This window comes from Nonomuraea cavernae, from assembly GCF_040655715.1.
In the GTDB taxonomy this organism is placed as follows: Bacteria; Actinomycetota; Actinomycetes; order Streptosporangiales; family Streptosporangiaceae; genus Nonomuraea; species Nonomuraea cavernae_A.
Genome location: NZ_JBFAKL010000010.1, coordinates 56,331 through 114,001 on the forward strand (window position 1 = coordinate 56,331; position 57,671 = coordinate 114,001).

At 71.2% G+C, this 57,671-nt stretch carries 46 protein-coding genes and 2 pseudogenes (2 of these 48 cut by a window edge); 29 read left to right on the forward strand and 19 right to left on the reverse strand.

Going from position 1 to position 57,671, the window contains the following annotated elements; all coding sequences use genetic code 11:
• The 3 genes in view from AB0I38_RS16650 to thpR are tightly spaced (at most 23 nt apart) and all read left to right on the forward strand, a layout consistent with a single transcriptional unit that may run on beyond the window.
• Nucleotides 1-209, forward strand: partial view of a MarR family winged helix-turn-helix transcriptional regulator gene (locus AB0I38_RS16650; protein WP_358467861.1) — the 3' portion only. Its footprint begins 244 nt before the window's first position; only the last 209 of its 453 coding nucleotides appear in the window; the start codon falls outside the window, past its left edge; the stop codon is at nt 207-209.
• Nucleotides 210-232: 23 nt separating this feature from the next.
• Complete coding sequence (locus AB0I38_RS16655; protein ID WP_358467863.1) at nt 233-1,456, forward strand: MFS transporter; 1,224 nt, start codon at nt 233-235, stop codon at nt 1,454-1,456.
• A gap of 22 nt (nt 1,457-1,478) precedes the next feature.
• On the forward strand, nt 1,479-2,036 hold the full coding sequence (gene thpR / locus AB0I38_RS16660; RefSeq protein WP_358467866.1) for an RNA 2',3'-cyclic phosphodiesterase: 558 nt from the start codon (nt 1,479-1,481) through the stop codon (nt 2,034-2,036).
• Between the two features lie 127 nt (nt 2,037-2,163).
• Here thpR and AB0I38_RS16665 read toward each other — a convergent pair.
• Nucleotides 2,164-3,269, reverse strand: a pseudogene (locus AB0I38_RS16665) (aldo/keto reductase).
• Nucleotides 3,270-3,388: 119 nt separating this feature from the next.
• On the opposite strand from AB0I38_RS16665, the gene AB0I38_RS16670 reads away from it, so the two are divergent.
• The 3 genes from AB0I38_RS16670 (at nt 3,389) to AB0I38_RS16680 (ending at nt 5,971) form a co-directional block, all read left to right on the forward strand.
• A complete protein-coding gene (locus tag AB0I38_RS16670) occupies nt 3,389-3,934 on the forward strand; it encodes an RNA polymerase sigma factor (RefSeq protein WP_358467869.1) in 546 nt (181 codons plus the stop codon).
• On the forward strand, nt 3,931-4,881 hold the full coding sequence (locus tag AB0I38_RS16675; RefSeq protein ID WP_358467872.1) for a hypothetical protein: 951 nt from the start codon (nt 3,931-3,933) through the stop codon (nt 4,879-4,881). The genes AB0I38_RS16670 and AB0I38_RS16675 overlap by 4 nt, the downstream gene beginning before the upstream one ends.
• 76 nt (nt 4,882-4,957) lie before the next feature.
• Nucleotides 4,958-5,971: a hypothetical protein gene (locus tag AB0I38_RS16680; RefSeq protein WP_358467875.1), complete on the forward strand. Its 1,014-nt coding sequence runs from the start codon at nt 4,958-4,960 to the stop codon at nt 5,969-5,971.
• Nucleotides 5,972-6,094: 123 nt separating this feature from the next.
• On the opposite strand, the gene AB0I38_RS16685 is transcribed toward AB0I38_RS16680, so the two are convergent.
• Nucleotides 6,095-6,673 (reverse strand): TetR family transcriptional regulator, encoded by a 579-nt coding sequence (locus tag AB0I38_RS16685; RefSeq protein ID WP_358467878.1) that lies wholly within the window; start codon nt 6,671-6,673, stop codon nt 6,095-6,097.
• Between the two features lie 155 nt (nt 6,674-6,828).
• Between AB0I38_RS16685 and AB0I38_RS16690 the strand changes: the two genes are divergently transcribed.
• Nucleotides 6,829-7,803, forward strand: coding sequence for a VOC family protein (locus tag AB0I38_RS16690; RefSeq protein ID WP_358467881.1), 975 nt, complete (start codon nt 6,829-6,831; stop codon nt 7,801-7,803).
• Nucleotides 7,804-8,264: 461 nt separating this feature from the next.
• Here AB0I38_RS16690 and AB0I38_RS16695 read toward each other — a convergent pair whose 3' ends face one another.
• From AB0I38_RS16695 to AB0I38_RS16705, 3 genes are all read right to left on the reverse strand, one after another.
• Entirely contained in the window at nt 8,265-8,690 is a 426-nt protein-coding gene (locus AB0I38_RS16695; protein WP_358467884.1) for a type II toxin-antitoxin system VapC family toxin, read from the reverse strand.
• On the reverse strand, nt 8,687-8,926 hold the full coding sequence (locus AB0I38_RS16700; protein ID WP_358467887.1) for a hypothetical protein: 240 nt from the start codon (nt 8,924-8,926) through the stop codon (nt 8,687-8,689). The genes AB0I38_RS16695 and AB0I38_RS16700 overlap by 4 nt, the downstream gene beginning before the upstream one ends.
• A gap of 85 nt (nt 8,927-9,011) precedes the next feature.
• Entirely contained in the window at nt 9,012-9,383 is a 372-nt protein-coding gene (locus tag AB0I38_RS16705; RefSeq protein ID WP_358467889.1) for a hypothetical protein, read from the reverse strand.
• 151 nt (nt 9,384-9,534) lie between these two features.
• Between AB0I38_RS16705 and AB0I38_RS16710 the strand changes: the two genes are divergently transcribed.
• From AB0I38_RS16710 to AB0I38_RS16740, 7 genes are all read left to right on the forward strand, one after another.
• On the forward strand, nt 9,535-12,702 hold the full coding sequence (locus AB0I38_RS16710) for a S8 family serine peptidase (RefSeq protein WP_358467892.1): 3,168 nt from the start codon (nt 9,535-9,537) through the stop codon (nt 12,700-12,702).
• 151 nt (nt 12,703-12,853) lie between these two features.
• Nucleotides 12,854-13,858 carry an NAD-dependent epimerase/dehydratase family protein gene (locus AB0I38_RS16715; RefSeq protein ID WP_358467895.1) on the forward strand — a complete coding sequence of 335 codons (1,005 nt, stop codon included), beginning with the start codon at nt 12,854-12,856 and terminating at the stop codon, nt 13,856-13,858.
• Nucleotides 13,858-15,042, forward strand: coding sequence for an L-2-hydroxyglutarate oxidase (gene lhgO / locus AB0I38_RS16720; protein ID WP_358468523.1), 1,185 nt, complete (start codon nt 13,858-13,860; stop codon nt 15,040-15,042). Before AB0I38_RS16715 ends, lhgO begins: the two co-directional genes overlap by 1 nt.
• A gap of 17 nt (nt 15,043-15,059) precedes the next feature.
• Nucleotides 15,060-15,752 (forward strand): response regulator transcription factor, encoded by a 693-nt coding sequence (locus tag AB0I38_RS16725; protein ID WP_358467898.1) that lies wholly within the window; start codon nt 15,060-15,062, stop codon nt 15,750-15,752.
• Nucleotides 15,752-17,173: a sensor histidine kinase gene (locus AB0I38_RS16730; RefSeq protein WP_358467900.1), complete on the forward strand. Its 1,422-nt coding sequence runs from the start codon at nt 15,752-15,754 to the stop codon at nt 17,171-17,173. The genes AB0I38_RS16725 and AB0I38_RS16730 overlap by 1 nt, the downstream gene beginning before the upstream one ends.
• Nucleotides 17,174-17,241: 68 nt before the next feature.
• Nucleotides 17,242-17,898 (forward strand): response regulator transcription factor, encoded by a 657-nt coding sequence (locus AB0I38_RS16735; protein WP_358468526.1) that lies wholly within the window; start codon nt 17,242-17,244, stop codon nt 17,896-17,898.
• A 1,969-nt stretch (nt 17,899-19,867) separates the two neighbouring features.
• Nucleotides 19,868-21,715: a GTPase gene (locus AB0I38_RS16740; RefSeq protein WP_358467903.1), complete on the forward strand. Its 1,848-nt coding sequence runs from the start codon at nt 19,868-19,870 to the stop codon at nt 21,713-21,715.
• A gap of 16 nt (nt 21,716-21,731) precedes the next feature.
• Here the strand turns inward: AB0I38_RS16740 and AB0I38_RS16745 are convergent, their stop codons facing one another.
• From AB0I38_RS16745 to tdh, 3 genes are read right to left on the reverse strand one after another with little or no spacing between them, the layout of a single operon-like run.
• Nucleotides 21,732-22,649 carry a LysR family transcriptional regulator gene (locus tag AB0I38_RS16745; protein ID WP_358467906.1) on the reverse strand — a complete coding sequence of 306 codons (918 nt, stop codon included), beginning with the start codon at nt 22,647-22,649 and terminating at the stop codon, nt 21,732-21,734.
• A 48-nt stretch (nt 22,650-22,697) separates the two neighbouring features.
• Nucleotides 22,698-23,867: a glycine C-acetyltransferase gene (locus AB0I38_RS16750; RefSeq protein ID WP_358467908.1), complete on the reverse strand. Its 1,170-nt coding sequence runs from the start codon at nt 23,865-23,867 to the stop codon at nt 22,698-22,700.
• Nucleotides 23,867-25,045 (reverse strand): L-threonine 3-dehydrogenase, encoded by a 1,179-nt coding sequence (gene tdh / locus AB0I38_RS16755; protein WP_358467911.1) that lies wholly within the window; start codon nt 25,043-25,045, stop codon nt 23,867-23,869. The genes AB0I38_RS16750 and tdh overlap by 1 nt, the downstream gene beginning before the upstream one ends.
• A gap of 172 nt (nt 25,046-25,217) precedes the next feature.
• On the opposite strand from tdh, the gene AB0I38_RS16760 reads away from it, so the two are divergent.
• The 5 genes from AB0I38_RS16760 to AB0I38_RS16780 all read left to right on the forward strand — a co-directional run bounded on the left by AB0I38_RS16760 (nt 25,218) and on the right by AB0I38_RS16780 (nt 29,815).
• Complete coding sequence (locus AB0I38_RS16760; RefSeq protein WP_358467914.1) at nt 25,218-26,387, forward strand: Gfo/Idh/MocA family protein; 1,170 nt, start codon at nt 25,218-25,220, stop codon at nt 26,385-26,387.
• A gap of 145 nt (nt 26,388-26,532) precedes the next feature.
• Nucleotides 26,533-27,114: an RNA polymerase sigma factor gene (locus tag AB0I38_RS16765; RefSeq protein WP_358467917.1), complete on the forward strand. Its 582-nt coding sequence runs from the start codon at nt 26,533-26,535 to the stop codon at nt 27,112-27,114.
• A complete protein-coding gene (locus AB0I38_RS16770; RefSeq protein WP_358467919.1) occupies nt 27,111-27,707 on the forward strand; it encodes a hypothetical protein in 597 nt (198 codons plus the stop codon). Before AB0I38_RS16765 ends, AB0I38_RS16770 begins: the two co-directional genes overlap by 4 nt.
• Nucleotides 27,708-28,160: 453 nt before the next feature.
• On the forward strand, nt 28,161-28,682 hold the full coding sequence (locus tag AB0I38_RS16775; RefSeq protein WP_358467922.1) for a hypothetical protein: 522 nt from the start codon (nt 28,161-28,163) through the stop codon (nt 28,680-28,682).
• Nucleotides 28,683-29,173: 491 nt separating this feature from the next.
• The gene (locus tag AB0I38_RS16780; RefSeq protein ID WP_358467925.1) at nt 29,174-29,815 is read left to right on the forward strand and encodes a hypothetical protein; all 642 of its coding nucleotides are present in this window, start codon (nt 29,174-29,176) and stop codon (nt 29,813-29,815) included.
• Nucleotides 29,816-29,910: 95 nt separating this feature from the next.
• Here the strand turns inward: AB0I38_RS16780 and AB0I38_RS16785 are convergent, their stop codons facing one another.
• The 7 genes from AB0I38_RS16785 to AB0I38_RS16815 all read right to left on the reverse strand — a co-directional run bounded on the left by AB0I38_RS16785 (nt 29,911) and on the right by AB0I38_RS16815 (nt 36,495).
• Nucleotides 29,911-30,984 carry an SPFH domain-containing protein gene (locus AB0I38_RS16785; RefSeq protein WP_358467928.1) on the reverse strand — a complete coding sequence of 358 codons (1,074 nt, stop codon included), beginning with the start codon at nt 30,982-30,984 and terminating at the stop codon, nt 29,911-29,913.
• Nucleotides 30,985-30,986: 2 nt separating this feature from the next.
• Nucleotides 30,987-31,418 carry an NfeD family protein gene (locus AB0I38_RS16790; RefSeq protein ID WP_358467931.1) on the reverse strand — a complete coding sequence of 144 codons (432 nt, stop codon included), beginning with the start codon at nt 31,416-31,418 and terminating at the stop codon, nt 30,987-30,989.
• Between the two features lie 71 nt (nt 31,419-31,489).
• Entirely contained in the window at nt 31,490-32,662 is a 1,173-nt protein-coding gene (locus AB0I38_RS16795; RefSeq protein WP_358467934.1) for a L,D-transpeptidase, read from the reverse strand.
• An 86-nt stretch (nt 32,663-32,748) separates the two neighbouring features.
• On the reverse strand, nt 32,749-33,852 hold the full coding sequence (gene fahA, locus AB0I38_RS16800; RefSeq protein ID WP_358467937.1) for a fumarylacetoacetase: 1,104 nt from the start codon (nt 33,850-33,852) through the stop codon (nt 32,749-32,751).
• Nucleotides 33,849-34,622 (reverse strand): hypothetical protein, encoded by a 774-nt coding sequence (locus tag AB0I38_RS16805; RefSeq protein ID WP_358467940.1) that lies wholly within the window; start codon nt 34,620-34,622, stop codon nt 33,849-33,851. Before AB0I38_RS16805 ends, fahA begins: the two co-directional genes overlap by 4 nt.
• Nucleotides 34,619-35,788: a homogentisate 1,2-dioxygenase gene (locus AB0I38_RS16810; RefSeq protein WP_358467942.1), complete on the reverse strand. Its 1,170-nt coding sequence runs from the start codon at nt 35,786-35,788 to the stop codon at nt 34,619-34,621. Before AB0I38_RS16810 ends, AB0I38_RS16805 begins: the two co-directional genes overlap by 4 nt.
• A gap of 77 nt (nt 35,789-35,865) precedes the next feature.
• Nucleotides 35,866-36,495 carry a helix-turn-helix domain-containing protein gene (locus AB0I38_RS16815; RefSeq protein ID WP_358467945.1) on the reverse strand — a complete coding sequence of 210 codons (630 nt, stop codon included), beginning with the start codon at nt 36,493-36,495 and terminating at the stop codon, nt 35,866-35,868.
• A gap of 84 nt (nt 36,496-36,579) precedes the next feature.
• Between AB0I38_RS16815 and AB0I38_RS16820 the strand changes: the two genes are divergently transcribed.
• On the forward strand, nt 36,580-37,713 hold the full coding sequence (locus tag AB0I38_RS16820) for an NAD(P)/FAD-dependent oxidoreductase (RefSeq protein ID WP_358467948.1): 1,134 nt from the start codon (nt 36,580-36,582) through the stop codon (nt 37,711-37,713).
• Nucleotides 37,714-37,781: 68 nt separating this feature from the next.
• Here AB0I38_RS16820 and AB0I38_RS16825 read toward each other — a convergent pair whose 3' ends face one another.
• The gene (locus AB0I38_RS16825; RefSeq protein WP_358467951.1) at nt 37,782-39,056 is read right to left on the reverse strand and encodes an MFS transporter; all 1,275 of its coding nucleotides are present in this window, start codon (nt 39,054-39,056) and stop codon (nt 37,782-37,784) included.
• Nucleotides 39,057-39,243: 187 nt separating this feature from the next.
• On the opposite strand from AB0I38_RS16825, the gene AB0I38_RS16830 reads away from it, so the two are divergent.
• From AB0I38_RS16830 to AB0I38_RS16855, 6 genes are all read left to right on the forward strand, one after another.
• Nucleotides 39,244-40,923 carry a fatty acyl-AMP ligase gene (locus AB0I38_RS16830; RefSeq protein ID WP_358467954.1) on the forward strand — a complete coding sequence of 560 codons (1,680 nt, stop codon included), beginning with the start codon at nt 39,244-39,246 and terminating at the stop codon, nt 40,921-40,923.
• Nucleotides 40,916-43,480 carry an MMPL family transporter gene (locus AB0I38_RS16835; protein WP_358467957.1) on the forward strand — a complete coding sequence of 855 codons (2,565 nt, stop codon included), beginning with the start codon at nt 40,916-40,918 and terminating at the stop codon, nt 43,478-43,480. The genes AB0I38_RS16830 and AB0I38_RS16835 overlap by 8 nt, the downstream gene beginning before the upstream one ends.
• Before the next feature lie 2 nt (nt 43,481-43,482).
• A complete protein-coding gene (locus AB0I38_RS16840) occupies nt 43,483-44,844 on the forward strand; it encodes an MFS transporter (RefSeq protein WP_358468529.1) in 1,362 nt (453 codons plus the stop codon).
• A 43-nt stretch (nt 44,845-44,887) separates the two neighbouring features.
• Nucleotides 44,888-46,105, forward strand: coding sequence for a glycosyltransferase (locus AB0I38_RS16845; RefSeq protein WP_358467960.1), 1,218 nt, complete (start codon nt 44,888-44,890; stop codon nt 46,103-46,105).
• Nucleotides 46,106-46,158: 53 nt separating this feature from the next.
• Nucleotides 46,159-47,451, forward strand: a complete 1,293-nt coding sequence (locus tag AB0I38_RS16850) for a hypothetical protein (RefSeq protein ID WP_358467963.1) — start codon at nt 46,159-46,161, stop codon at nt 47,449-47,451.
• Between the two features lie 166 nt (nt 47,452-47,617).
• On the forward strand, nt 47,618-48,019 hold the full coding sequence (locus AB0I38_RS16855) for a hypothetical protein (RefSeq protein ID WP_358467965.1): 402 nt from the start codon (nt 47,618-47,620) through the stop codon (nt 48,017-48,019).
• A gap of 67 nt (nt 48,020-48,086) precedes the next feature.
• Here the strand turns inward: AB0I38_RS16855 and AB0I38_RS16860 are convergent, their stop codons facing one another.
• Nucleotides 48,087-49,169 carry an alpha/beta hydrolase gene (locus AB0I38_RS16860; protein ID WP_358467968.1) on the reverse strand — a complete coding sequence of 361 codons (1,083 nt, stop codon included), beginning with the start codon at nt 49,167-49,169 and terminating at the stop codon, nt 48,087-48,089.
• Between the two features lie 176 nt (nt 49,170-49,345).
• On the opposite strand from AB0I38_RS16860, the gene AB0I38_RS16865 reads away from it, so the two are divergent.
• Nucleotides 49,346-49,699, forward strand: coding sequence for a cupin domain-containing protein (locus AB0I38_RS16865; protein ID WP_358467971.1), 354 nt, complete (start codon nt 49,346-49,348; stop codon nt 49,697-49,699).
• A 158-nt stretch (nt 49,700-49,857) separates the two neighbouring features.
• Here AB0I38_RS16865 and AB0I38_RS16870 read toward each other — a convergent pair whose 3' ends face one another.
• Nucleotides 49,858-50,631, reverse strand: coding sequence for a protein-L-isoaspartate O-methyltransferase family protein (locus AB0I38_RS16870; protein WP_358467974.1), 774 nt, complete (start codon nt 50,629-50,631; stop codon nt 49,858-49,860).
• A gap of 201 nt (nt 50,632-50,832) precedes the next feature.
• On the opposite strand from AB0I38_RS16870, the gene AB0I38_RS16875 reads away from it, so the two are divergent.
• On the forward strand, nt 50,833-51,978 hold the full coding sequence (locus tag AB0I38_RS16875; protein WP_358467977.1) for an RNA-guided endonuclease InsQ/TnpB family protein: 1,146 nt from the start codon (nt 50,833-50,835) through the stop codon (nt 51,976-51,978).
• Nucleotides 51,979-52,032: 54 nt separating this feature from the next.
• Here the strand turns inward: AB0I38_RS16875 and AB0I38_RS16880 are convergent.
• Nucleotides 52,033-52,305 (reverse strand): annotated as a pseudogene (locus tag AB0I38_RS16880) (lasso peptide biosynthesis B2 protein); the annotation flags it as partial.
• A gap of 215 nt (nt 52,306-52,520) precedes the next feature.
• Between AB0I38_RS16880 and AB0I38_RS16885 the strand changes: the two are divergent.
• Nucleotides 52,521-57,671: the 5' portion of an SDR family oxidoreductase gene (locus AB0I38_RS16885; RefSeq protein WP_436838754.1), read on the forward strand. It continues 1,113 nt past the right edge of the window; the window shows 5,151 of its 6,264 coding nt (coding positions 1-5,151); its start codon is at nt 52,521-52,523; the stop codon falls past the right edge of the window.

The following is a 57,671-nucleotide window of genomic DNA, read 5'->3' on the forward strand; positions in this document are numbered from 1 at the left end:
AGGCACGTGGGCTGCTCTCCCGTTCACCGCACCCGACCGACCGGCGTCAGGTGACCGTGACCGTGACCGAAGAGGCCCAGAGGTTGCTGAAGGAGGAACGCCGCCGCAAGGAGGCGTGGCTGACCCGGCAACTCAAGGAGCTGACACCTCAGGAGCGGGCCATCCTCAGGCAGGCGGCGCCGATTCTGGAGAAGCTCAGCAGGATCTAGAGCCTGAAGAACCCGAGACCGGGATGTTCCGGTCGCTCAAGATTCGCAACTACCGCATGTTCGCCGCCGGAGGCGCCGTCTCCAACGTCGGCACCTGGCTCCAGCGCACCGCCCAGGACTGGCTGGTGCTGGAGCTCACCCACGGCAGCGCCGCGGCGCTCGGCACGGCCACCGCCCTGCAGTTCCTCCCGATGCTGCTGTTCGGCATGTTCGGCGGCGTGCTCGCCGACCGCTACCCGAAGCGGCCCATCCTCATCGGGGCGCAGTCGATGATGGCCGGGCTCGCGCTGACCATAGGCGTGCTCACGATGACCGGCGCCGCCCAGGTCTGGCACGTGTACGTCATGGCGTTCGCGCTCGGGCTCATCTCCTGTGTCGAGGTGCCCACCCGGCAGGCGTTCGTGGTCGAGATGGTCGGGCGCAAGGACCTGAGCAACGCGATCGCGCTCAACAGCTCGATCTTCAACCTGGCCCGCGTGGTCGGCCCGGCGATCGCCGGTGTGCTGATCTACGTGCTCGGCGGCACGGGGCCGATCTTCCTGGTCAACGCCCTGACGTTCGCCGCGGTGATCTCCAGCCTGGTCTTCATGCGGAAGTCCGAGCTCAACCTCGCTCCGCCGGTGCCGAGGGCCAAGGGCCAGCTCCGCGAGGGGCTCAGGTACGTGCTCCAGCGCGAAGAGCTGCTCATGCCGATCATGCTGGTCGCCTTCGTGTCGATGTTCGCCCAGGCGTTCTCGATGTCCATAGCCCTGATGGCCCGCGAGGTCTTCAAGGCGGGGGCGTCGTCGTTCGGGATGGCGTCGAGCATGTTCGCGATCGGCGCCCTGGGGGGCGCGCTGCTCGCCGCGCGCCGGGCCCGGCCGTCGCGCCGGATGCTGGTCGCGGGCGCGATCGGGTTCGGGTTGTTCCAGATCGCCACGGGGCTCGCCCCCTTCTACCCCGTCTACCTGCTGCTGCTGATCCCCACCGGCATCGCGCTCATCACCTTCAACACCTCCGCCAACGCCAGCGTCCAGCTCGCCACCGCGCCCGACATGCGCGGCCGGGTCATGGGCATCTACATGCTGGTCTTCACCGGTGGCGCGCCGATCGGCGCCCCGCTGGTCGGCTGGCTGTCCGAGCTGGGCGGCCCCAGAGCCGGCGTCATGCTCTCCGGTGTGCTCGTGGTCGTCGGCACCGGCCTGGCCATGCTGCTCACCCGGGTGATCACCGCCCGCAGGGCGAGGCTGACGCTGGCAGCGGCCTGAGCCCGTTGCACAATCAGTGGATATGAGGCTCTTCGCGGCTGTGGTGCCGCCCGACGGCGTGCTCGACGAGCTCGAACGGGCGATCGCCCCCTACATCGGGCAGGTGGAAGGGCTGCGCTGGCCCGACCGCGACACCTGGCACATCACGCTGGCGTTCTACGGCGAGGTGCCCGAACACGTGCTCCCCGGCCTCCAGGTGCGCCTGGCGCGGGCCGTACATCGTTACGACGCCCTGGACCTGGCCTTCACCGGGTTCGGGGCGTTCTCGTCCGCACGGCGGGCCAGGGTGTTCTGGGCCGGGCTGTCCGGCGACCCGATGGGGCGGCTGGCCGACTCGGTCAAAGCCGCGGGCCGCCGGGCCGGCGCCGCGCAGACCGACGAGAAACGCTTCCACCCGCACCTGACGCTGGCCAGGGCCAAGGCCGAGACGGACCTCCGCCCGCTGGTCGAGGCGCTGGCGGAATTCAGCGGCTCGCCATGGCGGGCGGAAGGCGTCCAGCTCGTGCGGAGCCACCCGGGGCCGCGGGTGAGGTACGAGTCACTGGGCGAATGGGCGCTGGCACCGGCGCGGCGGGGCTAGGCTCCTCAGCGTGGACCGTCCTCGCCGCTGGCTGCTGCCCCTCGTGCTCGGCCTCCTCCTGCTGATCGTGGTCATCGGCGCCGTGCTGACCTGAGTCACCACGGCCTGCCTGACTCACCTGCCGTGATCACCAGGCGTAGTCCTCCGGCGCCGTCCGGTGGCCCGGGAAGATCTCGTCCAGGCGCGCCAGCGCCTTGTCGTCCAGCGTGATCTCCAGGGTCCGCATGGTGCCCTCAAGCTGCTCCAGTGTGCGCGGCCCGATGATGGGGGCGGTCACCGCTGGCCGCGTCAGCAGCCAGGCCAGGCCCACGTGCGCGGGTCCTCGCCGAGGTCGTCGCAGAACTGCTCGTACTGCTCGATCTTGTCGCGGTGCTTCTCCAACTGCGCGACCATCTGGTCGGTCGCCGACCGGCCCTTGTCGATCTTGCGAAGCACGCCGCCGAGCAGGCCGCCGGCCAGCGGGCTCCACGGGATGACGCCGAGGCCGTAGTCCTCGCAGGCCGGCAGCACCTCCAGCTCGACCGCCCTGGTCAGCAGGTTGTAGTGCGACTGCTCGCTGACCAGGCCGAACGTGTTGCGCCTGGCCGCGGTCTCCTGGGCCTTGGCCAGATGCCAGCCGGCGAAGTTGGACGAGCCGACGTAGAGGATCTTGCCCTGCTGGCGCAGGATCTCCATGGCCTCCCAGAACTCGTCGAACGAGGTGTTCCGGTCGATGTGGTGTGCCTGGTAGATGTCGATGTAGTCGGTCTGCATGCGCTGGAGCGAGGCGTCGCACGCGCGGCGGATGTTCAGCGCCGACAGCTTGTCGTCGTTGGGCCAGTCGCCCATCGAGCCGTAGAGCTTGGTCGCGATGACCGTCTTCTCCCGGCGCCCGCCGCCCTGGGCGAACCAGTTGCCGAGGATCCGCTCGGTGATCCCCTCACCCTTTTTCCAGCCGTACACGTTGGCGCTGTCGAAGAAGTTGATGCCCAGCTCGTGAGCCCGGTCCATGATCGCGAAGGAGTCTTCCTCGCTGGTCTGGGGGCCGAAGTTCATCGTGCCGAGGCAGAGTGGACTGACCTGGAGCCCACTGCGTCCGAGGTTCACGTAATCCATGCACTCCACCCTAGGCACCTGGAGTCCACTCCAGGCCATAGGCTCGTCCTGATGATCCCCGGCATCCCGCCTGCGGCGGTGCCCCTCTGCCTGTCGATCACCGGCATCTCCTGATCCGCTTTGGGCACTCATGAACATTTCTTCGCACTGACGAGAAATGATGGCCCGACTCCTGACATAGGCGCAGATGTCCACTGATCGCACTGTCTAGGAGTCGGGCATGGGGATGCCGAGGAGATCGGGCCTGGGAATGGCCCGTGAATAGCGAGCGGGCCAGATTCGAAGCCGTCTACCGCGAGACGTACGGCCGGATCACGGCGTACGCCGTCCGCCGCTGCAACTCGCCGCAGGACGCGGCTGACGTGGTGGCGGAGACCTTCTCCATCGCCTGGCGGCGGATGCGTGAGCTGCCGGACGGGGAGGAAGCCGCGCTGTGGTTGTACGGCGTGGCACGAAAAGTGCTGGCCAACCATTACCGAGGCGAGAATCGCCGCCAGGCTCGCAGCGTGGAGCTCGACGCCGAGATGGCCGACCTGTATGGAGCCTCGCCCGACAGCGGGGTCGAACTGAAGGCGATAGCGCAGATCTTCCGGACCCTGTCGGATGACGATCGCGAGGTGTTGTCGCTGGTCGCCTGGGAGGGTCTGGACCGGCAGGAGATCGCCGCCGTGCTCGGCCTGTCACGCAACGCCGTTCGCATCAGACTCCATCGCGCCCGTAGGCGCTTTGCCCGCGCGCTCGCCGAGGCGGACGTCCGCTTCATGGCAGAAAGCCGGCTGATCCCGGCGGAGAGGTCGTTGTGAAGGACATTGACGAGATCGACTCGATCACCCGCGCACTGGCCCGGGTGGATCCGGGGCAGCCGGGAGGCCGTCCGTCCGACGCGGGGGCGCGGACACTGCTGGCCTCGATCACCGCCGAGGAGCCCGGCCCGTTCGTGGCCCGCCCCCGACGGCGCCGTCCCCGGCGGCTGGCCCTGGGGCTGGCGGGCGCGGGGCTGCTCGCCGCGGGCATCGTGGTGGGGCCGAGCCTGCTGGAGAACGGCGTGTCCCCGTCCTACGCGGTCACCAAGAACTCCGACGGCGTCGTATACGTCAGGGTCCGGGATTTCAGCGACGTCAAGGGGCTGACGAGACAGTTGGCGGAACTGAAGGTCCCGGCCATGGTCGACTACGTGTCTCCGGGCAAGCAGTGCCAGGAACCACGCGGGACCTATGTCGAGGACATCCCTCCTGGCCTCTACTCCGTGCCGGAGAACATCCCCGGGGATCCCGGCAGGGGCTGGCAGATGCGGATCGACACCAAGCTCTTCAAGCCCGGTCAGACCTTCGTCTGGACCATCAGCGAAGGGCACACCAGCACCATCCTCATGGACGGCCCGATCGCGCCGTGCGTGCCGGAGGACCGGCCCGAACCGAAGGAGATCAAGCGCGACTACCGAGTGGCGACCCTGAAGGGGCGCTCGCTCGCCGGTCTCCGGGTGGACGAGAAGACCGTCGGCGAGGTCCTCCCCGAGCTCAGGAAGCGCGGATCGAAGATCACCTATCTCGTCATGGGGATCCCTCCGGGAAACCCCGGCGGCTTCGGCGAACTCCGCACGCAGTCCACTCCCGTCGGCGACGACTGGATCGTCTGGGAGGCGGAGGAATCCATCCGCCAGCCTGGAGTGATCCGCCTGCTCGTCACCGACAGGCGCTACGACAGGAACCCTGTCTACGGTGGTCCACGCGACGACGTCATCAAGGAGTAGCACCACCTACTCGGCGCGGGCTTCCACCGCCACAGCGCCCGGATCGGGCGGGTTCCGGTTGCGGCATGATGGCGGCGTGGGGGATGTCCTGATCAGAGCGCTCGCCGTGACCGCCGTGACCTGTGCCGTGACGGCGGGCCCGGCCTTCGCCGCCGACGACACCGGGGAGAAGCTGTTCACGTTCCGGGACTCCCGGATCACCGAGTCCAGCGGCCTGGCCGTGTCGCCCACGCATGACGGCGTCTACTACACGCACAACGACAGCTCCGCCGCGCCGGTCTTCTACGCGGTCGGCGCCGACGGCCGGACGAAGGCGACCTTCCACCTGCGGGGGGCCGAGGCGCGTGACTGGGAGGCGATGGCCGCGACCAAGGACGCCGCGACCGGGCGGGGCGTGCTCTGGTTCGCCGACATCGGCGACAACCTCGACGGGGCCTGGTCCGACATCTCCGTCTACAAGGTGACGGAGCCGCGGAGCCTGCGCGACGCCACGCTTCCCGCCGTGCGCTACCGCTTCCGCTACGAGGACGGCGCCCGCAACGCCGAGGGCCTCATGGTCCACCCCAAGACCGGGCGGCTCTACGTGGTCTCCAAGGAGTTCGCGGGGTCGGTCTACGCGGCGCCCAAGCGGCTGCGCACCGACCGGACCAACATCCTGCGCAGGGTCGCCGCCGCGCCGCTCATGGCCACCGACGCCGCGTACGCGCCCGACGGCTCGTCGTACGTCGTCCGCACCTACTTCTCCGCCACCCTCTACAAGCCCTCCGGCGAGTCGATCGCCAAGGTGTCGATGCCGGAGCTGGCGCAGGCCGAGTCGATCGCCTACACGGCCGACGGCAGGTCGCTGCTCGCCGGGTCGGAGGGGAAGTCGAGCCCGGTCTACCGGGTGCCCGTCCCCGAGCGGGCCCTCGCGCCCAGTCCCCGCCCCTCCAGCACGCCCTCGGCGCGGCCCGAGGCCGCCAAGGAGTCGGCCCGCCCCGTCGTCGCCGAGGAGCGAGCCGGGCTGAGCCTGCGTGACGTGCTCGTCTGGCTGGCCGCCGCCGTGGCCGCCATCGGCGTGATCACCTTTATCGCCCGCCGCACTCGCTGAGGTCCTCGGTGGCGTCGCGCCGCCCGTGAGCTGGAGTGCGCCTCGGAGGCGGCGAGCTGGGGCAGGTCGCGGCCGCATGTCGTCGGCAGCTCGGCTGGTCACGGGCGGGGAAGCGTCAGCGGCCTACAGGCTCAGGCCGGACTCCAAGTGCGCCAGTGCCCTGTCGACCTCGGCGGGCCCGTCCATACGCGCGTTCTGTGCCCACTGCAGCCAGACCATGGCCACGACCCCGAAGACCGCGCCGATGGCGTCGCGTATCCGCGGGTCGTCCACACCGCATCCGGCCTTCTCCGCCACCATCTCGCACACCTCACGGATCAACCCGGGACTCTTGCGCAGGTTGGCCACCAGCAGCTCGGGCACGGTGGCTGCGAACACCTCCCGCGCGTGCCCCGCGGCGATCTCTTCGGCGGACAGGGTGGCGAACGCCGTGCGGAACGCGCCGCGCAGCACGGTGACCGGTGCGCCCGTCGGCTGAGAGGCCAGGGCCTCGAGGAGGGGCGGGAAACGATCGAGCGTGACCAGATGCTCCTTCGCCGGAAAGTAGCGGAAGAAGGTGGCGGGGGAGATCTCGGCGGCCTCGGCGATCTGCTCGACGGTGGTGGCGTTGTAACCGCGTTCGCGGAAGAGGCGGAACGCTTCGCGCAGGATCGCCTCCCTGGTCCTGACCTTCTTGCGTTCGCGTAGCCCGCTGTCACTCATGCATCGAAATTTACCGTACCGCCAAATGATGGTTTACCCTCAACTGAGGGTCATCTCTCAAATTTATCCTGACCTCATCGGCGGATGCCCGTGCACGGGGCCGCCCGCACACGACATCTGAGCGCTTCACCTATGACAACGGAGGTGGCCCAGTCATGGGCGACGACATCAACGGCCTGCATCATGTGGGGCACATCGTGCGGGACATGGACCAGGCGATGGAGCGGTATCGCCGGCTGGGCTTCACGGTGTCGGCACCTGCCCATCCCGTTCTTCCGCGCGTGGCGGGAGGCCCTGCCGAGCCGTTCGGGGTGGCCAACACCCACGTGTACTTTCCCGGCAACTTCGTCGAGTTGGTGGCCGTCATCGACGAGACCGGCCGCGTGCCCGGCGAAGCCCGCCCGATCCCGCTGCGGGTGCCTGACGGCAAGCTGCCGGCGCTGGTGGCCGCCATCCGCGCCACCGCCGCGAACATCACGTTCTTTCTCCAGCGTTTCCAGGGGCTCCACATCATGATCGCCAATACGCCGGACATTGACAGCGTCGCCGCGCGGCTGACGGCCGGCGGCGTCGGCCACGGCGGTGTGCACGCCATCCAGCGGCCCGTTGAGACCAGCACGGGGACCCGGATGGAGCCAGCTCGCTACCTTGAGATCTCTGATCCCGATTTGCCTCTGGGGCGCGTGCCGGAAGGCAGGATCGGGTTCGCCGAGAACACGCCGGTCGAGGCACTTGAGGACCAGCGGCACACCGACCATCCCAATGGTGCGACCGGTCTGGTCGAATGCGTGCTGTGCGTCGCCGACTCGGCGTTGCCCGAGCAGGCGCGGCGCTACGGTGCCTACTTCGGCCGGGCGCGGGACGGCCAGGTGGCGCCGGGCGCGACCCGATTCGACCGGGCGAACGTCACCGTCGTGTCCGCATCGGCGCTCGCCGACCTGCTGCCCGGTGAGCGTCCGGCCGCCCTGCCGGCGTTCGTCGCCTACACGGTGTCGGTACGCGACCTCGCCGCCACCGAGCGGTTCCTGCGCGACAACGACATCCCGGTCACCCGAACCGGTCCCGGAGAGATGGTCGTGCCCGCCAACGCCGCCCTGGGCACCGCGATCATCTTTCGCCAGGATGACTGAGGATGGTCCCTCCGCCGCGGACCTGTTGCGGCCACGCCAGGGGATCGTGCGAACAGAGCATGTCGCGATGAGCCGGTCGTATTCGGCGTTCTCCGCGTACCCGTACAGGCCTTTTCCCACCGCCAGCATGGGGGCGTAGCCCAGCCATGCGTCCTCGGTCGTGTCGGCGCCGGACCGGCCTCCACAGATCGCCTCGGGTCTCATCGCGCCGGTATACGGCATCCCCAGGAACCGCTCACGAGGCACCAGATCAAGTGCCTTGCGCCAGCCGACAGATCCTATTTGTCCGCCAGTTCGAGGCGAAGCATTGCGGCCGTGTCGCTCAAGGTCGCCATCCTTCCAGTAGTACGTCAGCGAAGGCGTGCGCTATCGCGTCGGCGTTCGGCAGCCATCCCCATTGCCCGTTGAGATTGCATTCGATGGATGTCTAGATTTCGGAGGATTGATCGCCCGCGTAACCTTTACGGCAACGTCTCGGGTAGCAGTGTGAACGCCGATACGTGGCGGGGGCGCATCAGTGAGAAATCTCGACGATCAAGGGTTGCGATGTGTGTGATCGCTAGCCGCTCGGCGATCGCAACAACGGATACGTCGGCGGGGTCGAGGCGTGCGTCTTCATACGTGCGGACGAGCTCTGCCATTCGCCGAACGTCCGGTGCGGTCAGGTTGACCAGCTCGAACTCTTCGGTCACGAGATCCAGGAACTGGGCGTGTACGGACGAACCCATGTGTCGGTTGATGGTCCAGCCAACCTCGATCAAGATCGTTGACGGCAGCAGAAGTGGTCCGTCCAAGCTTTCCAGTAGTCGGACGCAGGCGGTGTGGTGCTTGTCATCTCGATCGACTACCGCGATCAAGGGGCCTGTATCCAGAAGAACAGCGGTCACACTGACCGATTGAACCGTTCGGCCAGCAGATCTTCGACCCGTTCCGAGAGATCACCCTCACCGGACGCCCCGATGCCGGCGATTGAGAGGCGACGACGTACCGGTTCGTCGTTTTCTTCTGCGATGTCGGCGAGTTCCGGGTCGGTCTTGACCAATCGCAGGAGACGGCGCGCCTGGTCAGGCGACAGCTGATCCACCAAGTGGTGAAGCTCCTCATGCGCATGTCCAGCGCTCATGCCTGCGAGTGTACGCTGGCGGCACCGCCAGCGGCCAACCCCTCTAGGGTGCCGTTCGCTGTGCTGAACGGCGGTGTCGTGCGTGTCAGGGGCGGCGCATGGTGGCGGTGAAGAGGTCGCCGCGCAGGGCGCGCTCGACCACTTCGATCGAGCGCGACAGGCGGACCAGTCGCGGACCCTCCTCGCGGTAGGCGTCGAGGACGGCCTCGATGGCGTGCGGCGGCAGGTGACCCTTGAGGTCGACGGCGGCGCCACGGTAGCCGGCGCGGGCCGCCTCGATCGCGGCGTTGACGTGGTGGCTCGCCATCCTGGCCAGCGCGATCGGGTGCCGCCTGAGCACCTCATAGGCTCGGTAGTCGGGCGGCACGGCGTCGAGCAGCCAGGCCACGGCGGACGTCTCCCAGTCGGGGACGCTCGGCGGGCGGACCTCGGCGGGCCACTCTGGCGGGACATACATGAGGCTATCGTACTCACGTTCGATTCGGTTGCCGGGACGTGGTGCTCGGGGTGGCCGTAAGAATATGGCGCGCCCGGCGGAATTCAGGGAACCGGCGTGGTCCCTCGCGGCAATTACTGCCGAAGATCGATCATCAGCGCGAGGAGACCGAGTGAGGTTCACACGAGCGGCGGTTCTGGGGACGGTGATGGCCGCGGGCATGGTGACCGCGCCGCCGCCCGCGGCCGGAGCGGCCGAAGCCGCGCAGGCGCAGGTCAAGAATGCGATCACCCTCATAACGGGCGATCGGGTGATCGTCTCGGGACCGCCGGGCAGGCCGTCGTACCAGGTCGAGGCGGGCGCCGGGCGCCGGGTCTCGTTCTCGATCGGCACCTGGGGCGGGCACACGCACGTCATCCCGTCCGACGCGGCGGCGCTCGTCGGCAGGGGCCTGGTCGACCGGCGGCTGTTCGACGTCACGCAGTTGCTGGAGTGGCGCTACGACGACGCGAGCCGTCCGGACATCCCGATCATGACGCAGGGCGGGGCCGCGCCGAAGGCCGCCGAGGCCGGCAGGAGCGTGGCCACCGTCGGACTGTCGGCGGCGCGCGTGGACAAGGCACGCGCGGCGACCGTGTGGCAGGAACTGGGCCGCGGCGCCGGCGCCAGGACTCTCGCCGCCGGGGTGACCAAGCTCTGGCTCGACGGCCGCCTGTCCTACTCACTGGAGAAGAGCGTCGCGCAGATCGGCGCTCCGGACGCCTGGCGGCGCGGACTGTCGGGCAAGGGTGTCACGGTGGCAGTCCTGGACACCGGGTACGACCCCGATCATCCTGACCTGCAGGGCGTCGTCACCCAATCGGCCAACTTCTCCGACGAGCCCGACATCGTGGACAACGTGGGCCACGGCACCCACGTGGCCTCGATCGTGGCGGGGTCCGGGCAGGCGTCCGGCGGCCGGTACCGGGGGGTCGCGCCCGACGCGAAAATCGCCGTCGGCAAGGTCGGGGGCGCCAAGGGCATCCATGAGTCGGCCGTGATCGCCGGTATGGAGTGGGCCGCGACCCAGGCGAAGGCGGCCGTCGTCAACGTCAGCCTCGGTGGCTACGACACCGAGGAGATCGACCCGATGGAGCAGGCCGTCAACACGCTCAGCGAGCGGACCGGCACCCTGTTCGTCGTCGCGGCGGGCAATGACAGTCTCCGGGGAACGATCAGCAGTCCAGGCAGCGCGGACGCCGCCCTGACCGTCGGAGCGGTGGACGGCGACGACCAGCGCGCCTCGTTCTCCAGCCAGGGTCCACGTGCCGGCGACCGCGCGGTCAAACCGGACGTCACCGCCCCGGGGGTGCGGATCACGGCGGCGGCCGCGAAGGGCGCCTATGTCGCCTACAGCGGCACGTCCATGGCCGCCCCGCACGTCGCCGGCGCCGCGGCCATCCTGGCCCAGCTCCATCCCGGCTGGACCGGCGCCCAGATCAAGGCCGCGCTGATGTCGTCGGCCAGGCCCGGCGCCGGGCTGACCCCGTACGAGCAGGGCGTGGGACGGGTGGACGTGGCCCGTGCCGTGACCCAGCCCGTCACGGCCGACTCGCCCAACCTGTGGGCCAAGGTGCCGTGGCCGCCGACCGGCGTGCCCCTCACCGAAGAGATCACCTACACCAACACCTCGTCCGAGCCCGTGGAACTGACGCTGACGAGCGACGGGCCCTTCACCCTCTCCGCCGACCGGCTCTCCGTCCCGGCGAACGGCCGGGCGGCCGTGACCCTGACCCTGCCCGCCGATCTGAAGACCGGCGTCCATCCGGGCAAGGTGACCGCGACCTCGGGTGATCTCACCGTACGCAGCCTGGCCGGCGCCTTCGTCGAGCCGGAGTACCACACGGTGACCCTGACCGCGATCGGCCGGACCGGAGAACCGGTCGAAAACGTCATGGCCAGCCTGTACAACCTGGAGACCGGCGAGTACGAGGAACTGTTCGGCTTCGAGGGCGGAACCGCGAAGGTGCGCGTGCCGAGTGGTGAATGGCACCTGCGGGCTCACCTCTTCGAGATGTCCGCGTTGACCACGATGAGCAAGGTCGTCCAGGTCGGCTCTCAGGACGAACAGGTCACCATCGACGCGCGCGAGGGCAGGCCCGTCCGGTTCTCCCTGGACGACCCGGCGGCTCAGCCCGTCGGGTTCCTCCAGTTGAGCACCCGCGTGACGCGCGACGGCCGGAGTGCGGAAGCGGGGCTGGTCGTGTCGCCCGGCCCGGAGCAGACGGTATACGTGATCCCCGGCCCCTACCCCGGCCTCGAATTCATGGCGCTGTCGGCGTGGGAGAAGAGCGGCACGCCGGCGACCCGGTACGACCTGGCCGACTATCGGACCGGCGGCATCCCGTCCGATCCAGGCGTACGGGCGAGAACCGCAGACCTGGCGAGGGTCACCGCGACCTTCCGGGCCCAGACCGCGAGCTCCGTCCCGGCCGCCTTCGAACGCAGCGCGGCCTTCCGGGACGGTGGCCGGGTCATGTTCAACGTCCCCACCGCCGTACAGGCTCCCGGGACGTTGATCAACTACGTCACCCCCCATCGTGAGCTGCTGTGGCATGGCTGGTTCAGCGACGCCTCGGGCGCCTACCAACTGTCGGACGAGCAGGGGCGCGCCCTGCGCGTCGGACACCACGCCGAGCTGTGGAACGCGGCGGTCACCGGCCCCGCGGCGCCCACCCTCACCCGGACGGGTGACGTCCTGCAGTACACGATGGACGGCCTGTTCACCGACTCGGGAACCGGCCGCACCGGCTGGGACGGCGACGTCACCGGAACGGTGACCCTCAGGAAGGACGGCGACGTCCTGCACGATGCCCGGCTCGAGAACTGCCGGCTCGACCGCCGGTGCGGCTTCAAGACCGAACTGGCCGAGGCAGCCGCCACGTACACGCTCGGCGTGTCCGCTCGCAGGGACGTCGCCCACTCGTCGCTGACGACGGCGATCGACTCGGTGTGGACGTTCACCTCCGGGCGCGCCACCGGCATCCAGGCCCTCGACCTGCCGTCGGTGAAGTACACGCCCGAAGGTCTGGACGCCCACAACAGGGCCATGGCCGGATCGGACACCAGGATCACCATCGCCGGGGACGGCGAGGCGTTGCGGACGCTGCAGGTGGAGGCGTCCTTCGACGACGGCCGCACCTGGCGGCCCCTGCGGGCGCGACCGGCGGCCGGAGTCTGGAAGGTGTCGATCGACAACCCGTCCACCAGCGGATTCGTGTCGCTGCGCGCCACCGCCGGCGACGACGACGGTGACCGGGTCAGCCAGACGATCCTGCGGGCCTACGCCGTGCAGGGCTGATGGGCTCGGCGGTGAGGCGCAGCCCGCAAGCCCTCACCGCCGCTCGGCCGGCCCGGCAGCGTGGCGGCCGGTGGGCCCGCCGCCCTCTTACCTGGCCGGGTGGCCACCCCTTGCTTGATAGGTAGGCCAACTGAGCGCTAGCTTGGCTGGCATGCGCGTCCTGGTGACCGGTGCCTCGGGGTTCGTCGGCGCGCACGCGACCGTCGCCCTGGCCGCCCTGGGGCACGAGCCCCACCTTCTGGTGAGAAATCCGGAAAAAGCGGTACGCGTCCTCGCAGCCCTGGCCCCGCCCCAGGACTGGCCGATCCACCAGGCCGACATCCGCGACGCCCCGGCCGTACGGCGGGCCCTGGAGCAGTGCGACGCGGTGCTGCACGCGGCGGCCGACATGGGCGTCACCGGTCACGCCACCGACCTGCGCGGCTCGAACGTCACCGGGCTCGCGAACGTCCTCGGCCAGGCCGCCGAGCTGGGCCTCGACCCGATCGTGCACGTCTCCACGGTGGCCGTCTTCGTTCCGCCCACAGGTCCGGTGATCACCGCGGACAGCCCGCTGGCCGCCCCGCGCAACGCGTACGGCCGGTCCAAGGTCGAGGGCGACCGCTACGCCAGGGACCTGGGCGGCGTCACCATCGTCTATCCCGGTGGCGTCGCCGGCCCGCACCAGCCCACACTCGACGGACTCAACGAGGGGATCCGGGCGGGGCTGCGCTCGGGCTGGCCGATCGTGCCGGGCGGGGTGAGCGTGCTCGACGTCCGCGACCTGGCCGTGGCGCTCGCCCGCTGCTTCGTGCCCGGCCAGGGCGCCCGCCGCTACCTACTCGGGGGAAATTTCCTGACCTGGGCGGAGATCGCGTACCTCTCCCGGCGGCTCACCGGGCGGACGGGCAGGACGCTCAGGATGCCCGGCGCGCTGCTGCGCGCGCTGGCGGCGGCCCTCGACGGCGTCAAGGGGCTGGGCCTGCGGGTGGCCTACCCCCTCACCCGCGACGCGGCCGACTTCATGCTCACCCTGGTCCCCACCGACGACACCGCCGCGCTCAGGGAGCTCGGCGTCACGTTGCACCCAGTGGATGACACCGTTTCGGATACATTGCGGTGGCTCGCAGCGGAAGGGCATCTGAAACCGCGCGAAATCGGCAGACTAGCGCCGTGATGGAGAAGATCGGAGTCGTCGGGGCAGGCATCGTCGGGCTGGCGGTCGCTCGCGAGCTGGCCGCCAGGGGCGCCGAGGTGACCGTGCTGGAGAAGGAGCACCGGGTCGCCGCGCACCAGACCGGGCACAACAGCGGCGTCGTGCACGCGGGCATCTACTACCCGCCGGGCTCGCTCAAGGCACGGCTGTGCCGCGAGGGCGTGGCCCTGCTCAAGGAATACTGCGCCGAGCACGGCCTGCCGTACGAGGAGGTCGGCAAGCTGGTCGTGGCGAGCACCCGCGCGGAGCGCCCGCTGCTGCGGGCGCTGGCCGAGCGGGCCCGGGCCAACGGTGTGCCCGGCATCGCCGAGCTCGACGGGCTCGGGCTGCGCGAGATCGAGCCGCACGCGGTCGGCGTCGGCGCCGTCCACTCCCCGCGCACCGCCATCGCCGACTTCCCCGCCGTCGCGCGCCGGCTCGCGCTCGACGTGGTCGAGCTGGGCGGTTCCGTACGGCTCGCGCACCCGGTCATGGCCATCAGGGAGAGCGTCAGGGGTGTCCAGGTCATGGCGGCCCGGCGGAGGTTCACCTTCGACCGGCTGGTGGTCTGCGCCGGGCTCGGCACCGACGCGGTGGCGGCCATGGCGGGCCGGCCGGGAGAGGTGCGGATCGTGCCGTTCCGCGGCGAGTACTACGCGCTCGCCGGAGCGGCCCGCGACCTGGTGCGCGGCCTGATCTACCCGGTGCCCGACCCGCGGTACCCGTTCCTGGGGGTGCACCTGACCCGGCGCGTCGACGGCGAGGTCCTGGTCGGGCCGAACGCCGTGCTGGCGCTCGCCTACGAGGGATACACCTGGCGGAATGTCCGGAACTTCGGGCAGATCACCAGGTGGCCGGGCACCCTCCGGATGGCCCGCCACCACTGGCGCACCGGCGTCAAGGAGATCTACGGCTCGCTGGCCAAGCGCTCCTTCCTCAACGCCGCCCGCCGCTACGTGCCCGAGCTGCGTGCCGACGACCTGCGGCGGACCGAGGGCGGGGTGCGCGCCCAGGCCGTGGCGCGAGACGGCGGCCTGGTCGACGACTTCGCCGTGGACGTGCAGGGCAGGGTCGTGCTCGTCCGTAACGCCCCCTCTCCGGCGGCCACGTCGAGCCTCGCCATCGCGCGGCACATCAGTGGAATTGTCCCAGCACTCGTCCGATGAGGGCATCCTTGGGGGTGATGGACGCACGTTTGCTGATCGTCGAGGACGATCCCAACATCCTTGAACTTCTCGCCGCGAGCCTGAGGTTCGCGGGTTTCGACGTGACCACGGCCAAGAACGGGCTCGACGCCGTCGCCTCCGTGCAACGGCACCGGCCGGACCTCGTCGTACTCGATGTCATGCTGCCCGATCTGGATGGGTTCGAGATCGTACGGCGGATCCGCGGTGGCGGGATGCACACCCCCGTGGTCTTCCTCACCGCCCGCGACGAGACCGAGGACAAGATCCGCGGCCTGACCATCGGCGGCGACGACTACGTGACCAAGCCGTTCAGCCTGGAAGAGGTGGTCGCCCGGATCCAGGCGGTGCTCCGCCGCACCTGCGGTGACACGCCGGCTCCACCGCCCAGGCTGACCTTCGCCGACATCGAGCTCGACGAGGAGAGCCACGAGGTGTGGCGCGGCGGCCACGCGGTGGCGCTCTCACCGACCGAGTTCAAGCTGCTGCGCTACTTCATGACCAACGCGGGGCGGGTGCTGTCCAAGCCGCAGATCCTCGACCACGTGTGGGACTACGACTTCCGGGGCGAGGTGGGCATCGTCGAGTCGTACGTTTCGGTGCTCCGGCGCAAGATCGACAACCGCACTCCCAGGCTCATCCACACCCTGCGGGGCGTCGGGTACGTGCTCCGCCTGCCACCGGGCTCCTGATGGCCGGGCTGCCGCTCAGGATCAAGCTGATCGCCGCGATGCTGGCCCTGCTGGCGCTCGGGCTGACGTTCATCGGGCTGGTCAGCGTCTCGGTCCTGCACGGCTACCTCATGGACCGGGTGGACAGCCAGGTGCACCTGGTCTCGGTACGGATGCAGAAGAAGCTGGAGTACGACCGCGAACGGCGGGAGAAGGGCAAGAAGGTGAGCGACAAGCCGTTGCTCATCGAGTCCGACACGATCGTCCTGGTCCGCGATCTCGCCGGGACGCTGACGCCGCTGCAGGTCGAACGCGACGTCGACATCAAGCCCAAGCCGGTGCTGTCGGCGGCGCCGGAACCCGTCATCTACACCGCCCCGGCGATCATGGGCAACGGCGAGTGGCGGGTGCTGGAGACCTCGGCCGCCGACACCACGTTCGTGGTCGCCGCGGACCTGACCGAGGTCACCGAGATCACCCGGCGGCTCGCCCTCATCGAACTGCTCGGCGGCAGCGGCATCCTGCTCATCCTCGCCGTCGGCGGCGTGACGATCGTCCGGCGGAGCATGCGCCCCCTGTCCGAGATCGAGCACACGGCCGAGGCCATCGCCGCGGGCCAGCTCGGCCGCCGGGTGCCCGACGGCGACCCCCGTACGGAGGTGGGGCGGCTGGCCCGGTCGCTCAACGGGATGCTCGCGCAGATCGAGACGGCCTTCGCGGCGCGCTCGGCGTCCGAGGCGGCGGCCCGCCGCTCCGAGGACCGGATGCGCCAGTTCGTCGGTGACGCCTCACACGAGCTGCGCACCCCGCTGACCTCGATCCGCGGCTTCGCCGAATACGCCAGGCAGAACCCGGGCGCCGACCCCGCCGAGCTGATGCAGCGCGTGGAGAAGGCCGCCGGCCGGATGAGCCTGCTCGTGGACGACCTGCTGCTGCTCGCCCGCGTCGACCAGCAGCGGCCGCTGCGGATGCGGCCCGTCGACATGCTGGCGCTGGCCGCCGACGCCGTGCAGGAGGCCCGGATCCTGGCGCCCGGACGCACGATCGGCCTCGACGTCGTCGGCGGCGCCGCCCTGATCGTCTCCGGCGACGAGGTACGGCTGCGCCAAGTCGTCACCAACCTCATGACCAACGCCCTCATCCACACCGACGAGGACAGTCCGATCACCGTCCGGGTCGGGGCCGGAGCCGACACCGTGTTCCTGGAGGTGGCCGACAAGGGGCCCGGCCTCACCCCCGAGCAGGCCGAGAAGGCCTTCGAGCGGTTCTACCGGGCCGACTCGGCCAGGTCGCGCCGTCGCTCGGGCGAGGACAGGGGCAGCGGGCTCGGACTGGCCATCGTGCAGGCGCTGGTGCGGGCCCACGGCGGGACCGTCACGCTGGAGAGCTCCCCGGGCGTCGGCTCCACCTTCCGGGTCGAACTCCCACTCGCCTTGGAGTGAGCCTTCAGCTTTTCCTCAGGTACCTGGGCCACGCTGGACAGGTGACCCAGGTACCTGAGGCGCTGATCATGGTGGTGGACGACGAGCCCAGCATCAGGGATCTGCTCTCCGCCAGCCTGCGCTTCTCCGGTTTCGAGGTGCTGACGGCCGCCGACGGCCACGAGGCCGTCGAGGTGGCTGAGCGGACCTCGCCCGACCTGGTGGTGCTCGACGTGATGCTGCCCGACCTCAACGGGTTCGAGGTGGCCAGGCGGATCAGCGCGCCGGTGCTCTTCCTGACCGCGCGCGACGCCACCGAGGACAAGATCGCCGGGCTCGGCGTGGGCGACGACTACGTGACCAAGCCGTTCAGCCTGGAAGAGGTGCAGGCCCGGATCCGGGCCGTGCTCCGCCGCACCAGGGGTGAGAGCACCCCGGCCAGCCGCCTGAAGGTCGCCGACCTGGAGCTCGACGAGAACGCCCGCGAGGTGTGGCGGGCGGGCCGGCCGGTCCGGCTGTCGCCGACCGAGTACAAACTGCTCCACTACTTCATGTCCAACGCCGGGCGGGTGCTGTCCAAGGCGCAGATCCTCGACCATGTGTGGAACTACGACTTCGGCGGTGACGCGGGCGTGGTCGAGTCCTACGTCTCCTACCTGCGGCGCAAGGTCGACGACGTGGAGCCGCGGCTCATCCACACGCTTCGCAGCGTCGGTTACGTGCTGAGAGAGCCGCCGGCGGGCTAGGCGCGAAACGCCGCCACCTGCGGTGGACCGCCGAACACCGTCCCCCGTAGCGTGGGCGTATGGACCTGCTGGGCGCGTTGGAAGCACTACGCCGCCGGCTCGACAGCGAGTTGTTCCCGCTGGAGATCGGCGAGGCCGCGGCCGACCGGCGCGCGCTCCGGGAGCTGACCGGGCAACTGGACGACTACCTGCTGCCCCGGCTGCGCGCGATCGACGCGCCGCTGCTGGCCGTCGTGGGCGGCTCCACCGGCGCGGGCAAGTCCACCCTCGTCAACTCGCTGGTCGGGGCCGATGTGGCCGAGCCTGGCGTGCTGCGCCCCACCACACTGGTGCCCACGCTCGTGGTCAGCCCGGCCGACCACGACTGGTTCATGGGGCCGAACGTGCTGCCCGGCCTCTCCCGTGCCACCGGCTCCGCCGTCGGGGCGCTGCGGGTGGTGACGTCCGAAGCCCTCGGCGAGGGGCTGGCGCTGCTCGACGCGCCCGACATCGACTCGGTGGTGACCGCCAACCGGCAGCTGGCCGCGCAGCTGCTCGCCGCCGCCGACCTGTGGCTCTTCGTCACGACCGCCGCCCGCTACGCCGACGAGGTGCCATGGAGCTTCCTGCGCTCGGCGCGCGAGCGCAGCACCGCGCTCGCCGTGGTGCTCGACCGGGCGCCGCCGGAGGCCGTCGAGCCGGTCACCCGCGACCTCGAACGCCTCCTCGTCGCCAACGGTCTCGACGGCACCCGGCTGTTCACCGTCCCGGAGGCGGTGCTGTCCTCCGAACGCGCCCGGCTGCCCGCCGAACTGGTCGAGCCGATCGTCACCTGGCTGACCGAGCTGGCCGCCGACGCGGCCGAACGGTCCCGGGTCGTCCGCCAGACCCTCTCCGGCGCGCTCGACAGCCTGGCCGCGCGGGTGCCGCCGCTGGCCGCGGCCGTCTCCCGGCAGCAGGCCGGCTTCCACGGGCTGCGCTCGATCGTGGCGGGGGCGTACGCGGGCGGGATGGCCGACTTCGACGAGGGCATGCGCGACGGCTCGCTGCTGCGCGGCGAGGTGCTGGCCCGCTGGCAGGACTTCATCGGCACCGGCGACCTCATGCGGTCGCTGGAGAGCCGGGTCGGCTGGCTGCGTGACCGGATCGTCGGGTTCTTCACCGGGCGGGCTCCCGTCGTGGAGCTGCGTGACGCCCTGGAGAGCGGCGTCGAATCGCTGATCAGGGGCGCCGCCGACGCCGCCGCCGAACGCTCCCTCGACGGCTGGTCGGCCGCGCCCGGCGGGCCCGGCATGATCGAACGGGTCGGGGCCGTGGAGGCCGCCCGGCTCGGCCGCGCCTCCGCCGACCTAGGCAAACGGGCCGAGGCCGCTGTGCGCGGGTGGCAGGAGTTCGTCCTCGACCTCGTACGCCTGGAGGGCGCCGAGCGGCGCACCACCGCCAGGGTCGCCTCGTTCGGGGTCAACGGGGCCGGGTTGCTGCTGATGCTGGGCGTCTTCGCCTCGACCGGCGGGCTGACCGGCATCGAGGTGGGCATCGCCGGCGGCACCAGCGTGCTGTCGCAGAAACTGCTGGAGGCGATCTTCGGTGACCAGGCCGTGCGCACGCTGACGGTACGGGCGCGAGACGATCTGCGGGCGCGGGTGCAGGGGTTGCTGGACGAGGAGGCCGCGCGCTACACGGCGCTGCTGGAGTCCATCGAGCCGCCCGAGGGCACGGCCGACGCTCTGCTCGCCGCGGGCGCGTCGGTACGCGAGCACAGCGGCGACCTGCCCGCCGCGTCCGTCCGGCCGTTGTCGCCCAGCGCCGACCCGGACCGTCCTGACACGGACCGTCCTGACCCGGACCGTCCTGACCCGGACCGTCCTGACCCGGACCGTCCTGACCCGGACCGTCCTGAGGCGGGTCATCCTGAGGCAGGTGGTCCTGGGGCGGGTCGTCCTGGGGCGGGTGGGGCTGGTTCGGCGGGGTCTCCTGGTTCGGAGGGATTGTGAAGTTGCTGCGCCGGAAGGAGGGGCCGTCGCTCGACTCCCGGCTGGCGGCCCTGCTGGAGGCCGCCGAGCTGGGGGAGGGGCGGCTGCCCGAGGAGGCGGTGTCGGGGGCGCGGGCGGTGGCCGAGCGGGCCGGCGTGCGGCGCGACCTGTCGGTGGCCCACACGGTGGTGGCCCTCGCCGGGGCCACCGGGAGTGGCAAGTCGTCGCTGTTCAACGCGCTGGCCGGAGAGCAGGTGGCGGTCGTGGGGGTCACCAGGCCCACGACGTCGGCGGCCCAGGCGGCCCTGTGGGACGGCTCGGGCGCGGGCCCGCTCCTCGACTGGCTCGACATCTTCGAACGCCACACCGCCGCGCCCTCGCCGGCCGACGCCGGTGACCTGTCCGGACTCATCCTGCTGGATCTCCCCGACCACGACTCCATCCAGCTCTCCCACCGGCTGGAGGTCGACCGCCTGGTGGAGCTGGTCGACCTGCTGGTGTGGGTGGTGGATCCGCAGAAGTACGCCGACGCCGCGCTGCACGAGCGCTACCTGCGCCCGCTGGCCAGGCACCGCGACGTGATGGTGGTGGTGCTCAACCAGATCGACCGGCTGCCGCCCGCCGCGGTCCAGCGCTGCCTCGACGACCTGCGCCGCCTCCTCGACGAGGACGGCCTGTCCGGCGTCCCGGTCCTGGGCGCCTCCGCCCGCACGGGTGCCGGCGTCGACCGGCTCCACGCGCTGCTGGACGAGCGAGTCTCGGAGCACCTGTCCTGGGCCGCGCGCGTTTCGGCGGACGTGTCCACCGCCGCCGACCTGCTCACCGACGCCGCCACCCACCGGCCCGGACCGGGTACGCCGGTCGAGCCGGAGGCCACGCCGGGCACTCCGGCCGAGCCAGGTGCCAGGCCGAGTACGCCGGCCGAGCCGGGTGCCAGGCCGAGTACGCCGGCCGAGCCGGGTGCCAGGCCGGACGCCAAGCCGGGGTCGTTGGCCGGGCACGGGCCGGGGACGCTCGCCGTGGGCCGTGACATCGCGGTCTCCGGTGTGCCCGCCGCTCTGCCCGCCGTCAGCGGTGGCGCGTCGACGGGGCGCGGGCTCACGAAGGCGCTGTCGGAGGCCGCCGGGGTGCCCCTCGTCGTGCGGGCCGTGGCCAAGGGGCACCGCCACCGCGCCGTCGTCGCCACCGGCTGGCCGGTCACCCGGTGGCTGCGCAGGTTCCGGCCCGACCCGCTGCGCCGGCTGCGCATCGGCACGGGCGCCTCCGGCCGCGGCGGCGACCCCGAGATCGTCGGGCGCACGTCCGTGCCGGCCGCGAGCACCGTACAGAAAGCGCAGGTCGACTCCGCGGTCAGGGACGTCAGCGACGCCGCGGCGGCCGGGCTGCCCGAGCGGTGGGCGGCGGCGGTGCGGCGGGCCGCCCGTTCGCGGTCGGCCGAGCTGGCCGACGCCGTCGACCGGGCCGTGGCGACGACCTCGCTGCGCGCGACCAGAAGGCCGCGCTGGTGGACGGCGGTGGGTGTGCTGCAGTGGCTGGTGTTCGCGACCATGGCCGTGGGCGGGCTCTGGCTGGGGGTGCTGTTCGCCATGGACTATCTGCGGCTGCCCCAGCCGCCGCTGCCGACCGTGGGCGAGGTGCCCTGGCCGACCGTGCTGCTCGCCGGAGGCGCGCTGGCCGGCGTGCTGATCGCGCTGCTGTCGCGGCTGGCCGCCTGGGCGGGTGGGCGTCGCCGTGCCCGCCGTACGGCCAAGGCCCTGCGTGCCGCGATCGACGAGGTCAGCGGCGCGTACGTGCTACGGCCCGTGGAGGAGGAGCTCGCCAGGTACACCAGGTTCCGCGACGCCGTCACGCTGGCCCGCGCCTGAGGGGCGTCAGGACGGGTCAGTCGCCGCCGAGCGGGCCGGCGACCGCGAGGAGGGCGTCGAGCAGGGGGCGCAGGAGGGGATGGGAGTCGGCGCCGCGCCGGATGGCGGCGAAGACACGGCGCTCCGGCCCGGGGGCGGGGCGTACGACCACGCCGGAGAGCGCCATGTCCCGCAGCGCGAGCCGGGGCACGACCGCCATCCCCGCACCGGCGCCGACCAGTGCCACCACGGCCCGGAAGTCGTCGGAGCAGTGCGCGAACCGCGCGGTGAAACCCGCCCGCTCGCACGCGAACGCGATCACGTCATGCACGGGATTGCCCGGATACGGCCCGATCCACGTCTCCTCACCGAGGCTGCCCAGCGAGATCGCCCCAGCGGGGTCGCCGGTGGCCAGCGGATGGTCGTGGGGGAGCACCAGGTCGAAGGGCTCGGCGTACAGGGGAAGAAGGGACAGGCGGCGGTCGGCGGCGTCGGGGGCGCCGCGGTACTCGACCGCGATCGTCAGATCCGCCGTGCCGTCGAGGAGCATGGTCAGGCCGTGGTCGCCCTCGGCGTCGCGTACCCGGATCCGCAGGCCGGGCGTCTCCTCGCGTAACCGGGCGATCGCGGGGGAGAGCACGGCGCTGATCGCGGTGGCGAAGCAGGCCACGGTCACTTCGCCCGCCGCGCCCGTCGTGTAGGCGGCGACCTCGGCCTGGGCGCGTTCGAGCTGGGCGAGCACCTCGTTCGCGTGGCGGATCATGATGCGCCCGACGGCGGTGAGGTGCACGCCGCGCCCGTCGCGGGTGAGCAGCCGGTGGCCGACCTCGTGTTCGAGCGCGGCGAGCTGCTGGGACACGGCCGACGGGGTCAGGTGGAGGGCGGCGGCCGCGGCGGTGACCGTGCCGTGGTCGGCCACCGCCCGCAGCGTGCGCAGGCGCCGCGTGTCTATCACGGAGCGAGGATACAGAGCGCGCGGTGCCCGGCCGTCGTGGCCGGAGGGTCAGCCGCGTGCCTGGACGAACGCCTTTACGGCCCGGTCGACGTCGTCGGTGGTGTGCGCGGCCGACAGCTGGACCCGGATCCGGGCCTTGCCGTGCGGCACCACCGGGTAGGAGAAGCCGATCACGTAGATGCCCAGGTCGAGCAGGCGCTCGGCCATCGCGCCGGCCGCCGCGGCGTCGCCGATCATCACCGGGACGATCGGGTGGTCGCCGGGCAGGATGTCAAACCCGGCCCGCGCCATCTGGTCGCGGAACCTCCCGGTGTTGGCGCGCAGCCGCTCGCGGGCCTCGCTGGACGTCTCCAGCAGGTCGAGAATGCGCAGTGAGGCGGAGGCGATGACGGGGGCGAGGGAGTTGGAGAACAGGTAGGGGCGAGAGCGCTGACGCAGCAGGTCGCAGATCTCCTTGCGGGCCGACACGTAGCCGCCGCTGGCCCCGCCGAGCGCCTTGCCGAGCGTGCCGGTGATGATGTCGACCCGGTCGGTGACGCCGTGCAGCTCGGGGGTGCCTCGGCCGGTGGGGCCGACGAAGCCGACGGCGTGCGAGTCGTCGGCCATGACCATCGCGTCGTAGCGGTCGGCCAGGTCGCAGATCTCGGCGAGCGGCGCGACGTAGCCGTCCATGGAGAACACGCCGTCGGTGACGACCAGCCTGCGCCGCGCGTCGGACGCCTCCTTCAGCCGCGCCTCCAGCTCGGCCATGTCGCGGTTGGCGTAGCGCAGCCGCCGCGCCTTCGACAGCCGGATGCCGTCGATGATGCTCGCGTGGTTGAGCGCGTCGGAGATGACCGCGTCCTGCTCGTCGAGCAGGGTCTCGAAGACGCCGCCGTTGGCGTCGAAGCACGAGCTGTAGAGAACGGTGTCCTCCATGCCGAGGAACTCCGACAGCCGGGCTTCGAGCTCCTTGTGCACCTCCTGGGTGCCACAGATGAAGCGGACCGAGGCCATGCCGAAGCCCCACCGGTCGAGCGCCTGCTTGGCGGCCTCGACGACGGCCGGGTGGTCGGCCAGGCCGAGGTAGTTGTTGGCGCAGAAGTTGAGCACCTCGCGCCCGGCCACGCTCACCGACGCGCTCTGCGGGGTGGTGATCACTCGCTCGGGCTTGAGCAGCCCGGCCTCGGTGATCTCATCGAGTGTCGTACGCAGCTGCTCGCGCACGTTCGTGAACATCAGGTGCCTCCGCTCGTGTCAATGGTCGCGGCCGCTTCGGCCTTCGTTGGCTCGTTCCTCGCTCTCTCAGGCCGAGCTCCTCCGCCCGTGTCAATGGTCGCGGCCGCTTCGGCCTTCGTTGGCTCGTCCCTCGCTCTCTCAGGCCGAGCTCCTCCGCTCCAGTCCAAAATGACCTTGCCGGTGCGGCCGCTCGCGGCCGTGTCGAAGGCGGCGTCGAAGTCGCGGTAGGAGAACCGGTCGGTGATCACCGGCGACAGGTCGAGCCCCTTCTCCAGCAGGACCGACATGTTGTACCAGGTCTCGTACATCTCGCGGCCGTAGACGCCCTTGATGGTGATCATCGACGTGACCACCGTGGCCCAGTCGATCGCGAACTCCTCGGCGGGCAGCCCGAGCATGGCGATCCTCCCGCCGTGCGTCATGCTCGCGATCATGTCGCGCATGGCCTGCGGGTTGCCCGACATCTCCAGCCCCACGTCGAAGCCCTCGCGCATGCCCAGCCGGCGCATGCCGTCGGCGATCGAGGTCTGGCCGACGTTGAGCGCGAGGGAGACGCCCAGCTTCGCGGCCAGGTCGAGACGCTCGGGGCTGACGTCGGTGATCACGACGTTGCGGGCGCCCACGTGGGTGGCGACCGCCGCCGCCATCAGCCCGATCGGGCCCGCGCCGCTGATCAGCACGTCCTCGCCGACCAGCGGGAACGACAGCGCGGTGTGCACGGCGTTGCCGAACGGGTCGAAGACGGCCGCCACGTCGGGGTCGACGGGGGTGCGGTGCACCCACACGTTGGAGGCGGGCAGCGTGACGTACTCGGCGAACGCGCCGTCACGGTGAACGCCCAGGCCCACGGTGTTGCGGCACAGGTGGCGCCGCCCGGCCATGCAGTTGCGGCACTTGCCGCAGACGAGGTGGCCCTCGCCGCTGACCAGGTCGCCGACCGAGATGTCCTCCACGCCGGGCATGACCTCGACGACCTCGCCGCTGAACTCGTGTCCCACGATGAGGGGAAGTTTCAGGGTGTGACGGGCCCAATCGTCAAATTTCCGGATATGTAGGTCAGTGCCGCAGATGCCGGTACGCAGCACCCTGATCAGCACCTCGCCCGGACCGGGCACCGGCTCCGGCACGTCGACCAGCCACAGACCGGCTTCGGCCCTCTCCTTGACCAGCGCTTTCATGGCTCAATCTCCCCCTCATCCGAACCCTACGCACTGTGCCCGGTCCCCAGCGGGCATGTCCATCGAGGGATTCTTAAGTGCCCCCACAGCTCCGCTTCACGCCGCAGGCCGGGTGGTGAGGCGCCCGAGGCAGGAGGCTAGATTGCTGCCGTACCTGGAGGAGAGGACCTCAGTGGAAGACCTGCGCATCGGAGTCGTCGGCCTCGGCCTGCGCGCCAGCCTCGCCCTGGCCGCGCACCGGCCCGGACGAGGGTCGGTGGTGGCCGCCCTGTGCGACTCCGATCCGGCGGTGCTCAAACACCAGGCCGAACGGTTCGACGCGGAGTTCCTGACCGAGGATCACCGCCGGCTGCTCGACCGCGACGACCTCGACGCGGTCATCGTGATGACGCCCGACGACACCCACGAGCGCGTCGCGATCGACTGCCTCCAGGCAGGCAAGGCCCTCTACCTGGAAAAACCACTCGCCATCACCGTGGACGGCTGCGACAACATCCTGCGCGAGGCACGGCGCACCGGCACCCGCCTGTACGTCGGCCACAACATGCGCCACATGGGGGTGGTCCGGCTGATGCGCGACGCCATCCGGCGCGGCGACATCGGCGAGCCGAAGACCGTCTGGGTGCGCCACTTCGTCTCCTACGGCGGCGACTACTACTTCAAGGACTGGCACGCCGATCGCAGCCGCACCACGGGCCTGCTCCTGCAGAAGGCCGCGCACGATCTCGACGTGATCCACTGGCTCGCCGACGGCTACACGACCAGGGTCAACGCCCTGGGCGACCTCATGCTCCACGGCGACCTGCCCCGCCGCGCGCCGGGCGAGCCGCGCCCCGAGGGGTGGCTGCGGGAGTTCGAGTGGCCGCCGACCAGCCGCACCGGCCTTAACCACGTGGTCGACGTCGAGGACGTGTCGGTGATGAACATGCGGCTCGACAACGGCGTCATCGCGGCCTACCAGCAGTGTCACTTCTCGCCCGACTACGTGCGCAACTACACGGTGATCGGCACCGAGGGACGGCTGGAGAACTTCGGCGACCGGCCGGGCGACACCGTCAGGGTGTGGAACACCGGGCCGTCCGCCTACCGCGACGACGCCGACATCACCTACCGGGTGCCCGACGCCCAGGGGATGCACGGCGGAGCGGACACGGCGATCATGGCGGAGTTCTGCCGGTTCGCCAGGGAGGGCGGGGTGACCGACACCTCGCCGGTGGGGGCCCGAATGAGCGTGGCGGCGGGCTACATGGCCACGATGTCGCTGCGCGACGGCGGCATACCGTACGACATCCCGCCCCTCGATCCGGAGCTGGCGGCCTACTTCGACGCCGGCCAGCGCTGACCGGTCTCTGGCGGGTTTCTGACCGGTCTCTGGCGAGGTCTCTGGCGGGGTTTCTGGCGGGTCGCGCGGGGACCCTGGTGGCGCGTGTGGACATTACGGGAACTCCGGTGGCACGTGCGGACAGTAGACGTATGTGGACATGTCGATGCGTGCCCGGATACGTGACGGGAACCCGGCGGCCTTCGAGGAGCTCTTCGACGACTACGCGAAGGCCGTCTACAACCACGCCTTCCGCCTGACCGGCAACTGGTCGGCGGCCGAGGACGTGATGGCGCTGACCTTCCTGGAAGCCTGGCGGTTACGCGGCCGGATCGACCCCGAGGGTGGCTCGATCCGGCCGTGGCTGCTCGGCATAGCCACCAACGTGGCCCGCAACGCCCGCCGTGCCTCGCGCCGTCACGACGACGCCCTGGCCAGGCTGCCCAGGGCCGAGGCGGTGCCGGACTTCGCCGACGAGGTCGTGGGCCGCCTGGAGGACGCCGACCGGCTGGCCGCCGCCCGTGACGCCTTCGGCTCGCTGCGCCGCCAGGAGCAGGACGTGTTCGCGCTCTGCGTCTGGGCCGGCCTCGGCTACGCGGAGGCGGCCGAGGCGCTCGGCATCCCGGTGGGCACGGTACGGTCCCGGCTGTCGCGGGCCCGGCGGAAACTCGCCCAGCACGCGGAACCACCACCCCGGCCCCGACAGGTAGTAGGTGACCGAGGCCCCGGCAAGGAGGGGATCCGATGAACTGGCCGGCCGAACGCGATCTTCCCGAGGGCCGTCACCGACTGCTCAAGGAGTTCGTGATGACCGAGATCGACAACGAGATCGCCAAGGAGCGGCCGAAGCGCGGATGGCTGCGTCCTCTCGTGCTGGCGCCCGTCCTGGCGGGCGCGGCGGCGGCGGCGATCACCGTGCCGCTGCTCTTCGGCGGCACCCCCGCCTACGCCGTCACCGACAACCCCGACGGCACCATCCATGTCCAGATCAACCAGTTCAAGGACCCGGAGGCGGTGGAGGCCACGCTCCGGGAGCACGGGGCCAACGTGGTCGTCGACTACGTCCCCATGGGCAAGAAGTGCGGCCCCGAGCCCCGCAGTGAGCGTTTCCTGTCGAAGGCGGAGGCGCCGCTGACCGTCTTCCCGCCGCCGAAGGGCAACGAGATGGGCTTCACCATCGACCCGAGCGTCATCAAGCAGGGACAGACCGGGGTGGTCGAGCTCAGCGTCAGTGAGGTCGAGGGGGTCGGCACGGTCGCCGGCGTCTGGGCGCGCGTAGCGGACGGGCCGGTGGCCGACTGCGAGCTGTTCGACACCACGGACGCGCCGCTGTCCAACTGATCGTGCACGACAGGCCGTCCCGAAATCCACGGGGGCGGCGGCCATGACGGTGGAGGTGCCCGTCGCACATCGCGTGCGGTGGGCACTCGCTGTGCGCGGCCTCCCCGGCCGACACTTTGTGTAGTCAGTACGAAACTTTTAGTAGGGGCTCTAGGGGTGGAAAGGCCGTACCAACCATGCAACACTGTTGCAGGGTTGGAACATGGTCGGTCGAGGTAGACACCAGAACAACGAGATCAATGCGGTGCTCAAGGCCATCCGCAAGATCAATAGTGCGATCTCCGTCGAGGAGGATCACAACGGACACCGGTGGGGGTGGATCACGTGCGCGTGCAAAGACAAACCAATGGTTATCACCTGCACTCCTCGCAACCCCGGCAATCATGCCAAGCAGATCCGGCAATGGGCGACCCGGCACCACGAGTGCATGAGCGACGAGCAAGAGGAGACCTCATGACCATCTGGGACTTCCGGGTCATGCTCAACCGTGAGCCGGACGCTGATGAGTACAACCAGCTCGTCGAGGCGGGCATGGACGACTGTGCCCTCGTTGGAGGCTCCCAGCCCTACTTCATGTGTGATCGTGAGTCGGACAGCCTCTTGGAGGCGGTCATATCCGTCCTCGTTCAGATCAGACAGGTCAAGGGGTTGTGGGTCGTCAGCGTGGCGCATGACGACGCGGTGACGCTGGGCGACGCCGCTCGGCGGCATGGGGGGCGCACTCAGGCGAGCCTGCGGCAGCTCTCCACGGGCCAGCGCGGGCCGGGCGGCTTTCCGGAGCCGCTCATCGAGGCCGACAACGTCAGCGTCTACTCGTGGGCCGAGATCTCCGAGTGGCTGCGCACCACCATGGGCGACGACATCCCGCACGGCAATCGCGACATTGCCCTCGCCGACGCGGCGGTCAAGCTCGCCTGCCGGGCCAGAGCCATGCACCAGGAGCCCTTGGTCCGCCGCCTCCTCGAAGTCGCCTGACCGCCCCGACCGGCCGCCCCAGCTGGTAGACCTGCTGGCCCGCTTCGGCATGATGGCGCAGATCAACGAGGTCGTCGCCGACTCGCGCGAGCTGCTGGTCGCCAGCCTCGCCCACGCTCTGATCGGCACTGCCGAAGCGCACGCCGGCGCACGCCGGCCGCGCCGAGGACGCGGTCAACAGTGCCGGTGCCGGGCCCGCCGACCATCGGGAGGCCGCCCTGATGGGCGACGCGCTGATCCGCACCATGCGCCTGGTGGCCGCCGCGCTGTCCGGCATCGCCACCGCCGCGCACGCCGCCGCCGACTGCTTGAACACGGCAGGTGAGGCACGGTCTTAGCGGTCGGCCACGCAGGTGTCGCTGATCTGGAGGGGCGAACTGCGACCATACCGGCGCTGTCTTGCTGCGGGCTTGAACCCGGTCGAGACTCCCTGGCGTGATGCGCTGTGCGACATTGGGCCACGCAGCCGCATATGGGTGTACGGGGAGACGATGAGTACAGAAGATCGAATCGAACGGGCCAGGCAGGCTAGCCAACGGGCCGTCTTCGTTGGCGATGTCGATGCGCTGGACACAGCGGAGCGGGAGTTGAACATGGTCGAGGCCGATCTCGCCCTGGCACGCGGCCGGATCAAGCAGGCTCGTTCTCATGAGCAGCGAACCGATGACCCAGACGAACTGGCCTTGTTCCAGCGCGCCACCGAGCTCTATCAGGGGCTCGGCGACGTACGAGGCGAAGGCGAGGCGCTGTTCTGGGTCGGCACCTACCACCAGATGTCCATACGGGACAACGACACCGCGGTTCCCCTTCTCGAACGGTCATATGAACTTGCAGCGCAGGTCGGTGACAAGCTCACGATGTCGTACGCGCTTCGGCATCTGGGATACGCGGACCACATCGCCGGCCGGCTGGACGCCGCGCGTGAGCGTTTGGAGGAGTCGACGCGGCTTCGACGAGAGATCGGGCTCTTGCCCGGTGTTGCCGCGAACCTGGTCGGGCTGGCCTACGTCGCAGCCGCACAAGGCCGCCGTGATCACGCCTTGGCGCTGATCGACGAGGCGGGCTCAATCGCCGACGCCAGCGGCGCCCAGGCCATCATGCGCCAGGTTGAGGAGGCGAGATCACAGCTGTAGACAGCTCTGAATCGCCCCAGGTTCGGTGGAAACGCGGTCGCGACCAAACTCGGTGCCCGTCGTGTGGGCGGGCACCGTTCGGGTGGGGTGGCGGGTCAGCGTTCCTGGTGTTCGCGGTCGAGGTCGGTGAAGGGCGCGGCCGGCTCGTTGACGGCCTGGGTCAGCTGGCGGGGGCCGGAGGGTGAGCCGGCGTCCTGGGCGTCGGCCACGGCCTCGGCCGCCGCCTCCGAAGCCTTGACGACCTCTTCCTCTTCCATGGCCGACGACTCGGGCGCCTCGCGGGTGGCGGCGGACCTGGGCAGCGACTCGGTGAACGCCTTGGACACGCCCTGCAGGGCCGAGGTGACCTCGCTGGGGATGACCCAGAACGTGTTGCCCTCGCCCTGGGCGAGCTGCGGCAGCACCTGGAGGTACTGGTAGGCGAGCAGCTTGGGGTCGGGGTCGTTGCGGTGGACCGCCTGGAAGACCTGGTCGATGGCTCGTGACTGGCCTTCGGCCTCGAGGATGGCGGCGGTGCGCTGGCCCTCGGCTCGCAGGATGCGGCTCTGCTTGTCACCCTCGGCCGTGAGGATCTGCGACTGGCGCTGGCCTTCGGCGTTGAGGATGGCGGCCCGCTTGTCACGTTCGGCCCGCATCTGCTTCTCCATCGCGTCCTTGATGGTCTTGGGCGGGTCGATCGCCTTGACCTCGACGCGGTTGACGCGGATGCCCCACTTGCCGGTGGCCTCGTCGAGGACACCGCGCAGCTGGCTGTTGATGGTGTCGCGCGAGGTGAGGGTCTTCTCCAGGTCCATCGAACCGATCACGTTACGCATCGTGGTGACGGTGAGCTGCTCGATCGCCTGGATGTAGTTGGCGATCTCGTAGGACGCCGCCCGAGGGTCGGTGACCTGGAAGTAGAGGACGTTGTCGATCTCGACGACCAGGTTGTCCTCGGTGATGACCGGCTGCGGGCGGAAGGTCACGACCTGCTCGCGCAGGTCGATCATGGGGTAGACGCGGTCGATGTAAGGAATGACGAAGTTGAGGCCTGGCTTGAGCGTGCGGTGATAGCGGCCGAGGCGCTCGACGTTGCGCGCTCGGGCCTGGGGGACGATCCGCACAGCCTTGAGCACCGTGAACGCCGCGAACAAGATAATGAGAATCCCGACTACCAACAGCGGATCCATGATCACTCCCGGGGATATACGAGGGCCGTCGCGCCCTCGATCTCGATGACGTCTACGGTCGCCCCTGCGGGGATCACCAGGGTCTCGTCATAGGCGCGGGCCGACCACTCCTCGCCCCCGATGCGGACCCTGCCTTCGCGCCCGGTGACCTCGGTCACCACGTAGGCGGGCTTGCCGACGAGTGCTTCCACGCCGAAGCGTTGCAGCTGTGGCTGGCGGACGTTACGCATGGCGATCGGCCGGATCAGGACGAGCCCGGCCGCTGAAGACAGGATGAAGACGAGCAGTTGAAAGGGAACAGGCAGGCCAATGGCGGCGGTGGCCGCGGTGAGAAGGGCGGCGGCGCCGAGCAGACCGAGCGCCATGGTGACCGTGAAGATCTCCGCCACTCCGAGGACTACCGCGAGGATTATCCAGATGATCCATTCATCCATATTTGGCCCTCCAGTTAGGACAACGGGCCTGTGTCCATGACTGTTCCCTTCCCCTTACCGTAGTCGCCGTTTCACCGCTGCGGCAGGGGTGAGGTGGTGCCGGCGATCATCTCATGGGGGTCGGCGAGGGCGCTGCCGACCAGCCACCTGTCCCAGGGCAGCTGCCAGAACCCCCAGCCGTTGTTCCAGGCGAGCACGCGGTCGGTGCCGGTGATCGTCACCGGATCGCCGCGCAGGCTGCCGGCGTAGAACCAGGCGGCCTGGTCGGGGCGGGCGTTGACGCAGCCGTGGCTGACGTTGCTCCTGCCCTGGGCCCAGAGGTTGTCCTTGGCGTGCACGTACTCGCCGCTGTTGGAGATGCGGACGGCGTGGTCGATCAGCACGTCGTAGTAGCCGGGATCGCCCTCCTCGCGGCCCGGGGAGATCATGCGGACGGGGTTGCCCTTGTCCATGGTCAGGTGGACGCCGCTGGTCGTGGTGTATTCGGGGGTGGTGGCCATGCCGGCGCTGATCGCCATGCGCTGCACGACCTTGCCGCCGCGCCGGACCTCCATCTGGTGGGTGCGGGTGTCGACGGTGCTGGTCTGCTCGCGGCCCACGGTGAAGGCGAACGTGCGGTCGGCCGTGCCGTGGACGCCGGGGGCCGCGCGCACCCCGGCCAGGTGGGCGGTGACGGTGACCCGCTGCCGGGGCGCCCAGTAGGCGCGGGGCCGGTAGACGGTCTGCGTGTCGCTGGTCCAGCGCCAGGCGCCCTCGACGGGGCGCGCCGTGCTGACCTGCAGCGCTCGCTCCACGGCCGCCTTGTCGCGCACCGGGGTGTCGAAGTCGAGGATGATCGGCATGCCCACGCCGACGGTCTCGCCCGGCATGGGCACGGCCGAGGCCAGCCCGAAGGCGCGCTCGGCCGGCCGGGTGCGGAAACGGCCCATCGTCACCGTCGGCGCGCCACTCGGGGGCGCGGCGGTGACGGACACCGTGTATTCGGTCCCCGGTTTGAGAGTCCAGTCGGAGCGCCAGGTGGTGCCGGTCGCGTCGAACCTGCCCGGCACCGGCGTGCCCCCGGCGTGGGCGACCACCTTGCGGAGCGTGCCGCCCCGCGCCCTGACCAGCAACCCCTTCTCGGTGGGGGCCTGTTTGACGTCGAAGGCGGGCGACACCCGGACGACGGCGGGTGCGGGCGGCGGCGCCGTGGCGGTCACCGTGGCGCAGCTCGTGGTGATGAAGAGGGCGACGACAAGGATCATCGCGGCTCGCCGCATCTCACTCCTGCTCTCCGGGGAAGGGAACCCTCAGAGTAGCGGTGAGTCAAGGAGTGAGCACGTCGAGTGAGTTATCGGATGGTTCCGACAACCTCCCCCAAAGTGCGTCCGCCGGCGGTGGCGCGGATGGCCACGGTGTCGCCGTCCTCCAGAAACGTCCTGGTCTCGCCATTCGCCAGCTTGATCGGGTCGGTGCCGTTCCAGCTCAGCTCGATGAGCGAGCCGCGCTCCTCGCGTTGCGGGCCGGAGACCGTGCCACTGGCGAACAGGTCGCCGGTGCGCAGCGACGCGCCGTTGGAGGTCAGGTGGGCGAGCATCTGGTCGGGTGTCCAGTACATGCTCGGGTACGGCGGCTTGGAGACGATCTCACCGTTGAGCCAGACCTCGACCGTGATGTCCAGCCCCCAGTCGCCCTGCCTGCGCAGGTGGCCGAGCGGCTCGGGGTCCTGCGGCCGGCCGGGGATCCGCGGCAGCGCCTCCAGCGGGGTGATCCAGGGCGAGATCGAGGTGGCGAACGACTTGCCCAGGAACGGCCCGAGCGGCACGTACTCGAAGGACTGGATGTCGCGCGCGCTCCAGTCGTTGACCAGCGTCACCCCGAACACGTGCTCCTCGAACGCCCCCGCCGGCGAGCCGAGCTCCGAGGGGACGCCGACGACGAAGCCCAGCTCGGCCTCGATGTCGAGCTTGGCGCTGGGCCCGAACACCCCGGCCCTCAGCTGGCCGCTCGGCCGCCTGACCGGGGTGCCGGACACCACGACGGTGCCCGCCCGGCCGTGGTAGCCGACGGGCAGGTGGCGCCAGTTGGGCAGCAGCGGCTCGGCGTCCGGCCGGAAGATGCGGCCGATGTTGGAGGCGTGGTCGAGCGAGCAGTAGAAGTCGACGTAGTCGGCCACCTCGAACGGCATGTGCAGCCGCACCTGTTCCAGCGGGATCAGGTGCGCGTCGGTGACCGAGCGGTCGGTGGAGAGCTTCTCCTGGATCAGGGCACGGGTGTCGTGCCAGGCGGCGCGCCCGCGGGCCATGAAGGGGTTGAGCGAGGAAGCCGCGAACACCTCGTCGTGCAGCGCGGCGGCCAGGTCGAGCACCTGGTCGCCGTAGCGGACCCCCACTCTGGGCGCCTCACCGCGCCGGGAGAACACTCCGTAGGGCAGGTTGTCCAGTCCCCAGGTCACACTTCCTCCTCGATCAGTCCGAGCGTGCGCAGGTCCTCCAGGGGCGCGCTGGTGTTGCAGGAGCCGTAGCTGACCAGCAGCCGGCGGGCGTGCTCGGCGGTCTCCGGGGAGACCGACTCCGCCATCCGCACCAGGTGGCCCACGTCGGTGGTGCGCAGCATCGGCGCGGGGTCGCGGTGCTCGGCGGCCTCGCAGACGGCGAGCAGCAGGTTGAGGAAGCCGTGGCGGTCGACGCCGAGCGACGGGTCGAAGTGGCGGATGGCGTGGTGCAACCCCGCCGTGGCCTTGAACGGGATGTCGTGGTCGGCGCAGAACCGGATGAACGCCGCGAGGTGTTCGACCGGCGGGAACGCCTCGGCCGTCTCGCCGCCACAGCGCACCTTCAGCCCGACGCCCTCCGGCACGTCGGCGTTGCCCTTGCGGGCCGGCACCTCGACGAACAGCCGCACCCCCGGCGGCAGCCGGTCGGTCATCTTCCGGGCCAGCTCGGCGACCGGCATGTCGGGCGGCAGGCGTACCTCGACCAGGTCGACCGGCAGGTCCTCGAACGGCGGAAGGTCCGGCGTGTCGACGATCAGCCCGATGCGGCGCGGCAGGAAGCTCTCCCGGCGCAGGCCGTCGAGGCGGCTGGTCGGGCAGAGGAAGCGCTGGGTCAGGAGCGGATTGTTCCTGGCCTGGTCGCGCTTGTGGCGGCTCAGCGCCTCGTCCATGTGCAGGGAAGTCGGCGGGAACAGGCCCGCGTCGTCGATCAGTGCGGAGAAAAGACTCATCGTGACCAGGTCCAGGCGTATCCGGGATCCTCGCAGGACAGGGCGCCCTGACCGAGGTCGAGCGGGCGGAACGTGTCGACCATCACGGCCGTCTCACTGGTGGTCGTGACGCCTTGGGCGACGGCGTCGATGACCGCCTCCACCGCTCCTGGCTGCGGCCCGTGGGTGAATCCGGCGGGATGCAGCGAGATGGAGCCGACGTCGATGCCGGAGCCCCTGCGCGCCGTGTAGTCGCCGCCGACGTAGAACATGAACTCGTCGGAGTCGACGTTGTGGTGGTTGTACGGGATCGGCACCGAGTCGGGATGGAAGTCGAGCGGGCGCGGGCAGAACGAGCACACCACGAAGCCGGGCCCCTCGAACGTCTGGTGCACCGGCGGCGGGGCGTGGGTCCGCTTCACGATCGGCTCGAAGTCCTCGATGTTGAACGCGTACGGGTAGAGGCAGCCGTCCCAGCCGACCACGTCGAACGGGTGGTGGCGGTAGACCAGCCTGGTCAGCCCGCCCCGGGTGCGCACCAGCACCGGCACCTCCTCGCCCTCGGCGAGGAGTGGTTCGGCGGGCCCGCGCAGGTCGCGCTCGCAGTAGGGGGCGTGCTCCAGGAACTGGCCGTGCTGCGACAGGTAGCGTTTGGGCGGCCTGATGTGCCCGGACGCCTCGATGACCAGGGCGTTGACCTGGCCGGCGGGCACCCAGCGGTGGATCGTCCCGGTGGGGACGACGACGTAGTCGCCCTCGCCGGCCTCGATGACGCCGTACGTGGACTCGAATCTGACCCGGCCGCGCTGGATGTAGACGCACTCGTCGCCCATCGAGTTGCGGTAGAGCTCGCTGGGCGCGTCGCTGGTGGCGTACGACAGCCGGACGTCGGCGTTGCCGGCCAGCAGGACGCGACCGGCCACCAGGTCTCCGGCGCCGGTCAGGTCCTGGGTGCGGAAGTGGCGGGGGGAGAGCGGCAGGTTGGGCGCCAGGCGCGATTCAGTGACCGGGGTGACCGCCTCGGCCTTGACGATGGCCGTGGGCAGGTGGCGGTGGTAGAGCAGCGAGGAGTCGGACGAGAACCCCTCCTCGCCCATGAGCTCCTCCGCGTACAGGCCGCCGTCGGGTCGCCTGAACTGCACATGGCGCTTGCGGGGCACCTCGCCCACGACGCGGTAGTACGGCATCCGCCCTCCCGGGAGTCCGTTAATCGGACGCTTATGTCCTCTATATGTGATTACCGTCGTTCATCGCCCATGCGATGTCAACCCAGCGCGTCGGCCAGCTCGGCCGCCGCCGCGACGACCCGCGGTCCGGCCGACTCGTCCAGCGAGCCGAACGTCACCACCCCCACCGACGCCTCCAGCCATGGCAGCCCGCTGACGGGGGCGGCGATGCCCCGCGCTCCCTCCTGCAACTGCCCCTCCGACACGAGATAGTCCGTCCGGCCTTCGCGCAGGGCCAGGATCGCCTGCCCCGCCGCGCCTTTCGCGAGCGGATGCCGCGAGCCCTCCCGGTAGGCCACGTGCATGTCGGTCCACGACGGCTCGACCACGGCCACGGCGAGCCCGTCGTCGCCCTCGGCCACGGTCAGGTGCGCGGTGGCGCCGATCTGCTCGGCCAGCCGGCGCAGCGCGGGCAGCGCCGCCGCGCGCAGCAGCGGTTGCACCGCCTGGGCCAGCAGCAGCACCCCGAACCCGAGGTGCGCCCTGCCGTCGGCGTCGCGGCGGACGAAGCCCTCGTTGAGCAGCGTGGTCAGCAGGCGATAGACCACGGGACGCGACAGCGACAGCTCGTTGCTCAGCTCGGTCGGTGTGCGCCCACCCCTTCCGTCGGCGAGCAGCCGCAGGAGTCGGAGTCCGCGTTCGAGAGTCTGGGCTGATTCAGCGGGCATGGAGCCGATTATCTATCCGGGTCGTCCGGTTGATGATCGCCTGACCCCTTGCGCCAGCGGGGATTCTCCGGTCACGGTGGTCCCATGAAATCGGTCATTGTGGTCGGAGCGGGCATTTGGGGGTCGTCACTGGCCTTGCGTCTCGCCGAGACGGGCTGGCGTGTGACGCTGGTCGAGCAACACAAACCCGGACATGTACGGCAGGCAAGCGCGGGCGAGACCCGGCTGCTGCGCTGCTGCCACGGCGCCGACGACTGGTACGCCCGGCTGGCCTGGAAGGCCCGGGACGGCTGGCGGCACCTGGGCGAGCGGGCCGGCGAGGAGCTCTATCACGAGGCGGGCATGCTGTGGTTCGCCGGCACACCGGACGGCTGGGAGAGCGCCAGCGCCCGAGTCCTGAAAAATCTGGATATTCCGTGTGAGGTGCTGGACCCGGCCGACGGGGCCAGGTTCTTCCCCGACTTCCGGGGCGACGATCTCAGTTTTCTGCTCTGGGAGCCGAAGGCGGGCGTGATCAGGGCCCGCCGGGCGACCCAGGTGACCGCCAGGCTGGCCGAGGCGGCCGGGGTCAGGCTGGTCAGGGCGCGGGCGGTGCCGGTGCCCGGGGCGGAGTCGCCGTACGCGCGCGCGGTCGACGTCGACGGTGAGGTGCTGCGCGCGGACCGGGTGGTGTGGGCGTGCGGCGCGTGGCTGCCCGGCCTGTTCGACGTCGACACCCAGCTGACCATCACCAAGCAGGACACCCTGCACTTCGCGGTGCCCGCCGCGTGGACCACGCCGGGCACGCCCGCCTGGGTCGACTACGGCGCCTCCGCCTACGGGCACGGCGACGTCGACGGGGTCGGCATGAAGGCCACCTCCGACGCGGAGGGCGGGCCGTTCGATCCGGAGGACGGTGAGCGGGTCGTCGATCCGGCCGGTGTCGAGCTGGTCAGGGGCTACCTGCGGCGCAGGTTCCCGGCGCTGGCCGAGGCGCCCGTGCTGTTCAGCCAGGTCTGCCAGTACGCGCTCACGCCCGACGCCGAGTGGATCGTCGCGGAGGCGTCGCCCGGCGTCTGGCTGCTCGGCGGCGACTCGGGCCACGGCTTCAAGCACGCCCCGGCGCTGGCCGAGTACGTGGCCGGCGTGCTCGACGGCGCGTACGAGCCGGAGCCCCGCTTCGGCCTGCACGACCGCGTGCCGTCACGCGGCCTGCGCACCAGCGGCGACACCGGGTAGCGGGCGGTGGTCAGCCGGAGGCGGACCGGGTGATGGTGCTCAGCCGGAGACCGGCCGGGTAGCGGTGGTCAGCCGGAGGCGGGCTGGGGGGCGGCGGGCTGGGCGGCGGCGGCGGGGCCCGGAGCGCGCAGGTTGCGCACCCCCGGCGACAGCAGGGCCGCGAGCGTCGAGAGCAGGACGATGACGCCGCACGCGATCAGCGCGTTCCGCGTGCCGACCAGCGCCGCCGCCGGCCCGGCCAGCATGAGCCCGACCGGCCCGAACATCAGCGACCCGAGCGCGTCGTAGGAGCTGACCCGCGACAGCGACTCCGCCGGCACCTCCCGTTGCATGGTCGTGTACCAGAGCACCCCGAACACGTCGAAGCAGACGCCGAGCACGAACGCCCCGCCCACGATCACCCAGAGCGGCGTGCTGAACCCCAGCATGAAGTACGGCACGGCGATGGGCAGGCAGAGCAGGGTGGCCACCAGGATCGGGCGGCTGGGCCGCAGGCGCAGGGAGAACAGCACCCCGGCCATCGTGCCCACCGCCTCACCGGCGAGGAACGCCGACCAGGCGGGGGCGCCGCCCAGGCTCTCCTTGGCCAGCAGCGGCCCGAGCACTCCGTGGCCCGCCTGGATCGCCATCACCATGACGGAGAACTGCAGGACCACCACCCAGATCCACTGCCGGGACCTGAACTCGTGCCACCCCTCGCGCAGGTCGGCCAGCACCGAATGGCGCTCCGCCCCGGCGGGACGCTCGCTGGGCGCCATCCGCAGCGCCGCGATCAGCAGGGCGGCCACGGCGAACATGGCGCCGCTGACGGCCAGCGCCCAGCCGCCTCCGAACAGCACCACCGTGATGCCGCTCAGCACCGCCCCGGCCACCCGGGAGCTGTTGGCGCCCAGGCCGAGCAGCGCGTTGCCGGCCTGCAACTGTTCGGCGGGCACGACGTCCGGGATGATGCCGGTCAGCGCCGGGAACAGCACCGCCATCGCCACGCCGCCGATCGCCGCGGCCGTCACCAGGGCAGGCAGCGGGGTCCAGCCGGTGAGCAGCATCACGGCCAGCGCGAAGAAGGCCAGCGCGTTGACCAGCTCGCCGACCATCATCACCCGGGAGCGCGGGAAGCGGTCCGCGATCACCCCGCCGACCAGCATGAACACCACCATCGGCAACGCCTGGGCGGTGAGCACCACCGACAGCGTGGTCGCGTTGGCGCCGGGCAGGCCGAGGACGCCGAAGGCGAGCGCCACGGGGGCGAAGGCGCTGCCCAGAACGGAGATCGTCCGTGCTGACAGAAGCAGCGCGAAACGTCGATCCCGGAGCAACCCGAGATCGCGACGATAACTGTGCACGTGGTGGCCCCCTCGACGCCCGATCGCCCTATTGTGCCCGCCCGCTATAACTCCTGTCGTCCCGTTATTCGGCGCTTGTCACTCCGGCAACAACACCGAACGCGGAATGTGAGGAGGTATGGCAAGAATCGTCGCCCCGTCTGCCGTAATTTGCTAGGTCCCTGTCCGTCGGCGAGGGGATCCCGGCATGCCTGACGCACTGATCGCCCATGTGGCGCGGTGGGCGCGGGAGACGCCCGACGCGCCCGCCTACACCTTCGTCGACCACCTGGGCGGCGGGGCACGGCACACTCTCACCTGGAGCCGGGCCGACCTCAGGGCGCGGGCGCTGGCCGTACGGCTGCGTGAGCTCGCCGGGCCGGGTGAGCGGGTGGCCGTGCTGGCGCCGCAGGGCCTCGACTACGTGGTGGCGATGCTCGGGGCGATGTACGCCGGAGTCGTGGCGGTGCCGTTGTTCGTGCCCGACCTGCCGGGGCACGCCGACCGGCTGACCGGAGCCTACGCCGACGCCGCTCCCGTGGTCGTGCTGACCACCACCGAGGCGCTGCCCGGCGTCACCGCGTTCCTGGAGACGGCGCCCGCCCCGAAACGGGTGCTCACCGTGGACACGGTCTCCGACCTGCTGGCCGACGAGTGGGACGAGCCGCTCCCGCAGCCCGAGGACGTGGCCTACCTGCAGTACACCTCCGGCTCCACCCGGTCGCCCGCCGGAGTGGAGATCACCCACGCGAACGTCACCGCCAACGCCGCCCAGCTCTGGGAGGCGTTCCGGGCCACGCCCCGCACCTCCGTCGCGGCGCTCTGGCTGCCGCTCTTCCACGACATGGGGCTCATCGCCACGGTCGCGATGCCGATCGTGGGCGGCAACCAGGTCGCGTTCATGGATCCGGTGGCGTTCGTCATGCACCCGGTGCGGTGGCTGCGGCTGCTGAGCGAGTTCGACGACGTCTTCACCGGAGGGCCCAACTTCGCCTTCGAGTACACCGCCGCCCGGGTGAGCGAGGAGGACAAGGCGGGGCTCGACCTGTCCGGCGTGCGCGTCATGCTGAACGGCGCCGAGCCGGTGCGGCCGGCCACGATGGAGGCGTTCCAGGCCGCCTTCGCCGGCTGCGGCCTGCGTCCCGAGGCCCAGACCCCGGCGTACGGGCTGGCGGAGGCGACCGTCTTCGTGGCCGCGGCGGGCCGGGACGAGCCGTACCTCGTGACCGAGTTCGACCGCGACGCCCTCGGCGAGGGGCGCGCCGTCCAGTACGGCGGCGAGGGGGCGCGCAGCGCGCTCGTCTCCTGCGGGCGGCCGACCGGGCAGCAGGTGCGCGTCGTCGGCGAGGACGGGCGGGCGCTGCCGGACGGGCACGTCGGCGAGCTCTGGGTGCAGGGGCCGAACGTGGCGCGCGGCTACTGGCGGGACGCCGCGCGCACCGCCGAGGTGTTCGGCGCGGTGCTGGACGGCGCGGACGGCACCTGGCTCAGGACCGGCGACCTGGGCGTCCGGCACGACGGCCGGCTGTACGTCACCGGGCGCATCAAGGACCTGGTCGTCGTCGACGGGCGCAACCACTATCCGCAGGACATCGAGGTCACCGTGCAGCAGGCGCACGAGGCCGTGCGCCGGGACCACGTGGCGGCGTTCGCGGTGCCGGGAGAGGAGACCGAGCGGCTCGTAGTGGTGGCCGAGCGGTCGCGCCGGGGCGCGGACGCGGACCCGGCCGAGGTGGCGCGCAGGGTGCGGGCGGCGGTCCGGACCCACCACGACCTGTCGGTCCACGACTTCGTGCTGACCGAGGCGGGTGCCGTGCCCCGCACGTCCAGCGGGAAGATCGCGCGGCGCGCGTGCCTGCGGGCGTACCTGGAGGGCGCCCTTGTTTGAGACGGCCGGCCGGCTGGTCTATCGCGGCAGGTGGACGCTCCTGGTGCTGAGCCTGGTGGCGGCCGTCCTGGTCGCGCCCTTCGGGCTGGAGTTGTTCGGGCGGATGTCCGACGGCGGGTTCGAGGACCCCGCCGCCGAGTCGACCACCGCCGCCACGTGGAACGACGACTGGTACGGCGGCAACGCCCCCGACGTCGTCGTCCTCTACCGGCACCCGAAGGTCAAGGTGGGCGACCCGAGGTTCAAGAAGGCCGTCCACGACTCGCTGCGCGCGCTGCCCGCCGAGCACGTCCGCCGGCTGGCCACCTACTGGACGACCGGCGCCAAGGAGCTCAGATCCGCCGACGAGCACGCCACCTACGCGGTGATCACCCTCAAGGGCGACCGGCAGGCCGCCTACGCCGCCATCAAGGACCGGCTCGCCGCCGAGAACCTGGTCGTCCGGGTCGGCGGCTCGGTGCCGCTGCTCAAGGAGCTCAACGACCAGACCGCGGCCGACCTGGTGCGCGCCGAGACGATCTCCATGCCGGTGCTGCTCGTGCTGCTCGTGGTCGTCTTCGGCAGCCTGGTGGCCGCCGGGCTGCCGCTGATCGTCGGTGCGCTGGCGGTGCTCGGCGCGCTCGTGCTGCTGCGGCTGCTCACCGAGGTGACCGAGGTCTCGGTCTTCTCACTGAACGTCGTCACCATGCTCGGGTTCGGGCTGGCCATCGACTACTCGCTCTTCGTGCTGAACGCCTTCCGCGAGGAGATCCGCCGGGGCGCCACCACCGAGCAGGCGGTCGTGCGCACCATGGCGACCGCCGGCCGCACCGTGGCCTTCTCCGGCCTGACCGTGGCGACGTCGCTGCTCGGGCTGCTGCTGTTCCCGCAGATGTTCCTGCGCTCGATCGGGCTCGGCGCGGCGGCCGTCGTGCTGGTGGCCATGACGGCGGCGCTCGTCGTGCTGCCCGCCCTGCTCGGCGTCCTCGGCACCCGCGTGAACGCCATCAGGCTCACGCCCGACTTCGGCGGCTCCGGCGGCCGGGGCGGGGCCTGGCACGCGGTCGCCTCCAGCGTGATGAGACGCCCGCTGCTCTACCTCGTGGCCGTCACCGCCGTGCTGCTCGGGCTGGCGGTGCCGTTCCTGCACGTGAAGTTCGGCAACGTCGACCATCGGGTGCTGCCCGCCGCCGCCGAGAGCCGCCAGGTCGCCGAGACCATCGACCGCGACTTCGCCCGCAACTCCATGGCTCCCATCGACGTCCACGTGCTCGTCGAACGCACCTTCACCGAACGGCCCGCCGTCCCCGGCCCGCTCGGCCAGGGCCACACCCCGATCAGCGCCGTCACCCCGGTCACCCCCGCCGACGTCAAGCCACTCGCCGACCGGCTGAACCGCCTCGACGGGGTGACGGGCGTCGACGTGGCCGGTCTCTCCCAGGCCAACGGCGCGGTACGCCTGGCCGTCCGCTACTCCTACGACCCGATGTCCACCGAGGCGCGCGACCTCGTCACCCTGGTCAGGTCCATGACCCCCGAGCCGAACGTCCGGCGGGTCGTCGTGGGCGGCTCCACGGCGGCGCAGATGGACCTGATGGACAGCCTGGTCGACACGCTGCCCCGGATGGCCCTGGTGGTGGGCCTGGCCACCGGGCTGCTGCTGTTCGCCGCGTTCGGCTCGATCGTGCTGCCCGTCAAGGCGCTGCTGATGAACGTGCTCTCCATCGGCGCGTCCTTCGGCGTGATCGTCTGGGCCTTCCAGGACGGCCACCTGGCCTCCGTCCTCGGCTTCACCTCCACGGGCACCATCGAGGCCACGGTCACGGTGCTGATCCTGGCGGTGGTGTTCGGACTGTCGATGGACTACGAGCTGTTCCTGCTGTCGCGGGTGCGCGCCGAGTGGCTGCGTACCGGCGACAACACGGCGGCCGTGGCGGCGGGGCTGCAGCAGACCGGCGGTGTCATCACCAGCGCGGCGCTGCTGCTGCTCGTCGTGATCGGGGCCTTCTCCACGGCCGGCATCACCGTGGTGAAGCTGCTCGGGGTCGGGATGTTCGTGGCCATCGTGGTCGACGCCACGCTGGTGCGCGCTCTGCTCGTGCCCGCCACGATGCGGCTTCTGGGGTCCGCCAACTGGTGGCTGCCCCGGCCGCTGCGCCGCCTCCGCTTCTCCCTCCACGCCCCCGCCCCGGAACCCGCCCCCGGGCCGGCTTCGGAACCCGCCCCCAAGCCCGCCTCGGGAGCCGGTCGTGGGCTCTCCGGCCCGTCTGCTCGTGAGCTCGCTCCCGAGGAGGTGCGGCGCGGACAGGGAGCGGCGGTAGGCGGCGGCGGGCGGCCGAGCAGGGTGATCAAGCCCAGAACCGACGGGCCCGGCTGGTACTGGGCCGAGGCCGAGGACGCGCCGCCCGTGGTGCCCGTCAGCGGGACGGTGGCCGTCTTCGGAGTCGACACCGACCCCGTCCCGGTGACCGCCGAGCACGACCACACGGGGTGGGTGAAGGTGACCGGAGGGCGGACGAAGGTGGTGAGGCCCGACCCCGAAGGGCCGGGATGGCGCTGGGTGGAGGTGGACTCTTGACCGTGGCAGCCGCGCCCACACGGCCGGGCGGTCGGACAGCGGGGCGGATGGGCCTGTTGCTGACCGTCGTCGGACTGGCCGGGTTCGTGACGACGCTGGACAACACCGTGGTGACCGTCGCGCTGCCGAGCATCCAGCGGGATCTCGGCGCCCGGCTGGCCGCGCTGGAGTGGGTGGCCACCGGCTACATCCTGACGTTCGCCGGATTCATGCTGGCCGGTGGCCGGCTGGCCGACGTGTACGGGCGGCGCCGGATGCTCGTGGCCGGGCTCGGCGTGTTCACCGCCGCTTCGCTGGTCGCCGGGCTGGCCTCGTCGATCGGGTTACTGGTGGCGGCGCGGCTCGCCCAAGGGGCGGGGGCGGCGCTGATCCTGCCGGCGACCCTGGCCGTGCTCGCCGGCCGGGACGAACGGGAGCGGTCGCTGGGAGTGGCCGTGTGGATGGCGTCCGGAGCGGGAGCGCTGGCGCTGGGGCCGGTCGTGGGCGGATACCTCAGCCAGCACCTCCACTGGAGCTGGATCTTCCTCATCAACGTGCCGGTGGGCGTGGCCGTCATCGCCTTGGCCGTCGTGGCGGTGCCGGAGACGGTCGCCGAGCGGCGGGTCCCGGTGGACGTGGCCGGTTCGGTGGCTTCCGTGGTGTGCCTGTCCGCCGGGACGTTCGCGCTGATCCACGCGGGTGAGCACGGCTGGACGTCTCCTGCCGTGCTGTCGGCGCTGGCCGCCTGCCTGGCGGGCGGGCTGGTGTTCCTGGTCGTGGAGCGGCGGGTGACGGCGCCGATGGCAGAGCCGGAGCTGTTCCGGGTCAGGGCCTTCACCGGCGGCGTGCTGGCCCAGGTGCTGTGGGGGCTCGGGGTGAACGGGGTGTTCTTCTACACCGCCCTCTTCCTGCAGGGAGTGCTCGGGTTCACGCCGGTGGCCTCCGGGTTGGCGTTCGTGCCGCTGGCGCTGCTGGTGGTCGCGGTGACGCCGCTCGCGCCGATGATCGAGCGGCGGGTGGGGGCCGGGCGCACGGTGGCGCTCGGCCTGGTGCTGGTGGCCGCCGGGATGGTGGCGGCGGCGTTCCTGGAGCCAGGGGACGGATGGGCGCGACTACTGCCCGCCGTCTGCGCGATCGGCGTGGGGTCGGCGCTGACCATGCCGCTCGGGTCGGCCGTGCTGGGGGCGGTGCCGGAGGAGCGGGCCGGGGTGGCGGGCGGGATCTTCTCGGTCAGCAGGGAGATCTCCGGGCTGTTCGGCATCGCGGTCATCGGGGTGATCGTGCAGGGGGCCGGCGGTTTCGCGCTCGGTTACTCGCTCGGGCTGGCCGTGGCGGCCGGGCTGGTGCTGGCCGGGGCCGTGATCAGTTTGGTGACGCTGCCGTGACCAAGCCGGCGCTCGCGTGGGTCCCGGCCGGCTCGGTGCCGTCGTGAGGGTGGCGGTGCTGGCGTTCGGGTCGCGGGGGGACACGCAGCCGTGCGTGGCGCTGGCCGCCGGGTTGCTGGCGCGGGGGCATCGGGTGACGCTCGTGGCCGCGCGCAGGTACGGGCCCCTGGCGGAGGGGGCGGCGACGGTGTTCGCGCCGCTCGGGGTGGACCCGGTGGCCGTCGTGGAGAGCCCCGAGGGGCAGGCGTGGCTGCGCGAGGGGCCGCTCGGGTTCGTGCGCGGGTTCAGGACCGTGGTGGAGCCGCTGGCCGAGCGGCTCGTCGCCGAGGTGGACGAGGCCTGCGCGGGCGCCGACCTGGTGCTCGCGCCCGCCCTGGGCGCGTTCGGCAGGCACCTGCACGACAGGTACGGCATGCCGTACGCGATCCTGCAGTTCCAGCCGAGCGAGCCGACCGGCGAGTTCCCGAACCCGCTGGTTTCGCTGCGCACGCTGGGCGGGATGGGCAACCGGCTCAGCTACGCGGTGGTGGAACGGCTCGGCTGGCTGGCGCTGGCGCGCATGGTCAACCGGCTGCGGGCCCGGAGACTGGGGCTGGGGCCGTTGCGGGGGAGCCCGTTCGCGGCCGACCGGCGTGACCGGGTGCCGGTGCTGTGCGGGGTCAGCCCGCTCGTGGTGCCCCGGCCCCGGGACTGGCCGGAGTACGCGCACCTCACCGGCTACTGGCGGCTCCCCGAGCGTTCGCCGCCCCCCGACCCCGGCGGGCTGGAGGGATTTCTGCGGGCCGGTCCGCCGCCCGTGTACGTGGGCTTCGGCAGCATGACGCCGGCCGAGCCCCATCGGGTGGCGGAGCGGGTCGTGGCGGGGCTGCGGCTGGCCGGGCTGCGCGGGATCGTGCAGGGGCTGCCCGTGGCCGCGTCGGACGAGGTGCTGCCGGTCGGGGAGGTGGATCACGCCCGGTTGTTCCCCCGGCTGGCCGGCGTCGTGCACCACGGCGGTGCGGGGACGACCGGGACGGTGCTGACGGCCGGGGTGCCCGGCCTGATCTGCCCGTTCTTCTCCGACCAGCCGTTCTGGGGGCGGCGGGTGGCCGCCCTGGGCGTGGGGCCGCCGCCGTTGCCGATCGGGGAGCTGACGGCGGAGGCTCTGGCCGCACGGCTGCGATTCGTACCGAAATATCGCGAGAAAGCGGCTCGACTTGGACGGCTACTTCGAGTGGAGGATGGGGTGAAGACTGCTCTGGATCTCATTGAACGTCGCTGATCATCCCGATAGTGTGCGATATGTCCGCCGATCACCCCCTGGAGTAACGCGCCATGCGACTGCGGCAGATCTTCGTCATCGGGCTCGCCCTCTCACTGCTCGGCATCGGCGTCCCCGCGTGGGCGCAGGACGATCCGAAGAACTGCAACGACCTGATGGCCGCGGACACCCCGGCGTACGTGGTCTGCCGCTGGATGGCCACCCCCGAAGAGGCGGCGGACATCGCGAGGTTCTGGCTCGACAACGACGGCGAGCACCTCCAGGAGGCCGGACCGCTCGACCCGATCGTGATCGACTGCACCGAGCCGGGCAACGTCTGCCCTACCGGCGAGGACGGTGACGGCGACGGGATCCCGCGCGACGCCGGCGACCCCGACGTCGAGGGGGCGGAGGACGGCGGCACGCCCGAGTGCAAGGAGGGCGAGAGCTGCTACGTGAACCCGGCCAGGCTGTCACAGGCCGAGATCGCGCAGGCCGAGAAGACCGCCGCGGGGCAGGCCGTCCAGGCCGCCGCCAAGGAGAACCTGCGGATCTGGATCAACGCCGAGCTGACCGGCGCCTGGAAGGACGGCAAGCTCGACGCGGCCGTCAGGAAGCTGGCCGCGCTGGCCGTGCAGCCGGGGGTCGCGGGCATCAGGTTCACCACGCAGCTCGGGTTCGACCAGACGTTCAAGACCGCCGACGAGATCGACAAGTTCGTCGCCGAGACCTCCGCCGCGCTGCGCAAGCTCGCGCCGGGCAAGAAGCTGGCCGTCCACACGGTCGTGCCGGTGCTCGGCTGCGGCGCCGACGAGGCGTGCAAGACCGAGATGACCAAGAAGCACCCGCTGTCGACCCCCGAGCGGGTCGGCGCCTGGCTGTCCAAGGGACAGATCGACCAGCTCGCCCTGGACAGCGGTCTGCTGGCCACCGAGTACGCCACCTGGAAGATCGACGCGGTCGCGGCGCAGCGCAACCAGTGGATCCAGGTCCGGGCCCGCGCCTGGGACGCCTACGGCCAGATCGCCTCCGAGGACGCCGGATTCGCCGCGACCGGTGCCTCGAAGCTCACCACCGAGCAGACCACGCAGGCGATCAACGACCGGATCGCGATCCCGCTGCAGACCGACGCCGCCGAGACGGTGACCCTCTGGAGCCGCTGGAAGGACGAGCAGGGCCAGGTCAGCAGGACCTTCGGCGAGAAGTGGGCGACCAACGCCACCTGGGACCAGCTCAAGAAGCTGACCTCGGTCCGCCCGCGCCTGGCCACCGTGTACGACCCGGCCAACCCCGAGGTCGACCCGGCCACGGACATGAAGAACCTCGCGGAGGTCTTCGGCCAGGTGTACGTGCACGCCGGCGCCTGACACGCAGCGTCCGCCCCAAGGATCCGGCGCTCAGGTGGCTCACCCACGCCCTCCTGTCCGTTGGGGCGAGGCCGCCATGGGTGGACGCGATATATCTTGACCTAGGGATGCAACGCGACATATCGTGTCTTTCGCGCGATGTGTCTCGCCCCTGGAGGACGATCCCTTGAACGAGTTGGTGCCTGTCCTGGTTGTCGTCTTCGTCGTCGTCCTCGTCCTGCTGTCGGTCCTGCAACTGGCGCTCGTGTGCGGCGCGCCATGGGGGAGCCTTGCGTGGGGCGGGCAGCACCGGGTCCTCCCGGGGCCGCTGCGGGTCGGCAGCGGTGTCGCGCTGGTGCTCTATGTCGTGTTCGCAGTCGTGGTCCTGGACCGGGTCGGCTGGATCGACGTAGTGGCGGAGCCCGTCGCGGTTGTCGGCACCTGGGCGGTGTTCGGGTTCGCCGCGCTCAGCGTCATCCCCAACGCGGTGTCCCGAAGCAAGCCGGAGCGGTACGTCGGAACATCCGCCGCGTTCCTGCTCGCGGCGGCCAGTCTCGTCGTCGCGCTCAGCGGGGCGTCGACGACGTGACATCGTTTCAACCGTGCGTGGGATGGAGCGCCGGACGACGCGACAGCGATGGCGTCCCGTGGCCTCGTCAGCCCGGATCCAGCCGCCAGTCGCCGCCGGACGTCTCCGTCGGCGACGGGACCGGGGCGGTGCCGCCGCCCCGGAGGCCGAGGGCCGACAGGATCATCGGGTAGGAGTTCTTGAACTCGCGGGTCCAGTACGGCCAGGTGTGCGTGCCGTTTCCGTACAGGTGCAGCGTGTGCGGGATGCCGAGCTTCTTCAGGCGCTTGCTGAGCGCCTTGGCCGTGTAGGCCGACAGGGGCTCGCCCAGGTGGGCCGGGTGCCAGGGGGAGCCCGGCGGGTCCAGCGGGCCGTTGAAGCTGTTGGTGCCGCTGGACAGGTAGATCCGCACGCCCTTCAGGTTGGGCGCCAGCACCAGCGGGTCGTTGGCGGCCCACACCTTGCGGTCGCGCAACGGGTCACCCCAGAGCGCGAGCGGGTCCTGCTTCTCGCTGGCCTGGGCGTTCATGATGACGGCCGGGATGCCGGGCAGCTCGGTGGCCAGGATGCCGCTGTAGGCGCCGGCGAAGCGGAACATCCCCGGGTAGCGGGCGGCGTACTTGATCGCGCCGTACGCGCCCATCGACAGGCCCGCGATCGCCCGCCGGGTGCCGGCCCGGTAGCCGAGCTCCAGCAGTCGCCGTACCTCGTCGGTGTGGAACGTCGCCCACGCCGGGGTGCCGCCCCGGCCGCCGTTGTGCCAGTCGGTGTAGTTGCCGGCCCGCCCCGCCTCGGGCATGACCACGATCGCGTCCAGCTTCGCGGTGTAGGCGGCCACGTCCGTCATCCTGGTCCACGACGTGTAGTCGTCGGCGCCGCCGTGCAGTAGGTAGAGCACCGGCCAGGTGCGCTGGGCGGTCTTCGACCAGCCTTCGGGCAGAAGCAGGCGGACCGGGGTCAGCTTGCCGGTCGACGGCGACGAGATGAGCAGGTCGAGCATGCGCGGGCTCAGCCGCCGCTCGCTCACGACGCGGGCGCCGCCTGGCAGCGCCTTCTGGCCGGGCGCGTAGCTCTTCGGCGGCGTGGGATCGGCTACGGCCGGGGTGGCGCTCGCGCCGACGAGGAGCGCCGTGGCCAGGGCCAGCAGGGCCGAGAGGGGGCGCGATCGCATGAGGGCTCCCGGTTCGCATGGGAAATGCCAGGGCCCAGGTGACGTTAGAGGTCACGGCCATGCCGAGCTATGACCTGAAGCAACGAAATAGCGCGAGAGCTTGCGCCTTGCCGTACAAATCCGGATTAACCCTGGACGGCCTGAGAGAGAGACTGGCGGTGAGGAAGGGAGACGTCATGATCGAAGTGAAGAGCATCGACAAGCCGGACGAGCGCCGTGACTTCCCGATGGGGCACCTCGACGTCTGCTACCTGACGGGCCTCACCTTCGGCGTGGGTACGTTCGAGCCAGGGTGGCGCTGGTCGGAGTCCGTACGACCGATCGTGGGCACCGAGTCGTGCGAGGTCCACCACAACGGCTTCGTCGCCCAGGGCAGGCTCCGGTTCCTGATGGACGACGGTACCGAGGCCGAGGTGGGACCGGGAGAGGCCTTCGTCTGCCCGCCCGGACACGACGCCTGGGTCGTGGGTGACGAGCAGGCCATCGTGTACGACTTCGCGGGCGGGGCCGCGGACTACGCCAGGGCGTAAACACATGTGGGGATCCTTTGCGAGCGTCGGGGCCGACGAGCTCGACTGTCAGGGCAGGGTGGGACGGACGGCCCAGCCGCCGTGGTCGTTGTGGAGGACAGGTCGCATCTGGTCGAGCCCGGGCCTGCCTCGCTCGTGCCACTGACGGGCCCAGGCGGTCAATAGAAGTCCGCGGCATCGTCCTGCTCATCCAAAGGTCCGGCGGCTTGGCGCCGGGACGTCACCAACTGCTGGAGAAGCTCGCTTTCGTTCTGGCCACCGCCGGAGCGCAGCCATCGCGCGGACAGCCACCACGGCCGCTCGTCGGCGTCGCGAGTCAGAGCGTCCACCCCACGGGGTGGCACGATCCACTGATCGAGGATCTCCGGTGAGGCCTCGGCGAACCCTGCCTGCAGGAGTCGATCGGCGGTGAGCGACGCGTGGTGCTCGCCGCGGTGGACGCGAACGACGAGGAAAGTCTTGGCGAGGTCCGTCACCTGAACAGGAGTCACCATGATCGCCCCAGGGACGGTCTGGCGCGCCCACATGTGCGGGATACGCTCCAGGCTGGCCCAGGCGATGATGCGATCCACCGGGTGGCCGGCGACGCTGATGACGCCGTCGCCAGAGAGCAGGGTGATGTTGGCGCGCCCATCGGCGCGCAGTCGCTGCGCGGCGCGGCGGGTGAGATCCGGGTCGATGTCGATGGAGGTGACGTGGCCAGTGTCGCCGACCAGGTGAGACAGCAGAGCGGTGGAGTAGCCGGATCCGGTGCCGATTTCCAGGATGCGATGCCCGGGTGCCACCTGAAGCAGGTCCAGCATGGTCGCGATGATCTCGGGGGCGGAGGTCTGGGGCAGTTTGGAGCCATCGCCCTGCAGCGTGTAGCGGATTTCTGTGACGTGGTGGAGGGCGTGCTGGACAGTTGGGCTGAAGGTCATCGCGGTGGCCACGGCAGTGTCCCCTTACGGTCGGGAGTCGGTTCAGCGTGATCTGGCGTGGAACCCTGGGCGTTCACGCCCGGGAGGAAACGACAGCGCGGGAGGGCCGCCAAGGCCCGAGCGGTGCGGTGACCGGTAGGCCGTGGAGCGGCTCAGCCCGGGCGTTCTTCGTTTCCTATCCCGGTGGCATGGGTTGGCGATAATGTGTTCGAGGTGAAGCTGGTGGTGCAGGTCAGGCTCCTGCCGGCGCCTGAGCAGGCGGTGGCGCTGGAGGCGACGTTGCGCGCGGTCAACGACGCGGCCACCTGGGTTTCGGCGCTCGCCCACGACCAGCGGGTGTTTCGCAACTACGATCTGCGCAAGCACGTCTACGGGCAGATCAAGGACAGGTACGGGCTGGCGGCCCAGGCCGCGCAGCACGTCATCAAGAAGGTCACCGACGCCTACGCCACGCTGCACGCCAATCTCCGCAACGGCAATCTGGGCAGGCCCGGCTCCGCCCGGCGTGAGCGGGTCCAGGCCAAGCCGATCGTCTTTCGCCCCGGCGCGGCCCAGCCGTTCGACGACCGCTGCCTGTCCTGGCAGCTGGACGCCCGCACGGTGTCGATCTGGACCGTGGGCGGCCGGATGAAGGGCGTGGCGTTCACCGCCTCGGCCGATCAGCTCACCACGCTCGCCGCTCACCGCAAGGGCGAATCCGACCTGGTGTATCGCGACGGCATGTGGTTCCTCATCGCCACCTGCGACCTGCCGGACGTGCCGGTGCGCGCGCCGGACGGATTCACCGGGGTGGATCTGGGGATCGCCAACATCGCCACCAGCACCGGCGCTGGTGTCCGCCACAGCGGCAAGACCCTGAACGCGGTCCGTCACCGCCACCGGGAGCTGCGCCGCCGCCTGCAGGCCAAGAAGACCAAGTCCGCGAAACGGTTGCTGAAGAGACGCCGCCGCGCCGAGGCGCGTTTCGCCGCTGACATCAACCACGTCATCGCCAAGCGCATCGTGACCGAGGCTGCACGCACCGGGCGGGGCATCGCGCTGGAGGATCTCCAGGGCATCCGCGACCGGGTACGGCTCCGCAAGCCCCAGCGGGTCACGCTGCATTCATGGAGCTTCCACCAGCTCGGCCGGTTCATCGCCTACAAGGCGGCTCGCGCCGGTGTCGCCGTGGTCTGGGTAGATCCGGCCTACACCTCGCAGGCCTGCTCGGCCTGCGGGCATGTGGACAAGAAGAACCGGCCCGGCCAGGCCCGCTTCGCCTGTACGTCGTGCGGCTTCGCTGAGCACGCCGACGTCAACGCAGCTCGTAACATCGCCGCACGCGGTGTCACCAGCTGGGCAGTGAGTCACGCTGCCTGACGCGGACCAAACCGTCGAAACCACCGACGGCGAGGAGCTGCAAGCTCAACCCCTTCAGGGCTGAGAAGCTGACATTCGGAGCAGCAGGTGGTAGGGCCGGTCAGGGTTAGGCGGTTCGCCAGCGGCTCCGGTAGCGGTCTCGATCCAGGCATGCGCTGCGTAGGGCTGCATGCGCGCCCCTATGCACACGTACACGCGTCGGCCGCGAACTGCCGCGGTCAGCATGGCGGCCAGGGCGTTCTCCAAGCAGGCGGCCCGCCCCGGCATCCAGTGTCCCGCCCAGCGGGCCGCCTCGGATGCGATTTGGGCCTGCGGCTTGCCGGCAGCGCCGCTGTAGTTCGTCGAACCGCCGCTCGATCTGGCTGATCCACGACGATCAGGTGCGCCGCGCCGGGGTTATCACCGGCGTGACAAATCGCTCCCGAGGAATGTTCGGTACGGACCTGCCCCCGGCCTGGAATGTCTGGGTATGTTGGCCGACCATCCGGCCTCAGGGAGCGCTCGTGAACGCACTCGGCGAAGGCGAGATCCGCCACTTCCTCATGGAACGGATCGGACTCCGCTGTGCCGAGCAGGTCGATCCGGATCGGCCGTTGGAGGAGTACGGCCTGTCCTCGCGGGACGCGGTGGCGATCGCGGGCGAGCTGTCCGAGTTGCTGGGGCGTGAGCTGGCTCCGACGCTGGTGTGGGAGCACCCCACGATCGACCGCCTGGCCCGCGCGCTCGCCGCCCCCGAGTCCCTGGCGGCCGAGACCGGCGGCCGGGCTTCGGTGGCCGAGATCGACGGCCGGGCTCCGGCGGCCGAGATCGACGGCCGGGCTTCGGTGGCCGGAACTGACGGCCGGACTCTGGCGGCCGGAGCCGAGGGCCGGACTTCTCCCGCCGGGGCCGGACGCCGGGACGAGTGGGTGTCACGCGAGGAGCCTGTCGCCGTGGTGGGCCTGGGCTGCCGGGTGCCGGGAGCGCACGGGCCCGAGGCGTACTGGGAGCTGCTGCTCGACGGGCGCGACGCCGTCGGCGAGGTGCCGGCGGGCCGGTGGGAGGCGTTCGACGACGGCTCGGCGCGCACCGAGGAGGTGCTGGCCGGGACGACCAGGCACGGCGGGTTCCTCGGCGACGTGGCCGGGTTCGACGCCGGGTTCTTCGGCATCGCGCCAGGTGAGGCGGCGGTGATGGACCCGCAGCAGCGCCTGCTCCTGGAGACCGCATGGGAGGCGCTGGAGCACGGCGGCATCGCGCCCCGGTCGCTGGCCGGCAGCCGCACCGGCGCCTTCGTCGGCATCTCGGCCGCCGAGTACGCCTACCTGACCAGCGCCGACCTGTCCGGCGTGGACGCCTGGACCGCGACGGGCGCGGCGCTCAGCATCGCCGCGAACCGCCTGTCCTACCTGCTCGACCTGCGCGGCCCGTCCATGGCGGTGGACACCGCCTGCTCGTCCTCGCTCGTCGCCACCCACCTCGCGGTCGGGGCCCTGCGGTCGGGGGAGTGCGACCTGGCGCTCGCCGCCGGGGTCAACCTGCTGCTGTCGCCGCTGGTCACGGTGGCCTTCGACCGGGGCGGAGGGACGGCGCCGGACGGGCGGTGCAAGGCGTTCGACGCCTCGGCCGACGGGATGACGCGTGCCGAGGGGTGCGGCGTGGTCGTGCTGAAGCGCCTCACGGACGCCCGGCGCGACGGCGATCGGGTGCTGGCCGTGATCCGGGCGACGGGCGTCAACCAGGACGGCCGCTCCAACGGCCTGGTCGCGCCCAGCCCGCAGGCGCAGGAGGCGTTGCTGCGCCAGGTCTACGCCGATCTGGACCGCGGCCCCGACTACATCGAGGCGCACGGCACCGGCACCTACCTCGGCGACCCCATCGAGGCCCGCGCCATCGCCGTCGCCTTACCCGGCCCGGTGCTCCTGGGCTCCGCCAAGACCAATCTCGGTCATCTGGAGGCGGCCGCGGGGATCGCCGGGCTGATCAAGACCGTGCTGGCGCTGCACCACGGGGTGATCCCGGCGAGCCTTCACTTCCGGCAGCCCAACCCGCACATCCCCTGGGACGCTCTCCAGGTCGTCACCACACCGACCCGCTGGCCGCGCCACCCGGCCCGCGCCGGGGTGTCCTCGTTCGGGTTCGGCGGCACCAACGCCCACGTCGTCCTCGACACCGCCCCGGAGGCGCCGGCGGGCGCGGCGCCGGGCGACGGTCCCGCGAAGCGGGTGTTCGTCCTCACTGACACCACCGCGGACCGCGTCCGAGAGTACGCCCGGACGCTCGCGAGCCGGTGCCCGGACCTGCCCGGCCTGGCAGACCTGCCCGGCCTGGGCGACCTGGCCCACACGCTCGCCCGGCGCGCGGGCCGGGGCCGGTCGGCCGCCGCCGTGGTGGCCGGGACACCGGACGAGCTCGCGTCCGCTCTCCGAGACGCCGCCCCCGTCACGGTTCCCCGGACGGCGAAGGGGCCGGTGTGGGTGTTCAGCGGGTACGGCTCGCAGTGGCCCGCCATGGGCCGCCGCCTCTACGACCGGGAGCCGCCGTACCGGCAGGCGATCGACGAGCTGGCGCCCCTGCTCATGGCCGAGGCAGGGATCGACGTCCACGACCCCGACCCGGTCGGCGTGGCGACCGTCCAGCCGGTGATCTTCGCCGTCCAGGTGGCCCTGGCCAGGCTCTGGCGCGCCTACGGCATCGAACCCGCCGCCGTCATCGGCCACTCCATGGGCGAGGTGGCCGCCGCCGTGGTCGTGGGCGCGCTGGATGTGCACGACGGTGTACGGGTCAGCTGCCGCCGCGCCCGCCTCCTGGGCAGCCTGGGCGGTGGCGGCGCGATGGCCGTGGTGGGTGTGCCCGCCTGCGAGGTGCCCGGCGACCTGCACGTGGCCGTGCACACCTCACCGAGGCAGACCGTCGTCACGGGCGATCCCGGGCGGGTGGCGGCGTACACGGCCGAGCTGACCGACCGTGGTGTGTTCGCCCGGACCCTCACCACGGCCGGGGCCGGACATTCGCCCCAGGTCAAACCCCTCCTCCCGCTGATCAGAGACGAACTCGCCGCCATCACGCCCGGTAAGGCGCGCCTGCCGTACTACTCCACCGTCTTCGACGACCCGCGTGAGCAGCCCGCCTTCGAGGCCGCCTACTGGGCCGCCGGCGTTCGCCGCCCGGTCCGTCTCACGCAGGCCGTCCGGGCCGCCCAGGAGGACGGCTTCACCGTCTTCACCGAGATCAGCCCGCACCCTGTCCTGGCCCAGCCCCTGCACGACACCCTCACGACGTCCGGGGGATCCGTCCCGGGCCGGTCCGTGGACGACACGAGGTCCAGGGGGACCGCCCCGTGCCGCTCTTCGGACGACACGAGGTCCGTCTCCGCCGGGTCCGTCCTGGTCACGCACTCGCTGGAACGCGACCACGACGAGGCCTTCCACGCGCAACTCGCCGCCGTGGCCGCCGTCGTCACCCCCAGGACGCGGGGCCGTGTCGTGGACGTGCCGCGCCCGGCGTGGCGGCACACCCGGCACTGGGTCGCGCCGCACCGGCGCCCCTCCGGTCACCGGCTGCTCGGCGCGCACGTCGAGACCCCCGCCGGGCACGCCTGGACGACCACGCTCGACGATCTCACCGACGCTCCCTGGCGGCTGCCCCCACAGGACTGGCACCGCGACGGCCACCCCGTGCTCCCTCTCGCCGCCGTGGCCCGGCTCGCGCACGCCGCCGCCCGCGAGGCGTACGGCGAGACCGAACTCCACGACGTGATCCTGCACGCGCTGCTGCCGCTGCCCGCTCGCGTCACTGTCACGCTGACGGGTACGCGGATCGAGCTCACCGCGAAGAACGCGGCCGGCGCCTGGACCGTCGTCGGCACCGCCCGTCTGATCCCGGCGGGCATCGGGCCGCACGGGGTCATCGACCCGGTTTCGGCGGGGCCGGGGTCGGACGGGGTTGCCGGTCCCGCTTCGGCGGTGACCGGGCTGGACGGAGCGCTGGAGAGGGTGGCGCGGGTCATGACGTCCGGGGAGTTGGAGGGGGTCGAGGCGGGGGAGGCCGCGGCCGTTCCCGTCTCCCTGGAGAGCAAGCTGGTCCAGCGCGTCTGGGTCCCCGCGCCGCAGGAGGGCGGCCCGGTCGCGCCACCGGTCACGTGGCTGGTGGCGGAGACGGGCGATCCACGAGTGCCACGCCTCCGCACGATGCTGAACCTCCCCGCGACCCGGGACCTCCCCGCGACCCGGGACCTGTCTGCGACGCGGGACCTGTCTGCGACGCTGGGCCTTCCCGTGACGATGGACCTCTCCGTGAGGCGGAGTCTCTCAGCGTCCTCTGAGGTGCTGGACGGTGGGCACGGGATCGTGCTGGTGCCCAGGGGCCTCGATCCTGAGGCCGCGCAGCGGTATGTCCTGGACGTGGCGAGGCTCGCTGTTCGCGGGGGCAGGCTCACGGTCGTGACCGAGCGGGCCCAGGCGGTGGACGACGGGGAGCCTGGGGATCCGGGTGGGGCGGCGCTGCGCGGGCTGGTGAGGGTGCTGGGGTTCGAGCATCCGGAGAGCCGCGTGACGCTGCTGGACGTGGACGAACTCGGCGCGCTGACCCGGGAACTCGCGCACGACTCAGCCGACGACGAGGTGGCCTGGCGCGCAGGGGTGCGCCACGCGGCTCGGCTGCGGCGGATGGCGCTGCCGCCCGTCCGGGCCCTGCCGGTCGTCGGCGAGGGCGCGTACCTGATCACTGGTGGGTACGGCCGGCTCGGGCTGATCGCCGCCCGCTGGCTGGCGGAGCGCGGCGCGACGCGTGTCGTGGTCAACGGACGTTCGGAGCGGGCCGCCGTGCCGGAGGGCGTGCGGGTGGTCGCCGGCGACCTCGCCGCGCCCGGCACGGCCGAGCGGCTGGTCGCCGCCGCCACCGAGGGCGGGGTACGGCTGCGTGGCGTCATCCACGCCGCCGGAGTTCTCGACGACCGGCTGGCGGCCGACCTCGATCGCGACAGTCTCGACCGGGTGTGGGCGGCGAAGGTACGCGGCGGGCTGCGGCTGCACCAGGTCACCGAGGGACTGGACCTGGACTGGTGGGTCGCCTTCTCCTCGGCCGCCGCGCTGCTCGGCTCGCCCGGCCAGGCCGCCTACGCCGCCGCCAACGCCTGGCTGGACGCGCTCTGCGCGCTGCGCAGGTCCAGAGGGCTGCCCGCGATCTCCATCAACTGGGGAACGTGGGCCGGGGCGGCCGCGATGCCCGCCGTCGAACCGCTGACTCCCGCCGAGGGTGTGGAGGCGCTGGAGGCGCTGATCCAGCGGAACCTGTCTGCGGGCGTGGTCAGACTGGACGCCGAGATGGCGGCCAGGGTGTTCCCGGGGATCGCCCGCATGCCGTACTTCTCGGACGTCGCCGACGTGAGCCCACGGGGCGCGGGCGACCTCGCGGAGCTCGCCCCGGACGAGGCGGTGCGCGTCATCACCGGCAAGGTCCGCGAACGGGCCGCCGCCGTGCTCGGCGTGGAGCCGGGCCTGCTCGCCGCGGACACCGTTCTCACCGACCTGGGGCTCGACTCGCTCGCCGCGACCCGGCTGCGCGGCACCGTCGAGTACGACTTCGGTGTCGTGATCCCCGCCGCCCCCCTGCTGAATGGCGCCACCCTGGGTGAGCTGGCCTCGGCCGTGGCCACCGGGCTCGACCTGACCACGGCCCCCGGCACGGAGCCGCCTGCGAACACCTCGGACGGA

Excerpts from the sequence above, each read along its gene's own strand:
- AB0I38_RS16655 (WP_358467863.1), top strand. The coding sequence starts at position 233 with ATGTTCCGGTCGCTCAAGATTCGCAACTACCGCATGTTCGCCGCCGGA.
- thpR (WP_358467866.1), top strand. The coding sequence starts at position 1,479 with ATGAGGCTCTTCGCGGCTGTGGTGCCGCCCGACGGCGTGCTCGACGAG.
- AB0I38_RS16685 (WP_358467878.1), bottom strand. The coding sequence starts at position 6,673 with ATGAGTGACAGCGGGCTACGCGAACGCAAGAAGGTCAGGACCAGGGAG.
- AB0I38_RS16690 (WP_358467881.1), top strand. The coding sequence starts at position 6,829 with ATGGGCGACGACATCAACGGCCTGCATCATGTGGGGCACATCGTGCGG.
- AB0I38_RS16700 (WP_358467887.1), bottom strand. The coding sequence starts at position 8,926 with ATGAGCGCTGGACATGCGCATGAGGAGCTTCACCACTTGGTGGATCAG.
- AB0I38_RS16705 (WP_358467889.1), bottom strand. The coding sequence starts at position 9,383 with ATGTATGTCCCGCCAGAGTGGCCCGCCGAGGTCCGCCCGCCGAGCGTC.
- AB0I38_RS16715 (WP_358467895.1), top strand. The coding sequence starts at position 12,854 with ATGCGCGTCCTGGTGACCGGTGCCTCGGGGTTCGTCGGCGCGCACGCG.
- lhgO (WP_358468523.1), top strand. The coding sequence starts at position 13,858 with ATGGAGAAGATCGGAGTCGTCGGGGCAGGCATCGTCGGGCTGGCGGTC.
- AB0I38_RS16725 (WP_358467898.1), top strand. The coding sequence starts at position 15,060 with ATGGACGCACGTTTGCTGATCGTCGAGGACGATCCCAACATCCTTGAA.
- AB0I38_RS16730 (WP_358467900.1), top strand. The coding sequence starts at position 15,752 with ATGGCCGGGCTGCCGCTCAGGATCAAGCTGATCGCCGCGATGCTGGCC.
- AB0I38_RS16735 (WP_358468526.1), top strand. The coding sequence starts at position 17,242 with ATGGTGGTGGACGACGAGCCCAGCATCAGGGATCTGCTCTCCGCCAGC.
- AB0I38_RS16750 (WP_358467908.1), bottom strand. The coding sequence starts at position 23,867 with ATGTTCACGAACGTGCGCGAGCAGCTGCGTACGACACTCGATGAGATC.
- tdh (WP_358467911.1), bottom strand. The coding sequence starts at position 25,045 with ATGAAAGCGCTGGTCAAGGAGAGGGCCGAAGCCGGTCTGTGGCTGGTC.
- AB0I38_RS16765 (WP_358467917.1), top strand. The coding sequence starts at position 26,533 with ATGCGTGCCCGGATACGTGACGGGAACCCGGCGGCCTTCGAGGAGCTC.
- AB0I38_RS16770 (WP_358467919.1), top strand. The coding sequence starts at position 27,111 with ATGAACTGGCCGGCCGAACGCGATCTTCCCGAGGGCCGTCACCGACTG.
- AB0I38_RS16775 (WP_358467922.1), top strand. The coding sequence starts at position 28,161 with ATGACCATCTGGGACTTCCGGGTCATGCTCAACCGTGAGCCGGACGCT.
- AB0I38_RS16780 (WP_358467925.1), top strand. The coding sequence starts at position 29,174 with ATGAGTACAGAAGATCGAATCGAACGGGCCAGGCAGGCTAGCCAACGG.
- AB0I38_RS16785 (WP_358467928.1), bottom strand. The coding sequence starts at position 30,984 with ATGGATCCGCTGTTGGTAGTCGGGATTCTCATTATCTTGTTCGCGGCG.
- AB0I38_RS16790 (WP_358467931.1), bottom strand. The coding sequence starts at position 31,418 with ATGGATGAATGGATCATCTGGATAATCCTCGCGGTAGTCCTCGGAGTG.
- AB0I38_RS16795 (WP_358467934.1), bottom strand. The coding sequence starts at position 32,662 with ATGATCCTTGTCGTCGCCCTCTTCATCACCACGAGCTGCGCCACGGTG.
- AB0I38_RS16805 (WP_358467940.1), bottom strand. The coding sequence starts at position 34,622 with ATGAGTCTTTTCTCCGCACTGATCGACGACGCGGGCCTGTTCCCGCCG.
- AB0I38_RS16810 (WP_358467942.1), bottom strand. The coding sequence starts at position 35,788 with ATGCCGTACTACCGCGTCGTGGGCGAGGTGCCCCGCAAGCGCCATGTG.
- AB0I38_RS16815 (WP_358467945.1), bottom strand. The coding sequence starts at position 36,495 with ATGCCCGCTGAATCAGCCCAGACTCTCGAACGCGGACTCCGACTCCTG.
- AB0I38_RS16820 (WP_358467948.1), top strand. The coding sequence starts at position 36,580 with ATGAAATCGGTCATTGTGGTCGGAGCGGGCATTTGGGGGTCGTCACTG.
- AB0I38_RS16830 (WP_358467954.1), top strand. The coding sequence starts at position 39,244 with ATGCCTGACGCACTGATCGCCCATGTGGCGCGGTGGGCGCGGGAGACG.
- AB0I38_RS16850 (WP_358467963.1), top strand. The coding sequence starts at position 46,159 with ATGCGACTGCGGCAGATCTTCGTCATCGGGCTCGCCCTCTCACTGCTC.
- AB0I38_RS16860 (WP_358467968.1), bottom strand. The coding sequence starts at position 49,169 with ATGCGATCGCGCCCCCTCTCGGCCCTGCTGGCCCTGGCCACGGCGCTC.
- AB0I38_RS16865 (WP_358467971.1), top strand. The coding sequence starts at position 49,346 with ATGATCGAAGTGAAGAGCATCGACAAGCCGGACGAGCGCCGTGACTTC.